A 57,671-nucleotide genomic window follows, 5' to 3' on the forward strand; every position below is an offset into this window, starting at 1 on the left:
GTGATAACTTTTCCACTTCCATGGTCGTCATGCTGCGCTCCGTCGGAATCCCGGCACGCTGGGTGAAAGGTTTTACTGGCGGGGAGCTGCAACAGTCAGATGCCGAACTTGATGACGGCGAGTCGTATAACCTGTATCAAGTGACTAATGGGAATGCGCATTCTTGGGTGGAAGTCCATTTTCCCGGCATTGGCTGGGTTCCATTCGAACCAACGAAGGGCTTTTCAAACCCTACCGACTTTTATGTAGATACAGAGGAGTCAGGGAATAGTACGGAGGAAGAAGATTCAGAAGACATCCCCGCTCCTGAAGTGGGAAATCCGCAACAGCAAATGGAAATAGAGGAAAACTTCAATGAAGGAAAAAGCGGAGCTGGAACTGCCCGGAACGGCGGTAACTTCTGGAAGTATGCTCTTATAGCACTGGCAGTAGCAGGAATGGCGATTGCTTTATATATCACAAGGTTCCGCTGGATGTCCGCCTATATGAGACGAAAATATAAACATATGGGAGATGCAGAGACTTATCAAAAAGCTTATCAATATCTATTGAAAGTCCTTGCCCATAAAGGGATGAAGCGGAGGTCGGATCAGACCCTCCGTGAATATGCCCGGGATGTTGACATGCGTTTACAGATGAATGATATGAAGATATTGACTTACCATTATGAACGGATACTTTATCGCAATGAGCAACAATCCAATCAATGGGACAAGGTAACAGAATTATGGGAAAATTTAATTAACAGGGCATTGTCTTGATTCTTACCATTCCCATTGATAGAATGAATAAAAATTACAACCAAACACACCTTCATATATCCTCGATAATAGGGTTCGAGAGTCTCTACCGGGATGCCGTAAATGTCCTGACTATGAAGGCGGATTTCCAGTGATGATTGTGGACTTCTGCCTTCCTGTGTCCAGGGGCAGAAGTCTATTTTTTTGAGGGCTAAGCTTTATGGAGAAAAGGGAGCTGAAGAAATGACGCAAATGGACGACTTTATTCTAGTACTGGATTTCGGAAGTCAATACAACCAGTTGATTACAAGACGAATCAGGGAATTTGGTATATATAGTGAGTTGCATTCCCATAAGCTGACCGCTGAGGAAGTGAAAGCGATGAATCCAAAGGGGATCATCCTTTCAGGTGGACCAAACAGTGTTTATGGAGAAAACAGTTTCCGTTGCGATGAAGAAATCTTTGAACTGGGGATCCCAGTTCTCGGCATCTGCTACGGGATGCAACTGATGACGCATCATTTTGGAGGAAAAGTGGAGCGCGCGAACGAGCGTGAATACGGAAAAGCTGCTATTACACTGAAAGAATCCCAGTCTGTCCTTTTCCGGGATACGCCACTGGTTCAAACTGTCTGGATGAGCCATAGTGACAAGGTGATCGAAGCTCCTCCCGGATTCACTACAGACGCTACCAGCCCTTCTTGTCCGGTAGCTGCTATCAGTGACGATGAGCGTAAAATGTATGGCGTACAGTTTCATCCGGAGGTACGGCATTCGGAATACGGAAATAATCTCTTGAAGCAATTCGTCTTCTCTGTCTGTGATTGTGAGGGCGACTGGACGATGGAAAATTTCATTGATATGGAAGTGGAAAAGATCCGCGAACAAGTTGGTGACCAGAAGGTGCTATGTGCATTGAGCGGCGGGGTCGACTCCTCTGTCGTTGCTGCTTTGATCCATAAAGCAATCGGGGACCAGCTGACTTGTATATTTGTCGATCATGGACTTTTGCGCAAAGGGGAAGCAGAAAGTGTCATGCATACCTTCCGCGATGGTTTTAACATGAATGTCATCAAGGTAGAGGCGAAAGACCGGTTTATGAATAAGCTGGCAGGCGTTTCTGACCCGGAGGAAAAGCGGAAGATCATTGGCAACGAATTTATTTATGTGTTTGATGATGAAGCGGCTAAGTTAAAGGATACTCATTTCCTTGCTCAGGGCACGCTTTATACTGACATTATCGAAAGTGGTACCGAAACAGCCCAGACTATCAAATCTCACCACAATGTCGGCGGCTTGCCGGAAGATTTGCAATTTGAATTGATTGAACCGCTGAATACGCTGTTTAAAGACGAAGTTCGGGTGCTGGGATCTGAGCTGGGTGTTTCTGATGAAATCGTATGGAGGCAGCCATTCCCTGGTCCAGGGCTTGCGATTCGTGTTTTAGGAGAGATTACCGAAGAAAAGCTGAAGATTGTTCGTGAGTCCGATGCAATTCTTCGTGAAGAAATTAGCAACGCCGGATTGGACCGGGATATCTGGCAATATTTCACGGTTCTTCCAAACTTTCGTTCTGTCGGGGTCATGGGAGATACACGGACTTATGACCATACGATCGGAATCAGGGCGGTTACTTCTATCGATGGCATGACATCCGATTGGGCTCGTATCCCGTGGGATGTTTTAGAAAAGATTTCGACCCGCTGTGTCAATGAAGTTGAGCATATCAATCGTGTCGTCTATGATATAACAAGCAAGCCGCCTGCAACAATCGAATGGGAATAACGAACATTTCCAATATTTTAATATATAATATTCGGTTTCTGTGTTGACAACTGCCGGAAAGGCTCGTACGATAAAAGAGAAATAAATAGTTATACCGTCGTATAAATTCGGGAATATGGCCCGAACGTTTCTACCAGGCTGCCGTAAATGGCCTGACTACGTTGGTGAATTGGACAAGTGGCAAAGGTGTTTTTTTTGCTGCTCGTCTAATTTCCCCACGTCAGTTCAGCATTCCTGGAGAAGTTCCGGGAGTGCTTTTTTCAATGTCTAGGAAATTATAAAATTTCTATCTACTGGTTAAATATAGAGGGGGAGAAACACTATGAAGAAGTTTTTTAGATTCGAAGAGTTCGGAACCAATTATCGGACAGAATTCATGGCTGGCATGACAACGTTTCTGGCTATGGCTTATATTTTATTCGTCAACCCGACGACCCTGGCACTTGTCGGAATCGATGAATTGCCTGAGGGTGTGACACGCATTGATCAAGGAGCGGTATTTACAGCTACAGCGATTGCTGCTGCTATTGGTACCTTGATTATGGGCTTGTTCGCCCGCTACCCGATTGCGTTAGCTCCGGGTATGGGATTGAACGCATTCTTTGCTTACACAGTTGTATTAGGCTATGGAATTCCATGGGAAACCGCACTTGCTGGTGTTTTGGCATCTGGACTTATTTTTATTGTTTTAACACTGACCGGCCTGCGTGAAAAAATCATCAACGCAATTCCGGCTAATCTGAAAATGGCGGTTGGGGCTGGTATCGGGCTGTTCATCGCATTCATCGGTTTTCAAAGTTCGGGAATTATCCAGGCGAATGAAGCGACATTGGTTGCACTTGGTGATTTGACCTCACCATCCGTTCTTCTCGCCATCTTTGGTATCTTCGCCTCTGTGATTTTATTGTCACTGGGAATCAAAGGCGGGATTTTCTATGGGATGATCCTCACTGCTGTAGCGGGAATGATCTTCGGATTGATTGACCCGCCAAGTGGTGCCGGAGATATCGTGGGCAGCGTGCCAAGTATTGCACCTACTTTTGGACAGGCCATTCTCCACTTTGGAGATATTTTCACCATAGAAATGCTGGTAGTCATATTGACGTTCCTGTTTGTTGATTTCTTTGATACGGCCGGAACATTGGTGGCTGTTTCAACGCAAGCTGGTTTTATGAAAGATAATAAATTACCACGAGCAGGACGTGCTTTGTTCTCTGACTCTGCTGCCACAGTAGTGGGTGCAGTGGCTGGTACATCCACCACCACTTCTTATATCGAATCGACTGCTGGTGTTGGAGCCGGCGGCCGTACTGGTTTTACTTCTGTCGTAACTGCCGGGTTCTTCTTATTGGCTCTATGGTTTTCTCCTTTGTTAGGAGTAGTTACCGCGGAAGTTACAGCCCCAGCGTTGATCATCGTCGGTGTATTGATGGCATCTTCTTTGAAAAATGTCGACTGGGATCAGTTTGAAATTGCTGTCCCTGCCTTTTTCACCATCATCGCAATGCCTCTGACGTATAGTATCGCTACCGGTATTGCGCTGGGATTCATTTTCTACCCGATTACAATGATCATGAAAGGACGGATCAAAGAAGTCCATCCGGTCATGTATCTGTTATTTGTAATCTTTATTCTTTACTTTATTTTCTTGTCGTAGGAGAGCTGAGTACCAAAACTTCAAGTTAGAACGTCAAAATAACCAATGCTGCACGAAAGTCAGCATTGGTTATTTTCACAAAAGAGATGCACTTATTCGTCCTCCAAATTAGTGATTTGAATCCGGTTCTTTTGGTTGGAGTCTGAAATTAAGCGGTGGAGCTGAACGACTAACAACCCTTGTTTGTAGGACGCGTGAATTTTATCGTCCCGAACAGGATAAGGCAGTTCGACTTTACGGTCAAAAGCTCCCTGCATGATTTCGCCTTTCAGCTGCTGGCCGCCTTTTTGGTTGATTTCGACAATTCCTCTGACTTCCAGTGTGGCATGATTTACGAAGACATCCACTTTATTCAGGTCTTTTAAACCAGGGATATTGAAAATGCACAACAGTTCATTATCATATTGGTATAAATTCAGTTGGGGCAGCGGGGGCTTGACCAGTCCTTCAAAATCTCCCCAGAAATCATGGCCAAAAAAACGATCCAGGTTCTTTTTCCAATCATCGAATTGATTCATGGTAATCCCAGCCTCTCCCTTAAAATGTAAAAAAGATATTGTGCGAAAGATCATTCATGTTATATAGTGTATGCATATCTTTTACCTGTGTGAATACCCATGAGGTGGGACGATAAGTTAATAGGTTTGGAGGGGCTGCCATGCTCGATAATGCCTTGGTCATGATCGTCATCATTCTGGTCATTAATATCGTGTACGTATCATTTTTCACTATCCGGATGATTTTGACCTTGAAAGGACAGCGGTATTTAGCTGCTTTGATCAGTATGTTTGAAATTGTTATTTATATCCTCGGTTTAGGTTTAGTATTGGAAAATCTTGATCAGATCCAGAATGTCATCGCTTATGCAGTCGGGTATGCACTTGGTGTCATTGCCGGTATGAAAATTGAAGAAAAGCTGGCGCTCGGTTACATTACCGTTAATGTGATTTCATCCAGTCCGGACATTGAATTTACCCGTAAGCTCCGGGATAAAGGCTACGGGGTTACCAGCTGGTTTGCGTATGGAATGGAAGGTGACCGGTTAGCCATGCAAATATTGACTCCTCGGAAATATGAACTGAAGTTGTATGAAACGATTCGTACACTTGACCCGAAAGCGTTCATTATCGCTTATGAACCGAAACAGATCCACGGCGGTTTCTGGGTCAAACAGGTGAAGAAGGGGAGGTTAAGCAATGGCGAAAAATAAGAAAATGCGTTTTGAAGTTCAGGAACACGAAACCATCGATCAATGTCTGGATCGGATGAAAAAGGAAGGCTACACACCGGTCAGAAGAGTAGAAGAGCCGATTTTTCAGGAAGTGAAGCGTGACGGCCGGAAAGACTACGAACCGGTCGGCCGAAAAATTGTCTTCCAGGCGATAAAAAACGAACAATAAAAATGATTGTGATTTTAAATGTTCGTTTTTTTACGTTGACAGCTATTCGAAGAAATTGTTATGATGAATGTAGAAATTGAATATAGCACCTCATATAAGACGGGAATATGGCCCGTTCGTCTCTACCCGGCAACCTTAAATTGCCGGACTATGAGGAAGATGGATCATTGCTGCCTTGCAATGGTTATATTCGGTATCCGCAAAAAGCGTCTATCCATCTTCTCTCAGTCGTAGAGAAGGTTGGATAGGCGCTTTTTGGTTTTCGGTCGAAAATACGAATAAAAGCTCACTATTAAAAAGAGCGCGAAAAGCAATAAAATTGCGCTAAAAAACAGCTATTAACAGCATGAAGAAAGCTATATATTAGGCGCGAAGCCTTAAATTAATGAAAAGAGGGATTTGATGGCTAGGGTAGGAGTAATCATGGGAAGCATTTCCGACTGGTCGACGATGAAGCATACATGCGAAGTACTGGATGATCTCGGAATCGCCTATGAAAAAGAAATCATTTCCGCTCATAGGACACCGGAAGATATGTTCCGCTACGCAGATGAAGCAAGAGATAAAGGATTAAAAGTGATTATCGCTGGAGCAGGTGGTGCAGCTCACTTACCGGGAATGGCAGCAGCCAAGACAACCCTTCCGGTCATCGGTGTCCCGGTTGAATCTAAGACATTAAAAGGAATGGATTCACTATTATCGATTGTTCAGATGCCAGGAGGCGTCCCGGTCGCTACGGTTGCTATCGGTACAGCTGGTGCGAAGAATGCTGGACTATTGGCTGCAGAAATACTTGGCGCTTTTGATGATGAACTCGCGGGAAAACTGGCAGACTATCGTACCAGTATGAAAGAAAAAGTAAATGAGATGAGGAGAGAGCTTCATGACAGTTAGACTTAAACCGGGTCAGACGATTGGAATTTTAGGAGGCGGACAGCTGGGACGGATGATGGCTGTAGCAGCGAAGCATATGGGCTACCGGATCGCTGTGCTGGATCCGAAACCGGATTGCCCATGTGCCCAAGTCGCGGACTATCATATCGAGGCAGCTTATGATGACCTCGAAGCTGCTGAACAGCTTAATAAGATCAGTGATGTCATTACCTATGAATTTGAAAATGTCGACCTGAATATGGCGAACATACTCGAAAAGACGGGGAAGCTACCGCAAGGGTCATTGCCTTTAGAAGTTACGCAAAATCGACAAAAAGAGAAACAAATCGCTGTCGAATCAGGTTTGAATGTGCCGGAATACGAAATAGTTCAAACGTTTGATCAAGTAGAAACAGCTATCCAGACTATTGGTTACCCTGCAATCATCAAAACGATTACGGGAGGGTATGACGGAAAAGGGCAAATGAAGCTGAATAATGAAGAAGATCTTTCGGAGGCAGATACATTTATCGCCCCAGACTCTACTTACATTATCGAAGCATTCATCCCTTTTGAACAAGAAATTTCGGTAGTATTTACACGAAGTCAAACGAGCGACATAACTTATTTCCCAATTGCAGAAAATACCCACAATAACCAGATTCTTCATCAGACGCAAATACCGGCAGCAATCACAGAAAAAGTGGCAAATCAGGCTAAAGAAGCTGCAAAGACATTAGCGAAAAAATTACAAGTGGTCGGCACATTTACTGTCGAACTGTTTGTAAAAGATGAACAGGTGTATATCAATGAAATGGCACCGCGCCCGCACAATTCAGGTCATTATACGATAGAAGCATGCAACGTATCACAGTTCGAACAGCATATCCGTGCAATTTGCGGGCTGCCGCTTTTGAAAATCCAATCTTTCCCGGCAGCAATAATGATTAATATCCTAGGGAAGCATCGGGAAGAACTTTTGGCTGAGCTGCCTCAACTCTATGATTTTCATCTCCATGACTACGGTAAAGAAGAAGCACGGCCGGCACGGAAGATGGGTCACATCACGATAATAGGGGAGAGCTTAGAAGAGATTTTTAAACGGATAGAAGAAAATCAGCTTCCCACATGGTAAAGTGTTGGGTGGGACAGTTTTAGGAGGAGTAACATGATCGATCGTTACACACGTCCAGAAATGGGAGCCATCTGGACAGAAGAAAACAAGTACAAAGCATGGCTTGAAGTTGAACTGCTTGCCTGCGAAGCGTGGAGTGAGCTTGGCATTATTCCGAAAGAAGATGTGGAGAAACTGCGCCAGCATGCATCGTTTGATATCGAGCGCATCTATGAGATTGAAAAAGAAACAAGGCATGATGTGGTCGCCTTTACCCGTGCTGTTTCTGAAACGGTAGGGGAGGAAAGGAAATGGGTTCATTACGGGCTGACTTCAACGGATGTCGTTGATACCGCTCTTTCCTACTTATTAAAGCAGGCGAATGAAATCATCCGCAAAGACCTGGTAAGCTTTATCGACATCCTGGCGGACAAAGCCCTGGAGCATAAGCACACTGTCATGATGGGACGCACACATGGTGTCCATGCCGAACCGACAACTTTCGGTCTGAAACTTGCCCTATGGTATGAAGAGATGAAGCGCAACCTGGAACGTTTGGATCTTGCCATCGACCACATAGAAGTCGGAAAACTATCCGGGGCAGTCGGTACTTATGCCAACATCGATCCATATGTAGAGGATTATGTGTGCCGCAACCTGGGACTTAAGCCAGCGCCTGTATCGACGCAGACACTGCAGCGTGACCGTCATGCTCATTACGTTTCTACCTTAAGTTTGATTGCGACATCGATTGAAAAAATGGCCGTTGAAATCCGTGGGCTGCAAAAAACGGAAACCCGTGAAGTGGAAGAGTTTTTTGCAAAAGGTCAAAAAGGTTCCTCGGCAATGCCGCACAAACGTAATCCAATCGGATCTGAGAATATGACCGGAATGGCGAGGGTGATTCGTGGTGAAATGATGACGGCGTTTGAAAATGTCGCCCTCTGGCATGAACGCGATATTTCTCATTCGTCCGCGGAACGTGTCATTTTGCCGGATGCGACCATCGCAATCAATTACATGCTAAACCGGTTTGGAAACATCGTCAAAAACCTGACCGTATTCCCGGAACAGATGAAAGCCAATATGGAGAAAACTTACGGCTTGATTTTCTCGCAGCGGGTGCTGCTGACGTTGATTGATGAAGGCATGGTGCGTGAAGAAGCTTACGACCTGGTGCAACCGAAGGCGATGGAAGCCTGGGAGCAAGGCATTCCATTCCGAGAGTTAATTGAAGCAGACGAAAAAATAACATCAACACTGTCCCCTGAACAAATCGACCAATGCTTTGATTACAACCATCATTTGAAAAACGTAGACCGTATTTTCGAACGGATTGGATTGTAGTCGACTGGAGGGGAGGGACACATGGTGTTTCTCCCTTTACTTTTACTAAATGAGGTGTTCTGAAAATGAAAGGCTCCCTATTATATGAAGGTAAAGCGAAGAAAGTTTATTATGTCGATGGTAAACCTGAGCAATTAATACTTTCTTACAAAAATGATGCTACGGCTTTCAATGGCAAGAAAAAAGACCAATTTGCCGGTAAAGGCCGTTTGAATAATTTAATTACTGCCCGTATTTTTGAACATTTACACCAGCAGCATATCCCCTCACATTTTTTAAAAGCACTGAACGATACTGAACAAATTGTTCAAAAAACAACAATTGTTCCATTGGAAGTTGTAGTCCGGAACATTGCCGCCGGAAGCTTGACAAGACGTCTGGCTATTCCGGAAAAAACAGTGCTTAACCCTCCACTCATCGAACTTTTTTATAAAAATGACGAACTCGATGATCCGCTCATCAATGATGATCATGCCAAACGTTTAGCAGACGTAACAGAACATGATCTTGACCATATCAAAATTCTCGCACTTAAAATCAATGAAATATTGAAAAGGCTATTCAGGCAGGCTGATCTGGAATTGGTAGATTTCAAGATGGAATTCGGGCGTCTGGCAGATGGAACCATTGTATTAGCTGATGAAATTTCACCAGATACATGCCGGCTTTGGGATGTCACAACCGGGGAAAAAATGGACAAAGATGTCTTCCGCGAAGATATCGGCGATCTGATCGAAACCTATGAAACTATTTTACAACGACTGGAGGAGAACAAATGCGTAAAGTAAAGGTTTATATCACATTGAAGGAAGGCGTCTTAGACCCACAAGGTAAAGCGGTGAAAAACTCTTTGAATACTTTGGATTATGCAAATGTTAACGAAGTAAGGGTTGGGAAGTACATGGAAGTCATGATGGAAGACACGGAGGAGCTGGAAGCTCAGGTAGAGGAGATGTGTGAAAAACTGCTTGCTAACCCTGTGATAGAAGACTACTCCTATCAGATAGAGGAGGTCATCGCGTGAAATTTGCTGTTGTTGTATTCCCGGGTTCCAATTGTGATCGGGATATGTACCATGCCATCAAGGATGGCTTGAAGGAAGAAGTGGACTTAGTCTGGTACCAGGATGCAGATTTAACTGAATATGACGCGGTTTTACTGCCAGGCGGCTTTTCCTATGGGGACTATCTCCGTTCCGGAGCGATCGCTTCCACGTCGAATATTGTCCAGCAGATCAAAGAAGCAGCAGCAGACAAAAAGCCGGTCTTAGGTGTTTGTAATGGATTCCAGGTTTTATTGGAATCCGGCCTTTTACCAGGTGCGATGCTTCCCAATAGGGATTTGAAATTCATGTGTCACCATGAAGAATTGCGTGTTGAAAATGTCGAAACGATGTTCTCTTCTGAATATCAAAAAGGCGGACTGATCCAGCTTCCGATCGCTCACGGAGAAGGGAATTACTATTGTGATGAAGCTGTTTTTCAACAGTTGAAGGATAATGAACAGATTGTTTTTACGTACACGAATAATCCTAATGGCTCAACAGGAGATATCGCTGGTATTGTAAATGAAAGCGGTAATGTGCTTGGTATGATGCCACACCCGGAACGCGCGGTGGAAAGCCTGCTCGGAAATGCAGACGGACTGCGCTTATTTCAGTCCATTTTGATGTATTGGAGGAATAATCATGTCATCCATGCTTGAAATAAGTCCACAAGAAATAGAACAGAAACGGTTATACGCAGAAATGGGACTCAGCGACCAGGAATACAAGCAGGTTGTCGAATTGTTAGGGAGACGCCCGAACCATACCGAAATCGGCTTGTTTTCCGTCATGTGGTCCGAGCACTGCAGTTATAAAAACTCGAAGCCGCTCTTGAAAAAATTCCCCACAGAAGGTCCTCACGTATTGCAGGGGCCAGGTGAAGGCGCGGGAGTCATTGATATCGGTGATAACCAGGCTGTCGTATTCAAAGTCGAAAGCCATAACCATCCTTCAGCAGTCGAACCATACCAGGGAGCAGCGACCGGTGTCGGCGGGATTATCCGTGACGTTTTCTCTATGGGTGCCCGGCCGATTGCTTTGTTGAACTCGCTTCGTTTCGGCTCCCTGCAACATCCTCGGATCAAATACCTGTTTGAAGAAGTAGTACGTGGGATTGCTGGTTATGGAAACTGTGTAGGCGTGCCGACGGTGGGAGGAGAAGTGCAATTCGATGATTCTTATGAAGGCAACCCGCTTGTCAATGCCATGTGTGTCGGCTTGATCAACCATAACGACATTCAAAAAGGAATTGCCGCTGGTGTTGGCAACACGGTGATGTATGTAGGAGCGAAAACCGGCCGTGACGGGATCCATGGTGCTACTTTTGCCTCGGAAGAACTATCAGAAGAAGCGGAAAGTAAGCGCCCTTCCGTACAGGTCGGCGACCCGTTCATGGAAAAGCTGTTGATTGAAGCGTGCCTGGAGGTCATCCATCATGATGCCCTTGTCGGTATTCAGGACATGGGAGCAGCCGGGCTTACATCTTCGGCCAGTGAGATGGCAAGTAAAGCCGGAACAGGAATGAAAATGAACTTAGACCACATTCCACAGCGGGAAAAGAATATGACACCTTATGAAATGATGCTGTCAGAATCACAGGAGCGGATGCTTCTGGTTATTGAAAAAGGGCGCGAGCAGGAAATCAGTGAGATTTTCAAAAAGTATGACCTGGAAGCTGTAGCGGTCGGGGAAGTCATCGAAGAACGCCGGTTCCGTCTGCTTCATCTTGGTGAGGTAGTCGCTGATGTACCGGTAGATGCCCTGGCAGAAGATGCACCGGTCTATCACCAGCCCTCCAGCGTGCCAGAATACTATAAAGAATTTCAAGCAATGGAAGACTATCAGCCTATATTTGAAAACTACGAAGAGACATTGCTTCAACTATTGCAGCAGCCGACAATCGCCAGTAAAGAATGGGTCTACGATCAGTATGATTCCATGGTTCAGACCAATACGGTCGTCACGCCAGGATCTGACGCGGCGGTTCTCAGAGTCAGGGGTACTAAAAAAGCCCTGGCCATGACTACGGATTGTAATTCCCGTTTTATCTACCTTGATCCGGAAACAGGCGGGAAAATCGCTGTCGCTGAAGCGGCACGTAATATCGTCTGTTCGGGTGCCCGTCCATTAGGTTTGACGGATGGTTTGAATTTCGGTTCGCCGGAAAATCCGGAAATCTTCTGGCAAATGGAAAAGAGTGTAGACGGGATGAGTGAAGCTTGTAAAATGCTTGAGGCCCCAGTAATCAGTGGGAATGTATCGTTATATAACGAATCCTTTGGAAAAGCGATTTATCCGACACCAATTGTCGGAATGGTCGGTTTGGTTGAAGATACTTCCCATATTACCAGATCCGATTTTCAACGGGCTGGTGACCTGATTTATGTGATTGGAAAAGCAGAACCGGAATTTGGCGGCAGCGAATTGCAAGGAATGCTTGAAGGTCGACATTTTGGTAAAGCGCCCCGTATTGATTTAGTAGTGGAAAAAGAGCGTCAATCCAGTTTGTTAGCTGCGATTCAAGCAGGCCTTGTTCAATCGGCACATGATATTTCAGAAGGCGGATTAGCGGTTGCTTTGGCAGAGAGTCTGTTCGGGGAGGAGTTCGGTTGTGATGTCAGCTTGACAGGAAATGCAGCAGCGGAGCTTTTTGCGGAAACACAATCGCGTTTTCTTGTTTCCGTACGTCCGGAAGATCATGAAAAATGGGAGCAATTGGTGACAGAGGCAGTCTTCGTCGGTACCGTCAATAATGATGGCCATTATCGTTTAAGCATGGATGGTGAAACTATCCTTGATACACCGACGAAATATTTGAAGGACGCCTGGAAAGGAGCAATTCCATGCTTGGTGAAATCAAAGGCCTGAATGAAGAATGCGGCATCTTTGGAGTATGGGGACATGAAGAAGCGGCGCAGATTACGTACTATGGTCTTCATGCCTTGCAGCATCGCGGGCAGGAAGGGGCCGGAATTGTCGTCAGCAACGGTGAGGAATTGAAGCTGGCCAAAGGGTTAGGTCTTGTCAATGATGTGTTCCGGCAGAACTTGCTTGGGGACATGGATGGACATGCCGCGCTCGGCCATGTCCGATATGCCACTCAGGGAGGTGGCGGCTATGAAAACGTACAGCCATTGGTATTCCGCTCCCAAAAGAGCAGCATGGCACTCGCGCACAATGGCAATCTCGTCAATGCTCAGGCTCTTAAATATCAGCTGGAAGCACAAGGAAGTATTTTGCAGACGACTTCCGACACAGAAGTGATTGCCCACTTGATCAAACGAAGCGGCCACCTGGACATGGAAGAAGCATTAGTCCAGGCGCTGACGATGATCAAAGGAGCTTACGCATTTTCTGTCATGACAGAAAAACAGCTGTTTGTAGCTCAGGATCCACGCGGACTGCGTCCCCTGTCGATCGGACGTCTCGGCACCGGTTATGTGGTGGCTTCAGAAACCTGTGCGTTTGATGTCATTGGAGCTCAATATGAGCGTGACGTGCAGCCAGGAGAACTATTGATTATCGATGAAAACGGGATAGAATCGAAGCGTTTTTCTGCCCCTATTCAACGAACACTCTGCTCAATGGAACATGTCTATTTTTCCCGTCCGGACAGTGATTTGGACGGCATCAATGTCCATGCTTCCCGGAAGCGGATGGGAAAGGCGCTGGCTCAAGAAGCGCCGATTGAGGCAGATGTAGTAACAGGCGTACCTGATTCCAGTATTTCTGCAGCCATCGGCTATGCCGAGGAGGCTGGCATCCCGTATGAACTTGGGATGATAAAAAACCGGTATGTAGGCCGGACCTTCATCCAGCCATCACAGGAGCTTCGGGAACAAGGAGTGAAAATGAAACTATCTCCGGTACGAGGTATCGTCAATGGTAAACGCGTCGTCATGGTTGATGATTCGATCGTTCGCGGGACTACCAGCAGACGGATCGTCAAGATGCTGAAGGAAGCCGGGGCGACTGAGGTACATGTCCGCATCGCGTCGCCACCGATCAAAAACCCTTGTTATTATGGTATTGATACCTCGACATCCGGAGAGTTGATAGCTGCCAACCATAGCCTCGAAGAAATGCAGGAAATCATCGGTGCCGATAGTTTGGCATTTTTATCAGTCGAGGGATTGGAAGATGCCATCTATGAAGGCGGTCAGTCCATGGAGCATGGCGCTTGTGCTGCCTGCTTTACAGGGAACTATCCAACGGAAATCTATCCGAATACCGTACCTCCCTATGTGAAAGCTTAAAACTTCTGTTAAGAAGAAATAAAATGAAAAGAGGGGTTAACATGAGCGAGCGTTATAAACAAGCAGGTGTCGATGTGGAAGCAGGCTATCAAGCTGTGGAACAAATGAAAAAACATGTGACGCGGACACTGCGCCCGGAAGTGGTCGGAAGTCTGGGCGCCTTTGCAGGAATATTCGATATCAGTAAATTCGACTATGAGCATCCAGTGCTGGTCACCGGCACGGATGGAGTAGGGACCAAGCTGAAGCTGGCATTCGAAATGGATAAACATGATACCATTGGTCAGGATGCTGTGGCGATGTGTGTCAATGATATCGTCGCTCAAGGGGCGGATCCGTTATTTTTCTTAGATTATATCGCTTGCGGAAAAAATAATCCTGATGAGATCGAACAGATTGTCAAAGGTATCGCGGATGGCTGTGAACAATCCGGATGTGCTCTGATTGGCGGGGAAACAGCGGAAATGCCTGGAATGTATGACCCCGGAGAGTATGACCTGGCCGGGTTTGTCGTTGGTATTGCAGAGAAGGGCGAATTGATTACCGGAGAGGATGTCAGAGCAGGAGATGCAGTGATCGGCCTGGCTTCATCAGGGGTTCATTCCAACGGTTTTTCCTTAGTAAGAAAAATCATTGCGGAGCATAACCTGGATCTTCAACAAGCTTTTCCGGAATTATCGGTAGCTTTGGGAGAAGTACTTCTGACACCTACAAGACTTTATGCCAGGCAAGTGAAGACAATGAAACAGCATGCAGAAATCAAAGGGATCGCTCATATTACAGGCGGCGGTTTCTATGAGAATATTCCCCGTGCACTGCCGGATGGCTTTGGTGTAGAAATTGATCGCTCCGCATGGAAGCAGCCTGAGGTATTCCCATTCCTACAGCAGAAGGGAAATCTGTCTGATGATGAAATGTATAGGGTGTTCAATATGGGCATCGGAATGATCGCGATCGTCTCAGAAGCAGTCCGGGAAGAAGTGATGAAACGTTTGGAAGAAAGCGGAGAAACCGCCTATCACATCGGAATGGTGACAGCGCAGGAAGGGATTCAGTGGACATGATCAAGGCTGCCATTTTCGCCTCAGGTACAGGTAGTAATTTTGATTCTATTGTCCGGGCTTCAGAAAAGGGGGAAATTCCCTGTGACATCCGTTTACTTGTCTGTGATCGCAGTAATGCGCACGTGATTGAGAAAGCAGAGAAGAAAAACATCGACACGTTCGTATTCTCACCGAAGGAATTTGATGGAAAGGATGCGTATGAACGGCAAATTCTATTAGAATGTAAGGAACGGGGAATTGAGTGGATATTTCTTGCCGGATATATGCGATTGATCGGGCCTGTTCTATTGGCCCCATACCAAAACCGGATCATCAATATCCATCCATCACTTTTGCCTGCTTTTCCCGGTAAAGATGCTATCGGCCAGGCTTTTGAAAAGCGAGTGAAGGTGACAGGGGTGACCATCCATTACATTGACAACGGGATGGATACCGGTCCGATTATAGAACAGGAAGCAGTCCGGATCACAGCCGAAGATACGAGAGAAAGCCTGCAGAAAAAAATCCAGGCCATTGAACATTCCCTGTATCCTAAGGTTATCCAATCATTATTAGTCGAGGAGGAAATACATTGAGTGAAAAGAAGCGAGCATTGTTGAGTGTTTCTGATAAAACCGGATTGGCCGGTTTTGCAAAACAATTAGTAGAGAACGGATATGAGCTGGTATCTACGGGCGGGACGAAAAAAGTGATTGAGGAAGCAGGACTGCCGGTACTATCGGTCAGTGACGTAACCAACTTCCCGGAAATCATGGATGGGCGTGTCAAAACCCTTCATCCAGCTGTACATAGTGCATTGCTGGCAAAGCGGGACAACGAAGTCCATATGGATCAGCTGCGTAAACTGGAACTGGACACGATTGATGTGGTCGTCGTCAATTTATATCCTTTCCAACAAACAATTGCCAATCCTGATGTGACAGAAGCCGATGCGATTGAAAATATAGATATCGGTGGTCCTACTATGCTGCGTGCTGCGGCTAAAAACTTCCACGATGTGGTTGTGGTCGTGGATCCGGAGGATTATGAGACAGTAGCAGGTGCATTGCAAAATGACGGACTTAGTGTCGAAATGCGCAAGCGTCTCGCTGGTAAAGTCTACCGTCATACTGCCAATTATGATGCGGCGATTGCGGCGTACTTTACAGAAAGGACAGAAGATGACTATCCTGAAACATACACCGCAACTTTTGAAAAAGTACAGTCCCTTCGTTACGGGGAAAACCCCCATCAGACAGCCGCTTTTTATAGACAGGCTAATGCAGCAGGTGCCACTCTGGCCAATGCTGAGCAGCTGAATGGCAAAGAGCTTTCCTACAATAACATCCAGGATGCCAATGCTGCGCTTGAAATCGTTCAGGAATTCAAAAAACCCGCAGCGGTCGCAGTCAAGCATATGAATCCTTGTGGGGTTGGTACTGGAAATAACCTTTTAGAGGCATACCAAAAAGCGTATGAAGGGGACCCGGTTTCCATATTTGGCGGCATCGTCGCTGTCAACCAGGAAGTCGATTTGCTTACTGCAGAAAAGATGAGTGAAATCTTCCTCGAAATAATCATTGCACCGAAATTCAGTCAGGAAGCATTAGATGTGCTGACTAAAAAGAAAAACCTTCGCTTGTTGGAAGTGAATTGGAAGAAAAACAGCAAGAAGGCACATAAGCTTACTTCTGTCGGTGGTGGGCTGCTGGTACAGGATACAGATGAAGGAAACATCGACTCCGTTGACTTGCAGGTCGCGACTGATCGCGAGCCTACCGAACAGGAAATGGAAGACTTGAAACTGAGCTGGCAAGTGGTCAAGCATGTGAAATCAAACGCAATCGTAGTTGCTAAAGCAGACCAGACGTTAGGCATTGGTGCCGGGCAGATGAATCGTGTCGGCGCAGCAAAAATTGCCTTAGAGCAGGCGGCTGATAAAGCGAAAGGGGCTGTGATGGCATCTGACGCTTTCTTCCCAATGCCAGATACGGTGGAAGTGGCAGCTGAAGCCGGAATCAAAGCAATTATCCAGCCTGGCGGATCGAAACGGGATCAGGAGTCCGTTGATGCGTGCAACAAGCATGGAATAGCAATGGTATTTACGGGCATGCGTCATTTCAAACATTAATCCAAATGGGAGTGAAACGTTATGAACGTATTGGTTATCGGCCGGGGCGGGCGTGAACATAGCATCATCCAAAAGATTCATCAAAGTCCTCAGGTCAATAAGATTTTCGCAGCCCCTGGCAATGGCGGAATGGACGCACTGGCAGAACGGGTGGCTATCAACGAAACAGACAGTGAAGGATTGCTTGCTTTCGCCCGGGAACATGAGGTAGGTCTTACTATCGTAGGACCGGAAAACCCTTTGATGGCTGGAGTCATTGACGAGTTCCAAAAAGCCGGGCTCACCGTCTTTGGTCCTGATAAGCAGGCTGCGGAAATTGAAGGCAGTAAGCATTTCGCTAAAGCATTGATGGAAAAATACGATATTCCGACAGCCGGGTACAGTGTGTTCACGGATCCGAACGAAGCGAAAGCATATATAGATGCCAAGGGCGTGCCAATTGTTATCAAAGCGGATGGTATAGCAGCTGGAAAAGGTGTAGTCGTTGCAGAAACCGATGAAGAAGCTAAACAAGCGGTGGATAGGATGCTGATTGAAGGACAGTATGGGGAAGCGAGCAAGGAAATTGTTATCGAAGAATTTTTACAAGGGGAAGAGTTTTCCCTGATGGCGTTCGTAAACGGAGAACAGGTATATGCCATGCTCCCTTCGCAAGATCATAAACGTGCTTTTGATGGCGATAAGGGTCCAAACACAGGCGGCATGGGGGCATATGCTCCTGTCCCGTTTTTATCTGATGAAGATATAGATGCTGCTATCAGCCGTATTCTGAATCCGGCCGCCAAAGCATTAGCTGACGAAGGGAGGCCGTTTACCGGTATCCTGTACGCTGGCCTTATTCAGACGGAGGAGGGGCCTAAAGTCATTGAATTCAATGCCAGGTTCGGTGATCCCGAAACACAAGTTGTACTGCCTTTGCTGAAAAATGATTTAGTTCAAGTAATGCTTGATGTATTGGAGGGTAATGATCCCCAACTTCAATGGAAACAAGGTTATTGCGGTGGAGTAGTCGTTGCCTCAGAAGGTTATCCCGAAGCTTATGAAAAAGGGAAGCCGCTCCCGGATCTACCTATAGAAGAATCCTTAGTGACCATCATCCATGCCGGGACGAAGCGGCAGGGAAACCGCTTTGTATCGGATGGAGGACGCGTACTGCTGGCATATTCTTATGCGATGGAGCTCGAAGAAGCGATGCAGAATGTATATCAAAAACTACAGGCATTCGATGATTCGGCACAATTTTTCTATCGTACTGACATAGCCAAGCGTGCACTAAGACCGTCGTTTTTTCATAAAAGCATATAAAAGCGCAATAATACTCCCGATAAGGACCACCAGTACAAATGAAGTGTCCGTAAAATATTCCATGATGTCCATAATAGGATTCACTCCTTTTATAGGAAAGGGTTATTCCTGATGAGAGTAACCCCTTTTCTATGTTGTTAAGATGGGTTAAAGGTTTGTTCCTGTTCATTTTTGCTATCGTTATCTTCCATTCCTTTTTGGACGGCTGTCACCGGACAGTATCGCACTATACCTTCTGCGATTTTCATTGCCCCGATTATAATCCACAGTACATTGGTTTCAGAATAAGGACGTTTCAATGCCCGTATCGTGCAATAACTCATTAAAGTGAACCCGGCAGTAATCCTGACCATAGCATTTAAGATACCAATATTTGGCTTGATTCGTTTAAGCATAAAAAAACACCGCTTTCCTGTCATAATTTCGTCAAATAATACTTCAAAACGTTACTGCGTGAAAACGCTTCCTGTGTTAACATAGAAAGAAACTCCAAATTGGGGGAAGGAAAATGAACGAAAATCGATTCCGTTGGCGCAATCGGCAGCTAAGAGAGCATGCCTCCATCATCGATGGAAAACAAGCGCCTACCAAAGTAATTAAACATGCTACGTACTTGAATGTATATATGAAACAATGGATGGAAGGTAACATATGGCTGGATCAGGACAGGATCGTTTATGTTGGCCAGGAGATGCCTGGCAACATCCAGGGAACTGAGATCATTGATGCAGAAGGGCAGTATATCGTACCTGGCTATATCGAGCCTCATTCTCATCCGTTCCAGTTATATAATCCCCAAAGTCTAGGGCTTTATGCAGCTGAGACAGGGACCACAACGCTGATTAATGACAACTTGATGTGGCTTTTTTTATTGGATGAAAAGAAAGCGTTTTCTTTATTGGAGGAATTTGTAGAACTTCCTTGCTCCATGTTCTGGTGGGGACGCTACGATTCACAATCCGTCCTGCAGGAAACGGATCAGGAGGAGTTTTCAGAAAAAGTAATGCCTTGGCTGCATCATGATGCTGTCATCCAGGGCGGGGAGTTGACCTCCTGGCCGGAAGTGATGAAGGGCGATGATCAGACGCTATATTGGATGCAAGAAACAACCAGGCTTCGTAAGCCGGTGGAAGGGCATTTGCCTGGGGCATCGGAAAAGACGTTGACCAAAATGCGTCTGCTCGGTGTGGATTCCGACCACGAGGCGATTACGGCAGATGAAGTATTGAAGCGATTAGCGCTTGGCTACAATGTCGGTCTTCGTAATTCTTCTATTCGCCCGGATTTGTATGACATGTTAAAAGAGCTGGTAGATCGGGGTCACACCCAGTTCGATCACTTTATGATGACTACGGATGGTTCTACTCCAAGCTTTTATGAACAGGGAATCATGGATACCTGTGTTGAATTAGCAATGGAAGCCGGTGTGCCGACAGTAGATGCCTATCTTATGGCATCCTATCATGCGGCACGTCATTTTGGTATTGAACACCGTGTCGGAAGCATCGCTCCTGGCAGAACCGCTCATTTGAATTTCCTTCGTACTCCGGATGATCCGCATCCGCACTCTGTACTTGCCAAGGGAGAATGGGTAAAGCGTGATGATGAAGCAATTACCATCGATAAGAAAATTGATTTTCCTTCTTTCGGTGTGACACCACTCCAATTGGACTGGGATTTACAGGAGGAAGATTTGCAATTTTCCATGCCATTGGGCATGAAAATGACCAGTGCTGTCATTCTTCAGCCATATGCGGTAAGTATTGATGCTTCAGCAGATATATTATCGTATGAGAATGATGAAGCGTTCCTGATGCTTCTCGACCGGGAAGGGGAATGGCGGGTTAATACAATTCTTAAAGGGTTTACCAATAAACTAGGAGCTCTGATAAGTTCTTATTCCAATACAGGGGATATTGTCCTGATTGGGAAAAGCAAGCATGATATGAGAATCGCTTTTAACAGAATGAAGGAAATAGGAGGCGGCATTGTCCTGGTACACGAAGGGGAAGTCATCTTCGAAATGCCGCTCAAGCTTGGCGGTGTCATGTCCAATGAAAATATGGAGCAGGTAATGGCAAAAGAAAAAGAACTGCGGAAGCACATGGAAAGCTTCGGTTATCGATATAAAGATCCTGTCTACACATTGCTATTTTTATCTTCAGTGCATTTGCCTTATGTGCGCATTACCCCGGTAGGGATATTGGATATTAAAAAGAAAGAGGTACTCTTTCCTGCAATAATGCGTTAAAATGTTAATATAGAAAAATAATAAAGTAAGGGTGGGAATACGTGAACAAGTATGTAATGATGCTTTTGCTGCTCTTGCCTCTTCTGCTCGCCGCCTGTACAAGTGATGAAACTGAAGGTAAAGAGCCAGCGGATGCTCCAGAAAAAGAAACACGCGATCCGGGAAACTATGGGAAAGAAAAACCTGAGGAGAATACATATACCAATGTATATCCTTTTACTGGAGAACCGACTAATGACACTGTCGATCATCGTGCTATCGCTGTAATGGTGAACAATCATTCGAAAGCAAGGCCTCAGACAGGGCTCAGCCAGGCTGATATTGTTTATGAGTTACTGGCAGAAGGAGAAATCACTAGATTTTTAGCGGTTTTTCATAGTAACATACCAGATGAAATCGGTCCTGTAAGAAGTGCGCGTCCTTATTATTTCAAGCTTGCCAAAGCTCATGACGCTATCTACACCTACCATGGAGCCGCTAAATTCATTGATGACCAAATCAGGAATGATGGCCACGACTATCTGAACGGGGCAGTATATGATAATGACGGGAAGCTGTTCCGGCGGGATAATACCAGGAAAGCCCCGCACAATTCGTACTTACTTACGGACGGTATACCTGCGGTCATAGAGCAGAAAGGCTACACAGCAAGCCATCAGATTGAACCGTACTTTTACACGGATGAGAATTCGAAAAAAACGCAGAATGGGAAAGATGTTACGGATGTGAAAATTGTCTACTCGAATCGTTTTGGTGTGACCGTAGCCTACGAATATGATGAGGATAAAGAGCGTTACATCCGTTACAATGATGGGAAACAGACAGTAGAACGAGAGGGCCAGACACCTATCGAACTGGATAATGTATTGATTATAGAAACGAGTCATCGAGTAATTGATTCGGCTGGGCGCAGAGAGATTGATTTAAATACTGGTGGAAAAGGGTATTTACTTCAGAAGGGAAAGCTTCACGAAGTGACCTGGAAAAATGATTCCGGCCGTATCGTCCCTTATCAGGGGAAAGAAAAGCTGGGACTGGTTCCAGGGCAGACATGGGTGAATGTCATTCCGGCTGATCCTGGTCTCGAACGTTCTGTTTCGTATCGGTAAACAGGAGAATAGGAGGATGAAGGTTAATGCAAATTGATAAATTACGGGGGAAGACGCTTGATCAGCTGTTTGATGCTATCCTCGCTCTGGAAAATGTGGAAGAATGCTATCGCTTTTTTGATGACTTGGCTACGATGAACGAAGTCCAGTCATTGGCACAGCGCCTTGAGGTGGCCCGGATGCTTCGTGAAGGGTACACTTATCATAAAATTGAGACAGAAACCGGGGCTTCGACGGCAACAATTTCCCGGGTCAAGCGCAGCTTGAATTACGGTAACGATGCATACCAGATGGCACTCGATCGTCTGGCCGCCCAAAAAAGTGAATAAGTAAAAATCGCGCTCCGCATCAGGGGCGCGATTTTTTCGTTGAAGAGATAAGGGCAGCTTGTATTTTGCTATTTTCTTTCCTCCAATCAGTCTTTGGAAGAAAGGGGGATGCTGGTTCCTTTCTGGTAGTGGTTTTTGCTATAATGTAATAATGGATTATAGGTATTGGAGGATACAATCGTGTACAATGTGAACGAATGGCAGCATGTATTCAAGCTCGATCCGAACAAAGAAATTTCAGATGAACATTTGGAACAGATATGCGAATCAGGGACAGACGCTGTCATCGTCGGTGGCACGGATAATGTCACACTTGATGATGTCCTGAATCTAATGGCCAGAATACGGCGCTATTCGGTACCGTGTGTGCTGGAGGTTTCTAATCTCGATGCCATTACCCCGGGCTTTGATTTTTACTTTATTCCGATGGTGATGAACAGTCAGGATAAAAAATGGATGATGGATATCCAGCACCAGGCGGTGAAAGAGTACGGGGATATTATGAACTGGGAAGAGATGCTGGTAGAAGGATATTGTATTCTTAATGAAGATGCGAAAGCTTTTCAGTACACAAACAGCATCCTTCCCTCCAAAGAAGATGTCATTGCCTATGCGCGAATGGCGGAGCATATGTACCAACTGCCGATTTTTTACCTGGAATATAGCGGAGTCTACGGAGATGCCGAGCTCGTCCAAAACGTAAAAGACACGCTTGAAAAAACGTGCCTTTTTTATGGCGGCGGAATCACTACAGCAGGACAGGCGGAAGAAATGAAGCAGTACGCGGACGTCATCGTTGTAGGAAACGTCGTTTATGATGATATAAAATCTGCTTTGAAAACGGTCAAGGCAGCAAAAGGATAAAAATAAAGGATGGTGTCAATATGGCCCAGGCAATCAACGGGTTATTGAAAGGCCTGAACGAACAACAGCGGAATGCTGTGACACATACAGAAGGACCACTACTGATCATGGCAGGTGCAGGAAGTGGGAAAACACGCGTACTTACCCATCGGATCGCCTATCTGCTGCAAGAAAAGGAAGTTTCTCCACGCAGCATTCTCGCAATCACGTTTACGAATAAAGCAGCCCGCGAGATGAAAGAAAGGGTGGAAAGTCTGGTCGGAGCGGAAGGCGATGCGATTTGGATGTCGACGTTCCATTCGATGTGTGTACGGATATTGCGTCGTGATATCGACCGGATCGGATTCGACCGCAATTTTTCCATTCTTGATTCCAGTGACCAGTTGTCGGTCATCAAACAGGTATTAAAGCAGCTCAACCTGGACCCTAAAAAATGGGATCCACGTGCTATGCTTGGCGCAATCAGTGGAGCGAAAAATGAACTGATGTCATCGGATGACTATGCGCAGCAGGCGGGAAGCTATTATGAAGAACAAGTTGCAGAAGTGTACAAGCGTTATACAAAAACGCTGCGTAAAAATCAGTCGCTCGATTTCGACGACTTGATCATGCAGACACTAAATCTATTCGACAGGGTGCCGGAAGTGCTAGAATATTACCAGCGCCGTTTCCAGTATATCCATGTGGATGAATATCAGGATACCAACCATGCCCAGTACCAGCTTGTCAATCAGTTAGCGAGCCGCTATCAGAATCTATGTGTCGTCGGGGATTCCGACCAGTCAATTTATCGCTGGCGTGGGGCGGATATCCAGAATATCCTGTCATTTGAAAGCGACTATCCAAACGCACGCGTCATCATGCTGGAGCAAAATTACCGCTCCACCAAGTTAATTCTTGATGCCGCCAACAAGGTGATCGAGAACAATTCCGGTCGTAAACCGAAACGCTTATGGACCGATAATGACGGTGGCGAGAAAATATCTTACCACCAGGCAGCGACGGAAAGGGAAGAAGGGCTGTTTGTCACAAATAAAATAGAAGAAATGGTTCATGACAACCTGTGCCAGTATAAAGATATCGCAATTCTTTACCGGACGAATGCACAGTCCCGTACGATTGAGGAAACATTCGTCAAAGCAGGCATCCCATATCAGATGATTGGCGGGACGAAGTTCTACGATCGTAAAGAAATCAAGGATATGCTTGCCTACTTGCGCTTGATCGCTAATCCGAACGATGACTTGAGTTTTACTCGTGTCGTTAACGAGCCGAAGCGTGGGGTTGGAAAAACGAGCATAGAAAAGCTGCAGGCCTATAGTGCAGATCACGATATTTCCCTTTTTGAAGCAGCGGCAGAAGTGGATTTTGTCGGTGTCAGCGCCCGGGCAGCAAAAGCGATCATGGATTTCCGTACGATGATTGATAACTGGACAAAACAGCAGGAATTTTTATCTGCGACAGATATGGTTCAGGAAGTCATCGATAAGACAGGTTATGAAGAAATGCTGAAGAATGAAAAGAGTATCGAAGCGCAAAGCCGTTTGGAAAACATCGAAGAATTTAAGTCCGTGACTAAGAACTTCGAGGAAAACAGCGAAGATAAAACATTGATTGCCTTTTTGACTGACCTTGCTTTGATTGCCGATATCGATCAAATGGATGAAGATCCGATGGGGGATAATAAAGTCGTCCTTATGACTCTTCATTCAGCGAAAGGACTGGAGTTCCCAATTGTCTTTTTAATCGGGATGGAGGAAAATGTCTTCCCGCATAGCCGTTCCATCATGGATGAGGAAGAGATGGAAGAAGAACGTCGGCTTGCTTACGTGGGAATTACCCGGGCGGAAAAGCAGCTGTACTTGACTCATGCAAAAATGCGCACGTTATATGGAAGGACGAATATGAACCCGGTCAGCCGGTTTATCAATGAAATTCCAGCAGATATGATTGAAGGTAAAGCAGAGAAAGAAAACTTGCCGTTTTTCAACAACCAAAAACGCACTGCCGGCTTTGAGGCATCCACTCAGCCGAAACGAGCTGCTCAGAAAATCAAGAAAAAGACAGCATCTGGCGGCGAGAAAATCACCTGGCAAGCTGGCGACAAAGCTCAACATAAAAAATGGGGCGAGGGTACGGTCGTCAAGGTACAGGGAGAAGGAGAAGCGATGGAGCTTGATATCGCGTTTCCGGCACCGGTCGGTGTCAAACGCCTGTTGGCCAAATTCGCACCAATCACAAAAAGTTAAGGTGAGGTGGCTCCTGTGAATGAAACGGAAGCAAAACAAAAACTGGAAACACTGCGTGAACAATTGAACCAGTATAATTATGAATATCATGTTCAGGATAGTCCAAGTGTTTCTGATTACCAATACGATATGAAGATGCGGGAATTGATCGAAATTGAAGAGCAATTCCCGGAATTGATCACCCCTGATTCTCCATCTCAACGTGTCGGCGGACCACCGCTGGAGGCGTTCAAAAAGGTACAGCATAATGTACCGATGCTAAGCCTTGGGAATGCATTTAATGAAGAAGAACTCCGGGATTTCGATCGTCGTGCCCGGGGCGGTGTAGAGGAAGAAGTCTCCTATGTCTGTGAACTGAAAATTGATGGGCTTGCGGTTTCTTTGACATATGAAGATGGTTTGTTTGTAAGGGGAGCCACTCGTGGAGACGGGACCACCGGGGAAGACATCACGAAAAACCTGCGTACGATCCGCAATATTCCACTCCGCCTGAAGGAAAACCATACGTTGGAAGTTCGTGGAGAAGCCTATATGCCGAAAAGGTCATTTATAGCGCTCAATGAAGAAAAAGAAGCAAATGGGGATGAGCCTTTTGCCAATCCGCGTAATGCTGCAGCAGGATCGTTGCGTCAGCTCGATCCTAAAATCGCTTCCAAACGTAATCTCGATATCTTTTTATATGGTGTCGGGGAGTGGAAGGACAGCAAACTGGAATCCCATAGTGAGCGCCTCGAAAAATTAGAGGAACTAGGGCTGAAAACCAATCCGGAATGGAAAAAGTGCCGTAATATTGATGAAGTGATCGATTATGTCAATGGCTGGGTGGAAAGACGAATGGACCTCGATTATGAAATCGATGGCATCGTCATTAAGGTAGACCGGCTGGATCAGCAGGAGGAGCTGGGGTTTACAGCTAAAAGCCCCCGTTGGGCGACTGCCTATAAGTTCCCGGCTGAAGAAGCGATCACCCATCTGAAAGATATTGAACTAAGTGTAGGACGTACAGGAGCTGTGACACCAACTGCCATTCTTGAACCGGTAAAGGTGGCGGGTACAACCGTACAGCGTGCTTCGCTGCATAATGAAGATTTAATTAAGGAAAAAGATATCCGTATTGGTGATACGGTAGTCATCAAAAAAGCGGGAGACATCATCCCGGAGGTAGTAAGGGTCGTGATGGATGAGCGTACGGGGGAAGAGGAGCCTTACCGGATGCCGGAACACTGTCCGGAATGCGGCAGTGAGCTGGTCCGCTTAGAGGAGGAAGTCGCTCTCCGCTGTATCAATCCTAACTGTCCCGCTCAATTACGCGAAGGTTTGATTCATTTTGTATCAAGAAATGCAATGAATATTGATGGTCTCGGAGAAAAAGTGATTGCCCAGCTGTTTAAAGAAAATCTCGTGTCGACTATCGCAGACCTCTATAAACTGGATCGCGAGGAGCTTCTGAAGCTGGAACGGATGGGTGAAAAGTCAGTAGATAATCTCCTGAATGCTATTGAGGCTTCCAGGGAGAACTCGTTAGAGCGGCTCTTGTTCGGTCTCGGAATCCGTTATGTCGGTTCAAAAGCTGCTAAAACTTTAGCAGAAACATTTGGGACGATGGACAACCTGCAGGAAGCGAGCTTCGAAGACTTGACGGCAGTCAATGAAATCGGAGAAAAGATGGCTGATTCTATTTATCGTTATTTTGACGAGCCCAAAGTACAGGATTTGCTTACGGAATTAAAACGTCTAGGCCTCAATATGGAATATAAAGGACGTAAAAAGGACGACCAGCCCACTGACTCACCATTTTTGGATAAAACGATTGTGCTGACCGGAAAAATGGAAGATTATACCCGTTCGGAAGCAAAAAAATTAGTGGAAGACTTTGGCGGCAACATCACGGGTAGTGTCAGCAAAAAGACAGATATATTGATAGCAGGGGAAGATGCTGGCTCGAAGTATGATAAAGCGCAAGAACTAGGGGTAGAGATTTGGGATGAAAAGAAGTTCAAACAAGCATTGGATGCTTAGGGAGTGGAAATATGAGAAAGCTGCATGTATTATGGATGATTACGCTTCTGGTGCTGAGCGGGTGTATCCCGGTCTACGATAATGAAGAAGAAATTGTCCAGGAAAACTCCAAGGAAGATAAAAACGAGACAGCCATCGTTCCACGCCACAATATTTCCGAGGAGCATTACAAAACGATTTTGACCGAAGATGGACCAAAAAAGGCTAAAGCCAGAGGCGCTCTTACCCGTCAAATCAGTAATCGTCTTGATATTGATGCGCTGGAAACCGGGTTGCAGCGGCATTCGAAAGAGTTTTTCGATCCAGAATCCTATTATTTTCAGGCTGGACAGTATTTAGATAAAAATACAGTCCTGTCGCTGATCGATGGATTGAATCCTAACCGTGATAAATTAGAAAAAGAAGAAGATTACCGGGAAAATCCCCGCGTGTTGTCCCACATCCTGGAGCAGAATTACTTGAAAGAAGAAAAAGAAGGAGTAGTCAAGATTGCGGGGATATCGATTGGAATAGCTTTGAAGTCCACCTACTCCTTTCAGACGGAAATCGGGGGACCGACCTACGATGAGGAGGTTTCTGACAAGGAAATCCTGGCTGTCGGGCAAAAAACAGCTGACCGTGTACTTAAAGAAATTCGCAGTAATGAAGCCTTACAGAATGTTCCCGTTATGATTGCGCTCTATCGCGAGGAAAAATCAGGTTCAGCTGTGCCAGGCGATTTTGTTAAAAAAACATATGTAAAAGGCGGGAGCGCCACAGCATCCGGTTGGAAAGACATCAATGAAGATTACATTTTATTTCCGTCCAGCGAAGCAGAAGAAAAGCATTTCGAAGATTCCCAGCTGATTGGCGAGTTTCGTAACGAAGTATCCAAGTATTTCCCTAACTTCGTAGGATTTGTCGGGGAAGGATTTTATGTAGAAGATAAATTAAGGGAAATTTCCATTGAAATTCCGATCCAATTCTATTCAAAAACGGAAGTGATCGGTTTCACCCAATATGTCTACGGCTTAGTTATGGAGATGTTCAATAAAGGATATACAATAGAAGTGAAGATCCATAGCAATAACAAGCCGGAAAGCTTGATTGTGAAAAAGCGTGGGGAAGAAGAACCTTCCGTGCATATCTATTAAACTGACAACCACCCGGCACTTAGCCGGGTGGGATTTTTTAACTGGCACGGAAAAATAGTATTACGTTTGAAGAGTTGGTAGAGATAGGATAGAATATGTAATGGAAGCGCTTTAATAAGGTTACATATGTGAGACGAAAGCGGGCTTCTATTTCTATTTCCCAAGGAGGCGTTTTAGAATGGTAGTACCTTACAAGCATGAGCCGTTTACAGATTTCAGTGTGGAAGAAAATCGCAAAGCAATGGAAGAGGCGATTGCCAAAGTGGAATCTGATTTAGGTAAAGAATATCCACTGATCATTGGTGGCGAGCGCATCATGACGGACGATAAAATCGAGGTCGTCAACCCGGCCAACCGGAAAGAAGTCATCGGGTATGTATCAAAAACAAATAGAGACCTTGCAGAGAAAGCGCACAAAATTGCAGACGAAACTTTCGAATGGTGGCGCAAATCGGATGCCAGCTTACGTGCAGATATCTTATTCCGTGCAGCTGCAATCGTACGCCGCCGTAAACATGAATTCACTGCACATCTGATTAAAGAAGGCGGCAAGCCATGGAAGGAAGCGGATGCAGATACAGCAGAAGCGATTGACTTCATGGAATATTACGCCCGTCAGATGCTTCGCATTGATGAAGGAGTCGAAGTGAATTCCAGGCCGAATGAAAACAATCGTTTTCATTATATTCCGCTGGGCGTAGGTGTTGTCATATCCCCATGGAACTTCCTGTTCGCGATCATGTGCGGTACGACAGTGGCTTCTATGGTCACCGGTAATACGGTCCTATTGAAACCTGCGAGTGCGACTCCTATCATCGCTTATAAAATGATGGAAGTACTAGAAGAAGCAGGATTGCCTGCAGGCGTTATCAATTATGTACCTGGCAGTGGTAAAGAAGTGGGCGACTATCTTGTCGATCACCCGCGTACAAGGTTTGTCAGTTTTACTGGCTCCCGTGAAGTAGGAACCCGTATTTTCGAACGTGCAGCCAAAGTTCAGGATGGACAAAAATGGCTGAAGCGTACGATCATCGAAATGGGTGGAAAAGATACGATCATTGTAGATAAAGAATCTGACCTGGAACTTGCAGCAGATGCTATCACTTATTCTGCTTTCGGTTTCTCCGGTCAGAAATGTTCCGCATGTTCCCGTGTCGTCGCTCATGAAGATGTCTACGATGAGCTGCTTGAACGTGTGGTAGAAAAAACGAAGAAAGAAGTGAAATACGGGGATCCAACAGATAATAGCTTCTATATGGGGCCTGTCATCGACCAGGGAGCTTATGATAAGATTCTTGGTTACATTTCCACAGGAAAAGAGGAAGGACGCTTGATGCACGGCGGAAAAGGCGACAAAAGTAAGGGATGGTTCGTTGAACCGACGATTTTCGCTGATGTCGACCCGGAAGCTACCATCATGCAGGAAGAAATTTTCGGTCCGGTTGTGGCGTTTACGAAAGCTGAATCATTTGATGAAGCGATCGATATCGCCAACAACACCGAGTATGGTTTGACAGGGGCGGTCATAACGAATAACCGGCAGCATCTGGAACAGGCACGAGAGGATTTTCATGTCGGAAACCTTTACTTTAACCGAGGTTGTACAGCAGCGATTGTCGGCTACCATCCATTCGGCGGCTTCAATATGTCCGGGACTGATTCCAAAGCAGGCGGTCCAGATTACCTTCTGCATCACATGCAGCCAAAAACCACTTCTGAAATGCTATAAAAAGCAATTCACACGATACCAAAAAATCCTCCGTTCGTGGAGGATTTTTTTTGTGGGTTTGGGAAAAATACTACCACCATCCTTGAGGGTTAAATATATGTTAAAAAATGTATGGGTAGATAGTAGTACCCATCTTATTCATGTATTCAGCAATTTTATTAAATTTTTTTTTATTACCTTTTGTGAATATATATCGCATATAAAAATTATATAGCGTTATATATAGTGTTTATATGAATAAATATACATTCATTTGTCGATGATATAATTTTTGCAATGTTCAAATCCTTTGTATATGATATAGTTGTACCTGCGTTTGTGATTTAGCACTCCTGTTACTTTTGAATCATTATTTTTAATATTTAAAAAATTGCATGGGAGTGTATAACGGAGCTACGGACAAAAAACTTGGAGGTGGAAATATGGAAGAATTCGCATTATCCGGGGCAACATGGTTCTGGCTGTTTGTCCCAATGCCAATATTAATCATACTATCCGTCATTACACTATTTACTGGAAGGAGCGAATAACAAACAATGGGTACAGCAACGTTAATAACGTTTATTATCTATCTTTTAGGTATGCTTGGCATCGGTTTTGCCGCATACAAAATGACAAGTAATTTATCTGACTATGTATTAGGTGGCCGTCGTCTGGGACCAGGTGTTGCTGCGTTAAGTGCAGGTGCTTCAGACATGAGTGGGTGGCTATTGCTAGGTTTGCCTGGTGCTATTTATGCTTCCGGCTTCTCAGCAGCGTGGATTGGTGTCGGTCTTGCCATTGGAGCTTATTTGAACTGGCAGTTTGTTGCCCGTCGTCTGCGTATTTATACGGAGGTTGCAAATGATTCCATTACGGTTCCGGACTACTTAGAGAATCGTTTCCACGATAACTCACATATTTTACGCGTGATTTCAGCACTTGTAATCCTTCTATTCTTTACCTTCTACACATCTTCCGGTATGGTAGCAGGTGCCAAACTGTTCGAAGCTTCGTTTGGATTGACTTATACTCAAGCGCTTTGGATCGGTGCCATCGTAACCATATCTTATACTTTCTTAGGTGGTTTCCTGGCTGTAAGCTGGACAGACTTCGTCCAGGGTATTTTAATGTTCGCCGCATTGATTGCCGTTCCGATTGTAGCGATCAGTCAAATCGGTGGATGGGATGCTACTATTGATGCTGTTGGAAATATCAGTGCATCTCACGTAGATATGGTACAAGGTGTTGGCATCATCGCCATCATTTCGTCAATGGCCTGGGGTCTGGGCTATTTCGGTCAGCCGCATATTCTTGTGCGCTTTATGGCACTGCGCTCACCGAAAGATGTACCGAAAGCCCGTTTCATCGGTATCGGCTGGATGGTACTAGGTCTTTATGGTGCGATTTTTACAGGTATTGCAGGGCTTGCTTATATCAATTCCCAGGATGTTGGAATGTTAAGCCAATTTGGAATCGAAGTTGTCAATGAAAATGGCGTCCAAATGCTTGCAGACCCTGAAAAAATATTCATTGCGTTTTCTCAAATTCTGTTCCACCCAGTCATTTCGGGTATCTTATTAGCAGCTATTCTGTCTGCTATTATGAGTACGATTGACTCTCAGTTGCTTGTATCTTCTTCTGCATTGGCTGAAGATTTTTATAAAGCAATCATCCGTAAACAGGCGACAGAGCGTGAATTGGTATGGGTAGGCCGCTTAGCAGTTGCAGTAATTGCCTTGATCGCAATCCTGCTTGCCGGAAATCCTGACAGTTCTGTATTAAGCCTTGTTTCGTACGCATGGGCAGGTTTCGGTGCTGCATTCGGACCGATTATCCTGTTATCCCTATTCTGGAAAGGCATTACCCGCAATGGTGCCCTTGCCGGTATTATTGTTGGGGCAATCACAGTCGTAGTCTGGGCCGATTTCCTAAGCGGCGGTATCTTCGACTTGTATGAAATTATACCTGGTTTCATTCTGAATACCCTTGTGGCTGTCATTGTCAGTTTAGCAGGGAAGAAACCATCGAAAGAAGTCATGAGTGCATTTGATGAAGCGGCTCGCCGTTAATTACAATGAAAAAAGGGCTATCCCGTAAGTCTGCGAAGACATACCGGGATAGCCCCTTTTTATTCAATGGTAATGTTTTACAAAGCGACGGAGTTTTGAATCTTTTTCTTATGCCGATACTGATTGATGAAGTTTATTGCTAATTCATTGAATTTATCTGCTTGTTCAATGTTACAGACATGACCGCAGTCAGGTATTTCTGCTAAGCGGGCATGAGCAATTTTCTGCACTGCTTTACGAACATCCTTGATACAAAGGTGATCCTGCGTTCCCGAGATAAATAACTTTGGGACCTCTGCTGCGTTATGAATTTTCTTTAACGTCTTTTTCGGGTGCCTGGCTACTTTATACCAGGACATAAAGTCTTTCCTTTTCATCTTCTTTGCTTCACGGATGAATGTTTCTCTGCCAGCTTTGTGATTGGCTCTTGGCATGAGGATATGAGCAAACAATCGATAGAGGGCGTGATAGGGCATGAAATTCTTGATTGCTTCCCCAATAACCAGCAAGCCCTTTGCTACAGCGTTCAACCTGACAATGGAGCCTCCGAGTACTGTAGATCTTACCCGCTCAGGAAAATGACTGATCAAATTCTGGATTACCATCGACCCCAAAGAAATACCGACAAAATGGGCCTTGGGGATTTTCAAGTAGTTAAGCAATGCGATAATTTCTTCGTTTACCGTCTGAAAGCTCATTTTTTCCGAATAGGAGGTAGTGCTGGGTGAATCCCCGTGACCGGGGAGGTGTATGGACAATACGTTGAAATGTTTACGGAAAGCTTTAATCTGTTTATAAAATATTGTAGAGTTTCCTCCAATACCATGAACAAAAATAACATACTCAGAAGTAGAATCTTTTGTTTTCAAAACGTAATCAAGCATTGATGATCTCCTTTGTGACAACACATACATTATGAATTCCCTTAGGTGCAGGTCATTAAACAAACAGGAATAGCGTGTGTTGGTTGTGAAAACGGTTGTACCATCGAAATTATAGCACGAATTCGATAGGAAATCTTGCGGTAATGCTTTCCTTCCTATTTAATAGTTTCTTATGAGCTCTCCTGTGTTTTATGTTAAGATAGGAAAGGTGAAAAACTTGAACATTGCTTATTGAATCAATCATTTGGTATCATCTAATATTATGTGAGTACGAGACTGAATGGAGGTTTGGTTATGTCTAGAATCAGCAAAGAGGAAGTGAAGCACGTGGCCAATCTGGCGCGTCTTGCAATTAGTGAAGAAGAAGCGGACATGTTTACAAAGCAGTTGGACGATATCATTACGTATGCCGAGCAATTGAATGAATTGGATACTGCCGATGTCGAACCGACGACACACGTATTGGATTTAAAGAATGTCATGCGTAAAGACGAGCCGAGAAAGTGGCTGGAGAAAGAAGATGTGATGAATAACGCACCAGATCATAAAGACGGACAATTCAAGGTTCCATCTATTTTGGAATAAAGGAGGTACACCAATGTCATTGTTTGACTACACATTGAAAGAGCTTCAGGAGAAGCTACATAATAAAGAAGTCAGTGTAACAGACCTGGTTGAAGAATCTTATCAGCGTATTGAAGCAGTGGATGGCGAAGTCAAAGCATTTTTGACTTTGAATAAGGAACAGGCATTGAAGCAGGCGGAAGAACTGGATGCAGCACGTGGAAAGGAATCTGCTGCTTTGTTCGGACTGCCGATCGGCGTGAAGGATAACATCGTGACTAAAGGCTTGCGCACGACTTGTGCCAGCCAGTTTTTAGACAACTTCACCGATCCATTATATGATGCAACGGTTGTAGAGAAATTAGCAGATGCCAAGTCCGTAACGATTGGTAAATTGAATATGGATGAATTCGCGATGGGTTCTTCCAATGAGAACTCCAGCTACTATGCAACGCGTAACCCGTGGAACACAGATTATGTTCCAGGCGGTTCCAGCGGCGGTTCTGCAGCTGCGGTAGCGGCTGGTGAAGTGTTCTTCTCACTCGGTTCAGATACAGGGGGATCCATCCGTCAGCCGGCTGCATTCTGTGGTGTTGTCGGATTGAAGCCGACGTATGGCCGTGTATCCCGGTTCGGGTTAGTCGCATTTGCTTCTTCTTTAGATCAAATCGGGCCAATCACCAGAACGGTGGAAGATAACGCTTATTTGCTTGAAGCGATATCGGGACACGATACGATGGATGCTACCTCTGCAGATGTCGACGTGCCGAAATTCACGGAAGCTTTGACTGGCGATGTCAAAGGATTGAAGATTGCCGTACCAAAAGAGTATCTTAGTGAAGGGGTCGCACCTGAAGTAAAAGAAGCGGTTATGAGCGCTTTAAGAAAATACGAAGACCTTGGCGCTACATGGGAAGAGGTTTCCCTGCCGCATTCCAAATATGCGGTTGCCACGTATTATCTCCTGGCATCTTCAGAGGCTTCTGCTAACCTTGCTCGTTTTGACGGGGTCCGCTATGGTGTCCGTACCCAAAATGCTGAAACTATGCTCGACATGTTCAAGCGTTCCCGTTCCGAAGGTTTTGGAGACGAAGTCAAGCGCCGTATCATGCTTGGTACGTTTGCGTTAAGCTCTGGCTATTACGATGCTTACTATAAAAAAGCGCAGCAAGTACGTACACTGATCAAGAATGACTTTGAACAAGTGTTAGAAGACTATGATGTCATTATTGGACCAACAACCCCGACACCTGCTTTTAAAGTAGGTGAAATCGTAGATGACCCATTAACGATGTATGCCAACGATATTTTGACGATTCCAGTCAACCTTGCAGGCGTCCCGGGAATTTCTATTCCATGCGGACTCTCATCAGATGGACTTCCGATCGGACTGCAAATCATCGGTAAACATTTTGATGAAAACACTGTCTATCGTACCGCACATGCGTTCGAGCAAGCGACAGATTTTCATAAACAACGCCCATCCCTTGGAGGTGCGCAATCATGAACTTTGAAACAGTAATCGGTCTCGAAGTACACGTAGAACTAAAAACGAATTCAAAAATCTTCAGCCCATCTCCTAACATGTTTGGAGATGAGCCTAATACAAACGTCAACCCGATCGATCTCGGGTATCCTGGTGTTCTGCCAGTATTGAATGAGGAAGCGGTCAATTTCGCTATGAAAGCTGCTATGGCTTTAAATTGTGAGATTGCGACAGACACTAAGTTCGACCGGAAGAACTACTTCTATCCCGATAACCCGAAAGCTTATCAGATTTCCCAGTTCGATCAGCCAATCGGGGAAAACGGTCATATTGATATCGAGGTTGATGGCGTGAAAAAGCGTATCGGGATCACTCGTCTTCACTTAGAAGAAGATGCTGGTAAACTGACCCATAGCGATGAGGGCTACTCACTGGTTGACTACAACCGTCAGGGTACCCCACTTGTAGAGATCGTATCGGAACCTGATATCCGTTCTCCGCAGGAAGCGTATGCTTACCTGGAAAAATTGAAGAATATCATTCAGTACACCGGAGTATCGGATTGTAAGATGGAAGAAGGTTCACTGCGTTGTGACGCGAACCTTTCCCTTCGCCCAATCGGGCAGGAAGAGTTCGGTACCAAGACAGAGCTGAAGAACCTGAATTCATTCTCTTTTGTTCAAAAAGGCCTGGAGTTTGAAGAAAAGCGTCAGGCACAAGTGCTGCTTTCCGGTGGGGAAATCCTGCAGGAGACACGCCGTTATGACGAACAGACGAAAGAAACGATTCTAATGCGTGTCAAAGAAGGTTCGGACGATTATCGTTACTTCCCGGAACCGGATTTAGTTCCGCTGTATATTGACGATACTTGGAAAGAGCGCATTCGTGCCGAAATCCCAGAGCTCCCTGATGCACGTAAGAAACGTTATATCGAGGAACTTGAACTTCCGGAATATGATGCGATGGTGCTTACGAATAATAAAGATATGTCTGATTTCTTTGAAGAAACCATCAACCATGGAGCGGATGTCAAACAAGCCTCAAACTGGCTGATGGGTGAAGTTTCTGCTCATTTGAACAAGCAGCAGAAGGAGTTTGATGAGATAGCTTTGACTCCGGAATCACTTGCTAAGATGATAAAGCTGCTTGAGGATGGTACAATTTCTTCTAAAATCGCCAAGAAAGTTTTTGCTGAGTTAGTGGAAAAAGGCGGCGATCCAGAGAAAATCGTTAAAGAAAAAGGACTTGTGCAGATTTCTGATGAAGGTCAGCTGACCGAAATTATCACCAGGATCCTTGATGACAACCAGCAGTCGATTGAGGATTATAAGAACGGTAAAGACCGTGCCCTTGGTTTCCTAGTCGGTCAGGTCATGAAAGAAACCAAAGGACAGGCGAATCCGCCGATGGTCAACAAGATCATCCTTTCAGAAATGGAAAAGCGCTAGACCATACTACAGAACAGAACACGGGCTTGCAAAAGCACGCATAGTACTGCGTGCTTTTGTATGTTTAAATAATTTGGACCATACACTATAATGATGGCAAAAAAAGTGTAAACAAGCTATGATAGATAATGGAACAAGCCTGGATGAGGGGGAGACCTTATGAAACGTGCTCGGATCATCTATAATCCGACCTCCGGAAGGGAAGTATTTAAAAAAGTATTACCTGATGTACTGCAGCGCTTTGAGCAAGCGGGCTATGAAACATCTGCACATGCCACTACCTGCGCGGGAGATGCGACAGAAGCTGCTACGATTGCGGTCCAGCGTGGTTTTGATGTGGTGGTAGCAGCAGGCGGTGATGGCACCATCAATGAAGTGATCAATGGCATTGCCGAGCAGGAAGACCGGCCGAGACTAGGTATCATTCCGGTTGGTACAACGAATGACTTTGCCCGAGCGTTGCGCGTACCAAGGAATAACATTCATAAAGCTGTCGATGTTATCCTCGAGGATCATTACGAAGCACTCGACATCGGCAGGGTAAACGGTCAATACTTTATGAATATCGCCGGTGGAGGAAAATTGACCGAACTTTCCTATGAGGTACCCAGCAAGCTGAAAACAATGCTGGGTCAGCTTGCCTATTACCTGAAAGGAATAGAAATGCTCCCTTCACTAAGGCCGACCTATGTGGAAATCGAGTATGACGGGAAAGAATTCAAAGGGGAAATTATGTTGTTCCTCGTTTCTAATACGAATTCGGTAGGCGGGTTCGAGAAACTGGCGCCTGGTGCAGAGATGAATGATGGGCTGTTTGATTTGCTGATCATTAAAAAAATGAACATGGCAGATTTCATCAGAATCGCTTCGCTGGCAGCGCAGGGCAGGCATTTGAACGATCCACATATCATTTACACGAAAGCAAGCCTGATTAAAGTTCATACCGAAGAGAAGATGCAATTGAATATCGATGGGGAATATGGTGGATTATTACCCGGGAAATTTGTCAATCTGTATCGACATATCGACTTTTTTGTCCCAGAGGATAAATTTGTCGCAGAAGAGAAGAAATTAGAAGACATCGATATGAAATAAAGCCATAGGCTGTAGATATCATTATCTACAGCTTTTTCGCTATCAAAAGCGTCATGTGTTAAACTTTTGTCAGCGAACACCTATCAATATGTGGGTTATCCCACTCTCTATCATTTAATTTGATCTATAAACAGAATTCGTTCCAAACACATAAATGAGCGTTCATGGTAATTTTGATAAAACATTAGAAAAAGGACGATGTGTTATGGCTAAACCAAAGCCGCCAGTACAAAAAAATCAAACGGTAGAACTGACTTTCGAGGATCTGACCCATGAAGGGGATGGGGTCGGTAAAATAGATGGCTACCCGCTATTTGTTCCTTATGGACTGCCAGGTGAAAAAGCAACGGTGAAAGTCGTCAAAGTAAAGAAAAACTTTGGGTTTGGTAAGTTGCTCGACCTCCATGAAAAAAACCCTGAACGGGTGGATCCGCCTTGCAACGTATTTTTTCAGTGTGGTGGCTGCCAAATCCAGCATATGAGCTACGATATGCAGTTGAAAATGAAGCAGAAGCAGGTTAAAGATGCGATGCGGAAAATCGGCCATCTGGAACATGTGCCTGTGCACCAGGTGAGAGGGATGAAGGATCCCTGGCGGTACCGCAACAAGGTTCAGATGCCGGTAGGAGAACGTGATGGACGTCTGGTTGCCGGCTTTTATCAAAAACGGAGCCATAATATCATCGACATGGATACGTGTGTCGTACAGGACGAGTCGAATGACCGTATGGTAGAAGCAGTGCGCCGTATCGCAGAGCGATATGGAGTCAGGTCCTATGATGAAGAAAATAACCGGGGGGTATTGCGCCATATCATGGTCCGTACCGGTCAAAACACGAAAGATGTGATGGTGGTGCTGGTTACCAGAACGAAAAAACTCCCTAACCAGGACGAGATCATTGATGAAATCCGCGACGCTTTCCCTAGTGTGAAGTCGATCGTTCAAAACGTAAATCCAAAGCGCACGAACGTCGTATTGGGTGACGATACAAAGGTACTTTATGGAGAAGAATATATCTACGACACGATCGGCGATATCAACTTCGCCATATCGCCTGAATCGTTCTATCAGGTTAATCCGACACAGACAAAGACGCTATACGACCAGGCACTGGAGTACGCGGCATTGAGTGGAAAAGAACAAGTCATCGATGCCTACTGTGGTATCGGCACCATATCGCTTTTTCTCGCCCGTAACGCCAGGAAAGTATACGGGGTTGAAGTAGTTCCGGAAGCAGTTGCCGATGCCAAAGCAAATGCAAAGTTGAACCACATCGAAAATGCAGAATTTTATGTCGGTCAGGCTGAAAAAGTGATGCCATGGTGGAAGTCGCAAGGATTGAATCCTGACGTCATTGTTGTGGATCCACCACGAAAAGGCTGCGACGAACAGTTATTGCAGTCGATGCTGGATATGAATCCTGAGCGAATTGTTTATGTTTCCTGCAATCCATCGACACTGGCACGTGACTTAAGAATACTGGAAGATGGCGGCTATGAAACGAAAGAGATTCAGCCGGTCGATATGTTCCCCCAGACATCACACGTGGAGTGCGTCTCGTGGTTAGAGAAAAAATAAGTAGGGGATGCAGCAACCAAAAAGCACCTTACCGATGCCTGAGGAGGCGTTCTGGTAAGGTGCTTTTTCTTATGCATGATAAGAAATTATCGATTCCCGTTTATTTTTAAGGTCAAAGCGGTCTGCATTCATGACTTTTACCCAGGCATCAACGAAGTCACGTACAAATTTTTCTTTGTTGTCGTCTTGTGCATATACTTCTGCCAGAGCGCGAAGTTCTGAATTTGAACCGAAGACGAGGTCCACGCGTGTCGCTGTCCGTACGACTTCACCAGTTTTACGGTCGCGTCCTTCGTATAGATTATAACCTTTAGGCTTCCATTCGATGCCCATATCCAGTAGATTTACGAAGAAGTCGTTCGTCAGTGTGCCGACATGATCTGTAAAGACGCCATGGTCTGTGCCGCCGTGGTTTGTACCAAGCACACGCATCCCGCCAATCAGCACGGTCATTTCGGGTGGCGTGAGGCCGAGCAGCTGGGATTTATCTACCAGCAATTCTTCCGGACTTAAGGTATATGCTTTCTTCTCATAGTTGCGGAACCCGTCTGCCATTGGCTCTAATACATCAAAGCTTTCTGCATCTGTCATCTCTGCTGTAGCATCTCCGCGTCCTGGGGCGAATGGAACGGTTACATCGACGCCGGCATCTTTGGCAGCTTTTTCTATTGCTGCGCTGCCACCCAGGACAAGCAAATCTGCGATACTGACTTTTTTATCAAGCTGGTTTTGGAGATCTTGATAGACTGATAGCACGTGTTCTAATTTTTCAGGCTCGTTCACTTCCCAGTCCTTCTGAGGAGCAAGGCGGATGCGTGCTCCATTCGCGCCGCCGCGCATATCAGAACCACGGTATGTGCTTGCTGAAGCCCAGGCAGTTGTCACCAGTTCGCCGATTGTTAATCCAGTATTAAGGATTTTTCCTTTCAGCTCGGACACTTCTGCTTTTGTCAATTTATAATCAACAGCAGGGATAGGATCCTGCCAAATCAAATCCTCTTCTGGAACTTCAGGTCCCAGGTATCTTGATTTCGGGCCCATGTCACGGTGAAGCAGCTTGAACCATGCGCGGGAGAAGGCGTCTGCGAATTCAGCGGGATTCTCATAATAACGGCGTGAAATTTTTTCATAATCCGGGTCCATACGCAATGCCATATCAGCAGTGGTCATAAAGGTAGGGACTTTTATAGCCGGGTCCTCTGCATCCGGGGCGAGGTCTTCCTCCTTTGGATTCACTGGAGCCCACTGGTTCGCCCCGGCACGACTCTTTGTCAGCTTCCATTCGTAGTTAAATAGCAGCTCAAAAAAGCCATTGTCCCATTTAGTGGGGTTTGCCGTCCAGGCACCATCTACGCCACTGGATATCGTGTCACGGCCTTTACCGCTGCCATGCGTGCTCTCCCAGCCCAGGCCCTGTGCTTCTATATCAGCAGCTTCAGGGGCAGCACCAACCTTTTCCGGGTCTCCTGCACCGTGCGCTTTACCAAATGTGTGTCCTCCGGCGATCAATGCAACGGTTTCCTCATCGTTCATACCCATGCGTGCAAATGTTTCACGTATGTCGTGCGCACTTGCAAGCGGGTCGGGTTCTCCATTTGGTCCTTCAGGGTTTACGTAAATAAGTCCCATTTGTACAGCGGCAAGCGGATCCTCAAGGTCACGGTCACCAGAATAACGATTGTCAGCCAGCCATTCTTTTTCTGAACCCCAATACACGTCTTCTTCAGGATGCCAGATGTCTTCACGTCCTCCGGCAAAACCGAATGTGTCCAGACCCATATCTTCCAGTGCAACGTTACCCGCTAATACAAGCAAATCAGCCCAGGAAATCTTGTTTCCATACTTTTGTTTGATAGGCCATAACAAGCGTCGTGCTTTATCAAGGTTTACGTTATCCGGCCAGCTGTTAAGTGGTGCGAAACGCTGGTTACCAGTTGCGCCGCCTCCCCGGCCGTCGCCTGTTCGATACGTACCGGCTGCATGCCAGGACATACGGATGAAGAGCGGTCCATAGTGTCCAAAGTCAGCAGGCCACCAGTCCTGACTGTCAGTCATCATAGTGCGGAGGTCCTGCTTTAGTGCATCATAGTCGAGCTTTTGGAATTCTTCTGCATAGTTAAAGTCATTCTCCAGCGGGTTTGACTTTATGTCATGCTGTCGAAGCATATGCAAATTCAATTGGTTCGGCCACCAATCCTTATTGGTTGTCCCGACTTTTCCAGTAGTAACGGCACTTTCTTCCTCCGTTTTATGACCGGTTACAGGACACTGCTCAGCACTGGCTTTACTCTCATGCATCTCGTTCTTGTCCATTTACAACTCCCCCTCCTGGATATGGTGATGAGAATTTATAACCGTTCTCAGATTATAATTATAATAAAAAATCCCTCTTAATGAAAGCGTTTTCCAATAATTTTCAGAAAATAGTTTTAGACATAAAAAAACAGCTGAAGGATAGCGTGAATTTTAAATAAGGATGCTACACTTCTATGGCTGGAAGATTCCCTGTTTAGCATGGGTAATATGTCTTTTATGGTTTATCTTTATGCGTAACACACCAGTATTATTTTCTGGATCAAAAAATTTATGGCAGGAAGGTTCGACAATTTGTTATGCTGGGGCTGTATATAAGAATGGAAGCAATTTAAAAGGGGAGGAAATGACAAGAACGGAAGGGGTAAGTTACTGAAGTGGAGTGCATGGATAAGGATAATAAAGACAAAAGGGGAGGAAATGATGATAAAATTAAAAGAAATAGCTGAATCCATGGCATTGCAAATGGACGAATTTTACACGTTTTTCGATAAAGAAAGCTGCAAGTTTATTCTTATCAGTGAAGAATCTTTACAATCTGCTGAAGATATGGAGCCATTTGACCATTTGCCGGAATGGCAGCAGGAAGAAAGGGAATGGGCAAATCTCTGTTTGGAGTATCCAAAGCGGTTTGTAAGTCTGCCTGATAAATTTGTCATCGATGAATATGGGATGATGAAAGAATTTATTTTTCACTTAAAAGACGATAAGCAAAAAAATCAACTTCTCAGAGCAATCCAGGGACGCGGGGTCTTTCGCAGGTTCAAAGACCTGATAAACCGTTGGAATATTGACCGGGAATGGTACCAATTCCGTGAGGAGGAATATGAGAAGATCGCACAGGAGTGGTGTGAGGAGAACGATATTGAGTATAAGCTGTAAGGTGAAAGTATGTTGCGGTATTCCAGGTGAGGGATGCTTTGTGGGAAACAAAAGGACATTCTCTTCTTCATGAGAAGGAACGTCCTTTTATATTGGCATTTTTTACTCTTCATTCTTCCACCTGACTATTTCGTTCACCAAATGCTTCGGGAAGCATTTTGAACCCTTCCACCTCCGCATCTTCTTCCACTTCAATCATTATATAACGTTTTCCCAGGTGATTGATTTGCTTGACAAATTGCAAATCCTGGGGACTGATGGCAATGTTGGCTACTTTCGTATTGATCTTAATCGACTTTGATTTATACTTTGGAACGATGCTGCTCGCTTTTAGCTCGTAGGCCTCGTCATCGGTGATTTTTTGAAAAGCGTCTTTTACTTTTTCTGGTTCTACCTTTGCGCCACTTCGGCTTAAGACCCGCTCCACATCGTTGTAATCAAGTTTCGGTGTTTCTCCCTCTTCGTTTTCCTCTACAACATTATTGATTTCACCATAGACAGTAGCCAGGGTGGACGGAGGAAGCTGATCTCCGACCACATCTCTGATGACTTCTTCAAAAACCGCTTTATCTTCTTTCGCGGTCATGATTTCTTCGCCATTCAATACTTCTTCAATAAATCGGTAGTCAGGTTCGTTGGCCTTGCCTGCACTATAAAGGATATGGTTAACATCGGCTGAGTTTTCCGTAAAGCATGGAAAAAGAAATCCTGCTATCGGAGCGTTGAGATCGATAACCGGATCAACCTCGATATTATATTTGAATTCCTTTTCGATATAGTCGAACTGCCATTCCCTTTTAGGTTCCTGGGTTTTGTTGATGCTGCACAGGATAAAGGAGTGGGAGTAGACAGTATCCCGTTCACTTTCCTCAGCCTCTTCATTACGTCGCTTCATCGGCTTCATGTATTCGGCACGAATAAAGGAGATGACGACATCCTTCTCATACGGATGGTCCTTAATGATTTTCTCTGTCATTTGCAGCATTTGTGCTTTCCACTCTTCGACTTCGCTGCTTAACAGTCCTCGATGCAAGATAAGCTGGGTGTTGTTGTCAGTTTCCCGCTGGAATTTCAGCTCGAACAGCTTTTCATCCAGTTGGCCTGTCAGTACTTTTTTGAAGTTATTCATAAACAGCTCCTGCTGATCCCTATCGAGCATTTCGAACGGCTGGCTCTGATGATGAAAAATTTCCGTAGTTTCTTTCATGATATATACGTTAAAAAGGTCCGATATTTTCAATAAGTCATTATCCACTTTGAACTGCCTGCGAATGCCGGCAACATCTTTTTTGTCCATTAATTATTCACTCCTGCGTTCCGAGAGTTATGCATCTTCCTAAAAAGATTCTTTTATTTTAACATAGGGATCATTTGGAGAGGGAAGGCTTTTATATGATTACATTTGTTTATTGCATAAAACACTGTGTTTCGGGTAATGAAAGTAAAAGGAGTAAGTAGCAAAAAAAGGATTTATGGAATGGAGGTTTTAAGTGTGGATAATAAAATGAACCGGGGTATTCTGACCGCACTGGCAGGTATCGGCCTTGCCCAAGGGCTGAAGATTTTGACGCATAAACGCGTGTCAGGAGAGTGGGATGTGAAACAGGTGGCTACCACTGGCGGGATGCCAAGTTCCCATTCTGCGGGAGTTTCAGCGCTTGCTACATACATAGCGGCCAATAGAGGTTCCCGTCATACGGAAACAGCATTAGCGGTCGTTTTTGGGGTGATCGTCATGTATGATGCCCAGGGAATCCGCCGTCATACCGGGGAGATTGCCAAACTGGTCAATGAGCTGGAAAACAGTTTTGCTATGATATCGAAAGATTTTCCAAGTCTGGAATTCGTTCAGCGGGAAAAGGAATTGAAGGAACTGTTGGGTCACCAGCCTTTAGAAGTTCTGGGCGGAGCACTTTTAGGAACTGCATTAGGGTTACTTTCTGCAAAATATGAAGATCGAAAATAGACCTTTCAGCACAACTATCACCATTCAAATTTTTTGGAGGACAGATTGCATCAACAGGTTCGGAACATCTAATGAAAAATGAAAAGTTATCACTCTATAATTTAAAAACGTTTCTACTTTATTGAACCCAGAAAAAAGCCCTCTCGATGCGAGAGGGCTTTCGTAGTTTTACTGATCATTCTCATTCCAATCATAATTATCTTCAATATGGTCGATGATACGCTGGTGGCGTTTTTCCTCTGCTTTTTTCTCGGCTTTCCTGCGCGCATCTCTATAATCTTCCCGGATTGATTTCAACAATGAAATAGCAGCTACCAGCAGTACAAAGGAGAATGGCAGCGCTCCTATCAGGGAGGCTGTCTGTAACCCCTTTAATCCGGCGCTGATAATTAAGACAGCAGCTAGGATAGCAATCAGGGAACCCCATACGACTTTTACAATGACGGACGGATTATTATCTCCATTCGAGGTCATCATTCCAAGTACGAAGGTAGCGGAGTCGGCTGATGTGACCAGAAATGTAAACAATAAACAGATGGCCAAAACAGAGAGGGCAGTTCCTAACGGTATGTTCTGCAACATATTGAATAGGGCAGTGGTTTCATCTTTAGCTACCGCGCCTGCAATGTCTGTTCCATGGAAAAGGTCGAGGTTAATCGCTGTCCCGCCGAAGATTCCAATCCAGATGATTCCAATAGCTGGAGGAGCTACCATTACCCCCAGTACAAATTCACGGACGGTCCGCCCTTTTGAAATCCTGGCTACGAACATCCCGACAAATGGCGCCCATGCAATTGTCCATGCCCAATAATAAACCGGCCAATCCTGAACCCAGGTTCCATTTGTGTATTGGTCCAATCTTAAGCTTGCCTGGAAAAAGTTTTGTAAATAATCACCGATTCCCATGGTTATAGTATCAAGGATGAACCCGGTCGGGCCGATGATCAGCACTACTACCATCAGCAGGAGTGCAAGTGCCAAGTTGGTATTACTTAAGTATTTGATTCCGCGATCCAGACCGGAAATGGTCGAGACCATAAAGAATAAGAACATCAACGCCACAATGATGATTTGGGTGGTGGTTCCGGATGGCACATTGAAAACGAAACCGAGCCCGCCATTGATCTGCAGCACGCTTAAACCTAAGGTGGTAGCAACACCCATTACCGTTGCGATGACCGCAATGATATCTATCGTATTTCGAAGCGGCTTTTTCCCTTTATTGCCGATAACAGGGTTCATGGTATCACTTATCAGGCTTCTTTCATCCTGACGATAGATGAAATAAGATAGAGCTAAACCTACGAATGTAAAAGAAGCCCATTGATGGATACCGTTGTTGAAGAAAGCATTCCACATTGCTACCCGAGCAGCCTCAGCAGTCTCAGGTTCGACATTTTCAAATGGAGGCGGAGATCCAAAGTGGGTCATTGGTTCGGCAACACCCCAGAACACGATACTGACCCCGAAACCGGTACTGAATAACATAGCGATCCAAGTGAAAATCGGATACTTGGGTTTTGTATTTTCACCGCCCAGTTTAACCTTTCCGTATTTACTGAATGCCAAATAAAAGTTGAAGATAATAATGAAGAGGACAAAAGCTAAATAGAACCAGCCAAATGTATCAGCAATGAAGCTGTAGATAGTATTTGCCTGGGAGGATAGTGCCCCTGGAGCTAATGCGCCCCACAAAGCAAACAAGAAAATGATGGTAAATGATACCCAGAAGATACTGTTCATAAATTTGTACTTCTTCCGTTTACTGCCCATAGTCAGTCTCCTTTTCAATCATAAATTAAGGGTTTTACTCCCAATTACTTTACCCGCCTGTCCAAGCAGGTAACCTAGTTAATTTTATGTAGTTTTGATAAGAAATAAGCAATATGGAATGCGTAAAGAGTAGTGGTCGAATATTTCGTGTACCTAAACATTGATTTTCAAGATAAACTGGGTTAAAATTTCTAAGTTACTTAAAATGGAAAGAAGGAATAACGTGGACAAAACACAAACAGAGGAAGAACCAATAAATAAAATTCCATTAATGATTGTACTCTTATCTGGTGCATTTGTCGCTATCTTGAACCAGACACTTTTAGCTACGGCTATTCCACATATAATGCAGGATTTGAACCTGGATGCGAATACCGCCCAGTGGCTGCAGACAATTTTTATGCTGGTAAACGGAATCATGATCCCGATCACAGCTTTTTTGATTGAACGATTTACAACCAGAGGGCTTTTTCTGACAGCCGTCGGTACCTTCGCACTCGGAACATTAGTATGCGCCATTGCTCCAAACTTCAGTATTCTATTATCTGGAAGGGTACTGCAGGCAGCGGGAGCAGGGATTATCATGCCGCTGATGCAGACCATCCTGTTCTTAGTTTTTCCAGTTGAAAAACGAGGTTCAGCAATGGGGATGTTCGGTCTTGTCATTGCATTCGCCCCTGCTATCGGTCCCACTTTGTCGGGTTACCTTGTTGATAATTTTCCATGGCGGAGTTTATTTTATGTCATTTTACCGATTGCCATCATCGATATCATTGTTGCTTATTTCATATTGAAAAACGTAACTAAGCGGACTTTCCCGAAAGTCGATGTATTATCCATTATCTTATCCACTATCGGTTTTGGCGGGATCCTATACGGATTCAGCGTGGCAGGAAGCGGCGGATGGCTCCATGCCGAGGTGCTGGGATCTCTGATCGTTGGAGCGGTAACGCTTATCATATTCATTTTGCGACAATTGAAGCTCGACCAGCCGATATTGGAATTCAGGATTTTTAAAAATACGATTTTTACTCTCACGACGGGTATCGGGATGGTAGCGTTTATTGCGATGATCGGAGGGGCAGTAATCCTTCCGATATTGATGCAGGATATGCTGGGGTTCACTGCACTGGAATCAGGTTTGATGCTTCTTCCCGGAGCAGTACTGATGGGGCTGATGAACCCAGTCACGGGCCGGCTTTTTGACCGGTTTGGCGCTCGCTGGCTTGCCATCATTGGATTGTCCATTCTGGTTATCACAACTTTCATGTTCTCCCGAATAACGCCGGAAACCACATTCGTTTACCTGGCAACTGTCAATGCGGCCCGTATGTTTAGTATTTCCATGATTATGATGCCTGTTACGACTGCAGGACTGAACCAGCTGCCGAACCAGCTTATGCCACACGGATCGGCGATGAATAATACGATGCGCCAGGTTGCCGGAGCAGTTGGCACAGCCTTGCTGGTGTCCGTGATGACAACGCAGGCTGAGCCTTCGGAAGGGGTTACCGGATTAATTCATGGAGTCAACGTTTCGTTTATAGTTGCTGGAATCATCGCGATCGTTGGTCTGGTTTTATCTTTCTTCATTAGGAACTCGCGGCCAGCTGCTGCCTGACTCTAGCTATAGGCGGAAACCTTCTTTAGGAAGATTTCCGCCTATATTGTTTTTGTTTCCTGGTACCTTGCCCAGGCCGTGATTTAGAAGTTGCTGAACAGGCTTTTATCAGCTGGGTATAAACAAGACTTCAACATACTAATTAATAAGAAAGAGATGAGCGTTTATGTCCAGACCAGTTACGTATATCTTACTTTTTTTGATAATGATGATTTGGGGCTTCAATGTAATCGCGATAAAAATCCTGGTGGAGAATTTTGCGCCTGTAACCATTACTGCCTTCCGCATTTTGCTTGCGGGTGTTGTCGTGATGCTGATTCTGGGCATCAAAAAAGAATTCCGGAGAGTGACCAGATCCCAGGTTGTCTATATCACAATCGGAGCATTGACTGGTATTTTGGGTCACCACTTCTTTTTAGCGGTAGGGCTGACGGCTACCAACGCTTCTAATGCCGGGCTTATCCTCGGGTTGGTGCCACTTATGACGGCATTGGCTGCCATATTATTCTTGGGTGATAAATTGACCATGCTGAGATTAATCGGAATCCTGTCTGGGTTAATTGGTGTTTCTTTTATTGTTTTGAATGGTGAAGGAAGCTTAGGCAGCATCTCCCGTGGCGATTTCTACATTTTTCTTGCCGTTGTTACCCAGGCGGTCAGTTTCATTGCTATCAAACGGGCAACTGAAACGATGGATGCCCGGCTGATGACGGGATGGATGCAAATTATAGGGGCATTTTTCTTGTTCGTGGTAAGTGCCCAGCTGGAACCTGACGGCCTCTCCTCATTGACCACAGGCACTCCTGTTGTATGGATCGTGTTTTTAGCTTCGTCAATACTTGCCACAGGAATAGGCCATATGGTCTATAATAAGGCCATCCATCAGATTGGTGCTGGTGAAACAGCTATTTTCATCAACCTTACCCCGTTTTTTTCATTGACTGGATCCTATCTGTTTTTAGGGGAAAGGATTATGGCGGAGCAGTTGTTCGGATTTTTATTTATTGTGACAGGAGTCGTGCTGGGAACAGGGGCTTTCGAGCAATCGATTCGGAAACATAAGAAGAAACGTATGGCAAGTTAAATATAAACGAAAAAAATCGATTCATCTTCAAACGGAGGTGAATCGATTTTTATTTTTTTTCCTCTTTTTTTTCAGCTTTATAAAGGAGAAAAAACGGGAGGAAAACGAGGATAATGATAAAAAAGTAGAGAATCATTTGAGCAACCCAGTCTATCAATAGCAAAACTGCTATAAAAAAAGCGACAAGCATCACAAGCGGCAGAATATATGCTATAACCACACTGTTCCCTCCCTTTTCCATGTGAGCATTATCTTTCCCTGTCTGGTATAAACTATTCCATTTTGCAAAGTACTATAGAGATGAACGATTCGTGGCTATAAGGAGATTTCTCATGTGGAAATGGAAAAAAGATAAAGGAAACGAATTCCCAAAACAAAATGAAACAGTCAAAGATGTGACCAAGAGCCTGGAACAGTCGAAGGATTTCATGGTCTACCCGCTTGATGGTAAGACGAAGTGCGTCCTTTCATATTTTGAAACCATGGTGGAGCCTAAAGTGTTAAATCAACTGATCCTCCCTGCCTTAAAACAAAATGCTTTGCAATCGCTGGAGGAAATGAAAGATGTCATTCCAGTCGAGGGGCTGGCCATCACAGATGATGCCAACCTTTATCGGCAGCGGATGATGCAAGGTCATGTCATCATTCAAATGAAGGAGTACGACAAGAAATTTCTGACGATACCTGCTGTGATCGCTGAACACCGAAAAGTCAGTATCCCTGAAGTAGAATTCAGTGTAGTTGGGCCGAAAGAAGCGTTTGTAGAATCGCTTGACACGAATATCAACCTGGTACGTAAACGGTTGACACTGCCACAGCTGACGGTCAAGGAATTGAACATCGGAAAAATGACAAAAACGCGTGTCGCTGTATTATATGTCGATGGCGTAGCGAATAAGGAAAATATCAATACGGTCATGCAGCGGCTGAATGATATTGAATATGATCAGATCAATGATAGTTCCTATATCACACAAATGATCGCGGATAATTCCAATTCCCCATTCCCCCAGCTGCTGGATACGGAACGGCCGGACCGCGTGACTGGTTCACTCGTGGAGGGGAAGGTTGTCATTATAGTGGATGGATCCCCCCATGCTTTAAGTTGTCCGACAACTATTGTCGAGTTTTTCTCTGCATCAGATGATTACTTTCTTCCCTGGCATCTTGCTTCAGGGTTTCGTTTGATCCGCTTATTCGCGGTGATTTTCTCAGTAATAAGCACACCGGTGTATGTAGCGATTTTAACCTATCACCATGAGATGATCCCACAAGATTTGTTAGCAACAATCGTGTCTTCCAGAGCAGATATACCGTTTCCACCGATATTGGAAGTAATCATTTTGGAACTGACCATCGAACTGCTCAGGGAAGCGGGAGCACGTCTTCCGACAAAGGTCGGTCAGACCATCGGTATCGTTGGTGGTATCGTTATCGGAACAGCAGCGGTCGAAGCAGGGTTGACCAGTAATGTGCTGCTGATTATCGTAGCATTGGGAGCCCTGGCTTCCTTTACAACGCCTGTCTATCAGATTGGCAATACCATCAGGCTCTTAAGGTTTCCATTTTTAATCGGTGCTCAAATGTGGGGACTTGTAGGGGTATCGATTGTGATGGCGTTTTTTATCGCTCACTTGATTAAACTGAAATCGATCGGAAGACCTTTTTTTTCACCAATCTATCCGCTTCGGTTCCATGATTTGAAGGATGCTTTCATCCGCCTTCCGTTTAATAAACAATCCATGAGACCGATTCAGACAAGACCGGTGGACTCCGCCCGGTTCAACCAAAAAAGGGCGAACGAGAAGAGGGATGTAGATGAATGATGCTAAGGGAGGCTTTAATGTACCAGAAAACTTAATGGTCACTTCGACGATGACTTTCTTTTTAGTGCATTCCATGCAAGTGGGTGTCGGGATGCTCGGTTTCGAAAAGTATATCGCCGAAGGCGCGGGCTATGATGCCTGGATTTCTATTTTGGTGGCTGGTATTGCGGTACATCTGCTATTATGGATGATTTATCGGCTATTGCAGGACTGTGGCGGGGACCTGGTCTCTATCCATAACTTTTTGTTCGGTAAATACTTGGGCGGATTGCTGAACCTTGTATTCAGTGTTTACTTTCTTTTGCTAAGCCTGACTGTTTTACGGACATTTGTCGAAGTCATCCAGGTTTGGGTGTTTCCGCAATTGAATGTCTGGCTGTTTGCCTTAGTATACTTGCTGCTTGCCTATTATTTCGTTATTGGCGGACTTCGGGTCATAACCGGGATGTGCCTGTTAAGTGTTATGCTAGGGTTGCCTCTGTTATTCTTTAAATTTTTCCCCTTACAGATTGGAGATGTCAATAATCTCTATCCCATGATCGATGCATCCGTTTCTGAAATTCTTAGTTCAGCAAAAACAAGTACTCTTAGTTTTCTAGGTTTTGAATTGCTTTTACTTTTTTATCCCTTTATCAAAGACCAGAAAGCTTCGAAGAAATGGGCTCACTTTGGAGTGTTCTATACGACGATGATTTACCTGGTCAGTGCGATTGTTGCTTTCATTTACTACAATGAAGATCAATTGCAGCATATCACATGGGCAACGATTTCATTATGGAAGATTGTCGACTTTCCATTTCTGCAACGGTTTGAATATATGGGAATCGGTTTGTGGGCTTATGTCGTTTTGCCGAATATTTGTCTGGGCTTATGGGCTGCCAGCCGGATTCCGAAGCGGATGTTCAAAATCAAACAAAAGTACGTGTTGTGGTTATACTTGGTTATTCTATTAGTTATATCCAGTTTGATCGACAATCGAAGGACGATAGATGCTCTGAATACATTTACGAACCAAGTTGGATTTTACTTCCTGCTTTATATTCCTGTGCTGTTTATATTGATGTTCATCATGAAAAAGGTGAGATACCGTCATGGAATTTAAAAAGCTATCGCCAATAATACTTGCTATAACTGTCTTCCTTACAGGATGTATCCCTCACCAAAGTGTAGAGGAAGTTTCTCTTGTAAGTCTCTCCGGGTGCGATTATGTGGATGAGGAGCTTACAGAATGCACGGTAGCTATCCCGCATTATGGCCGCAGTAAAGAAGAAGTGCCTACTGAACAGTATTTATCCTATACAGCAAAAACGATGAAAGAGATTGACAATGGATTGGAAAGCAAGTCGCCCAGACCGATCCGGATGGGAAAACTTTCAGTTGCCCTATATGATGAAGATTTAGCAATAAAGGATTTGAGTGACATCATCGATATGCTGGCACGGGATCCTCATATTGGCAGGGATGTGCAGTTAGGTATCGTCGGCGGCAAAACTAAAAAAGTGATTGGAACGAAATATAGCGAAAATCAAACAACCGCCGACTACTTGCTGGGATTGGTGGAACAAAATGAACGGAATATCTTTCCGAAAACCAACCTTCATAGATTTTTATACGCCTATTATGGGAGAGGGATTGATGGATACTTGCCTTACTTTTTGTGGGAAGAGGGGGAAGTGAGAATGGAGGGTCTTGCTTTATTCAAAGGTGGAAAATTTGTTCATTTAGTGACGAATGATGAAGTACTCACGTTCAAGATGATGGTGCAAAATTTCAACCAGGGAGTCCAGGCAATTGAACTGGACGGAGAGGAAGTTGCAATGGAAAATATCGGTTCAAAGGTAAAGTATAAGATTGAAGGAAATAAAGATAACCCTAAGTTTGTTATCTCTGTAAAAATGAATGGAGTCATCAGTGAAATTTCCGATTTAAATATATTAGAGACAAACAAACGTGTCAAAAAGATAGAAGCAGCATTTTCATCTTTTTTTGAGAAGAAGAGTAAAAATATGGTTGCACAATTCCAGGAAAAAAACGTTGACCCACTGGGGTTGGGACATCTCCTTCATCACCGTAAAGGGGAGATTACACAAGAAGAATGGAACATGCGATATCCGGACGTGCCGGTGGATGTTCAAGTAACTGTCGATATTATCCAGACGGGGATTTCTTCCTAATGAATGATGGTGAAGACAAATGAAAATTTTATGTATTGATGGCGGCGGCATACGCGGCGTCATGCCAATTGTTGTATTAAAGGCAATGGAAAAAGAGTTAGGGTGCTCAGTTGCTGAAAAATTTGATTTGATTGCCGGGACGAGTACTGGTTCTATTATAGCTGCTTCTGTCATGCTGCGTAAGGATATGGGCGAATTGCTGGATTCCTATCAGAAATATGGGAAGAAGATTTTTATCAGGCAGGCTAAAGTGGGCTTGTTCAAAAGTGTCTACAGCGATCGTTATTTGCGTCGGCTGCTCAAAGAAGCGTTTGAAAATAAGAAGCTGGGCGAGATGGATGGCCCTTTGCTGATTCCTGCCGTCGATGTCACTCATGGCAAGCCCTATATTCATCGCTCTCATGCCATTGAAGCAGAAAATGATGATTTATCAATACCACTTTGGGATGCTGTCTTGTCTTCATGCTCAGCACCGATTTATTTTCCACCAAACAATGTTGACAACGATTACTTGTCGATCGATGGTGGTCTATGGGCGAACAACCCTTCGCTCGTTTGTATTACAGAAGCTATCCATTATTTTAATAAGAGCTTAAAGGATATCCACATCCTATCAATTGGTACGGGGGATCAAAACATCGACTTTACCATCGATAACGATAAATTTTGGGGGATAAAAAAGTGGATGCCATTCCGCTTCCCTACTATGAAAGTTACGCCAAAATTGTTGGATCTGGCATTGAATTTGTCCTCTGAATCTGTATCTTATCACTGCCAGCTTCTCTTGCAGGATAATTACCTGCGCATCAATGATAAACTTGATGGAGAGGTCCCTTTTGATGATGTAAAGTTCATCGAGGAGCTTATTAAACTCGGTGAACAGGTATATGAAAAAAACAGGGAAAAGATTTTAAAATTTATCGGGTAATAAAAGAAGCGATTGGCCGATTTTTCCTTAATGTAAAGGGGTATTTTTCCAATAGTAAAACCCTCAGGGAACTTGATAATTACGAATTTTCACATGTAACCGTTATCAAGACACAATACGACAAAACATGTCAGAAAATTAGCATAAAAATAATTGTAATCACGATAAGAACATTTTATGCTAGTAATACAAGTTCACTTGTACGGGTTTAAAATCAACCAGAAGGGGAGTGGTAGATTGTTAGATTTTACCGCTTTAGAGCATGACATTTATTTATTCCACCAGGGAAACCTCCGATACAGCTACGAACTTCTCGGGGCGCATCGGGATACACAAAATGGAACCCCAGGCACCAGATTTATGGTCTGGGCCCCGAATGCACAACAGGTCAGTGTCGTCGGCGACTTCAATGGATGGGACGGCCGGAAACACCCGATGAAGAAAATGAACGAAAATGGGATATGGCATACGTTCATTCCTCAACTTGAACAAGGGGAAATTTATAAATATGAAATCCTCACTCCCCATGGGCATTTACAACTGAAAGCTGATCCTTACGCTTTTTCCAGTGAGTTGCGGCCGAACACTGCCTCTGTCATTTATCCTCTGGATAAATACCAATGGAATGATGATCTATGGATGAAACGTCGCGAAGAAATGAATTTCTATGAATCTCCTATATCCATCTATGAATTGCATCTAGGTTCATGGAAAAATATCGATTATGAAGTCTATTATAATTACCGCGATTATGCAGATGAAGTTATTCCCTATGTAAAAGAATTAGGATACACCCATATTGAACTGCTTCCGATAGCGGAGCATCCGTTTGACCGCTCCTGGGGTTATCAGACTACGGGATATTATGCTGTGACTTCCCGTTATGGGACACCGGATGACTTCCGTTACTTCGTCGACCAGTGCCACCAGCATGGCATCGGAGTCATCCTGGACTGGGTGCCAGGTCATTTTTGCAAAGATGCCCATGGTCTTCGCCGGTTTGATGGGGAAGCGCTCTATGAATATGAGAATTCTTTGAAAGCGGAGAAGCCGCAATGGGGAACATTGACGTTTGACTTTGGCCGCAATGAAGTGCAGAGCTTTCTGATTTCAAATGCAATTTATTGGTTGAAGGAGTTCCACCTTGATGGCTTGCGTGTCGATGCGGTAGCAAGCATGCTTTATCTGGATTTCGGTAAGGAAAACGATGAATGGGAAACGAATGAGCATGGAGGCAGGGAAAACCTTGAAGCGATTGCATTCATTAAAAAAATGAACGAAGCGATTTTTGAGGAAGTACCGAATGTTTTGATGATGGCCGAGGAATCCACTTCTTATCCGCTTGTCAGCGCTCCAACATATATTGGCGGACTCGGTTTCAATTATAAATGGAACATGGGCTGGATGAACGATATGCTCCGTTATATGGAAATGGACCCCGTCCATCGGAAATATAATCACAATCTTATTACTTTTTCGTTGTTCTACGCTTTTTCCGAGAATTTCGTCTTGCCGATATCCCATGATGAAGTCGTTCATGGCAAGAAATCATTGTTGAATAAGATGCCGGGGGACTACTGGCAGAAGTTCGCCAATTTACGGGCATTTTTGGCTTATATGTATGCCCATCCTGGTAAAAAACTGTTATTCATGGGATCAGAATTTGGGCAGTTCGATGAATGGAAAGACATGGAGGATCTCGATTGGGAGCTGTTGGATTATGAATCCCACGCCTCATTACGGGACTATGTGAAACAGCTGCATCAATTTTATAAGGACATGCCGGCTTTATGGGAGCTGGACCACCATGAAGATGGATTCTCATGGATTGACCCTCATAATTTTGAGCAGAGTGTCATATCTTTTATACGTTGCAGCAGGACACCGAAAGACCAGCTTTTGGTGGTCTGCAATTTCACTCCGGTGGTCTATCACGACTATAAAGTCGGTGTTCCACAGCCAGGACATTATGAAGAAATATTCAATAGTGATGCGGAACATTTCGACGGTTCCGGCCAGACAAACGGCTTAAAGGCAGCATCCGTCCCAGAGCCATGGCAGGGGCAGAACCATCATATCAACATGACAATACCGCCGCTTGCAGTGACTTTTTGGAAACGAACCAATGGAACGAAGGGGGATTAAATCATGAAAAAAGAATGTGTAGCGATGTTATTAGCCGGCGGCCAGGGGACCAGGCTGAAATCACTCACAAAGCAGATTGCAAAGCCTGCCGTCTATTTTGGCGGGAAATACCGAATCATTGATTTTCCATTGAGCAACTGTACCAATTCAGGGATTGATACGGTTGGAGTACTTACCCAATATGAACCATTGATTTTAAATAGTTATATAGGGATCGGAAGCGACTGGGATCTTGATCGTAAATACGGCGGGGTTTCTGTGCTGCCGCCATATGTCCAGTCGGAAGAAGGGGGAGGCTGGTATACAGGAACCGCCAATGCTATCTACCGAAATATCAAGTTTTTGAACCAATATAATCCCGATCATGTACTCGTTCTGTCCGGAGACCACATTTACAAAATGGATTACAGCGATATGCTTGATTACCATAAAGCGAGTGGTGCGGATGCGACCATTTCGGTGATAGAAGTACCGTGGGACGAAGCGAGCCGATTCGGCTTGATGAACACGAATGAATCAGGTGTAATCACGGAATTCGAAGAGAAACCGGAGAACCCGAAAAGTAATTTAGCCTCGATGGGGGTCTATATTTTTAGATGGGATGTCTTAAAGCGTTATTTGATCGATGATGCTGATCAGGAACATTCTTCTCATGACTTTGGAAAAGATATCATCCCGGCAATGCTGGGAGATTATAAAAAGATGATGGCCTATACGTTCGACGGTTACTGGAAAGATGTCGGGACGGTTGCAAGTTTATGGGAAGCCAATATGGATTTGCTGAAAGAAAAACCGGAACTTGAATTGAATGACTATTCGTGGCGAATCTATTCGAAGAGTCCGAATCAGCCTCCGCAATATATCTCACATGAAGCGAACGTGCAAAATGCCCTGATCAATGAAGGATGCCGAATTCATGGGACCGTTGACCATTCTGTCATCTTTTATGGAGTTCATGTCCAGGAAGGTTCAGTAATCCAGGACTCGGTCGTCATGCCTGAAGTTAAAATCGGAAAAGATGTAACCATCAACCGTGCCATCATCGCAGCGGGGAGTGTCATCGAGGATGGGGCTGTCATCGGCGATCCTTCACCAGACAGCGATATCACGTTAGTAGCAGATGAAGATAGTGTATTAGCAAAAAGCTATTTAGAACAGATCATAAAATAGGAGGATGGTAGTCGATGGACCGCATAGCAGGAATCATAAATTTAGATCATGAACAGGATGTATTGGATGAACTCACATATTTTCGGTGCAGTGCCGCTGTTCCATTTGCCGGACGTTACCGGATGATCGATTTTACCATTTCCAATATGAGTAATTCCCGGATCGAGTCGATTGCTGTGTTCGCCCGCAGGAAATACCGTTCATTGATGGATCATTTGGAGCAGGGCAAGGCCTGGGATTTGGACCGTAAGCGTGGGGGGCTGTTTATCCTGCCTCCGGACTGGAACGATCCGACAGACATAT

The 57,671-nt window shown here is 44.8% G+C and carries 50 protein-coding genes and 3 riboswitches (2 of these 53 only partly in view); of the genes, 42 read left to right on the top strand and 8 right to left on the bottom strand.

What is annotated here, in order from left to right; translation table 11 throughout:
• The 3 genes from P855_RS0116830 to P855_RS0116840 form a co-directional block, all read left to right on the top strand.
• Nucleotides 1-761: the end of a transglutaminase TgpA family protein gene (locus P855_RS0116830; protein WP_235062674.1), read on the top strand. 1,387 nt of this gene lie to the left of the window's left edge; only the last 761 of its 2,148 coding nucleotides appear in the window; its start codon lies beyond the left edge, outside the window; the stop codon is at nucleotides 759-761.
• Between the two features lie 32 nt (nucleotides 762-793).
• Nucleotides 794-895: riboswitch (purine riboswitch) on the top strand.
• Nucleotides 896-983: 88 nt separating this feature from the next.
• A complete protein-coding gene (gene guaA, locus P855_RS0116835) occupies nucleotides 984-2,525 on the top strand; it encodes a glutamine-hydrolyzing GMP synthase (protein ID WP_028784662.1) in 1,542 nt (513 codons plus the stop codon).
• A 77-nt stretch (nucleotides 2,526-2,602) separates the two neighbouring features.
• Nucleotides 2,603-2,704: riboswitch (purine riboswitch) on the top strand.
• Nucleotides 2,705-2,847: 143 nt separating this feature from the next.
• Complete coding sequence (locus P855_RS0116840) at nucleotides 2,848-4,182, top strand: NCS2 family permease (protein ID WP_028784663.1); 1,335 nt, start codon at nucleotides 2,848-2,850, stop codon at nucleotides 4,180-4,182.
• A 92-nt stretch (nucleotides 4,183-4,274) separates the two neighbouring features.
• Here P855_RS0116840 and P855_RS0116845 read toward each other — a convergent pair whose 3' ends face one another.
• Nucleotides 4,275-4,700, bottom strand: coding sequence for an Hsp20/alpha crystallin family protein (locus P855_RS0116845; RefSeq protein WP_028784664.1), 426 nt, complete (start codon nucleotides 4,698-4,700; stop codon nucleotides 4,275-4,277).
• A gap of 140 nt (nucleotides 4,701-4,840) precedes the next feature.
• On the opposite strand from P855_RS0116845, the gene P855_RS0116850 reads away from it, so the two are divergent.
• The 14 genes from P855_RS0116850 (at nucleotide 4,841) to purD (ending at nucleotide 18,696) form a co-directional block, all read left to right on the top strand.
• The gene (locus P855_RS0116850; protein WP_028784665.1) at nucleotides 4,841-5,392 is read left to right on the top strand and encodes a DUF2179 domain-containing protein; all 552 of its coding nucleotides are present in this window, start codon (nucleotides 4,841-4,843) and stop codon (nucleotides 5,390-5,392) included.
• A complete protein-coding gene (locus P855_RS0116855; RefSeq protein WP_028784666.1) occupies nucleotides 5,379-5,582 on the top strand; it encodes an NETI motif-containing protein in 204 nt (67 codons plus the stop codon). Before P855_RS0116850 ends, P855_RS0116855 begins: the two co-directional genes overlap by 14 nt.
• Nucleotides 5,583-5,652: 70 nt before the next feature.
• A riboswitch (purine riboswitch) is annotated at nucleotides 5,653-5,753 on the top strand.
• A gap of 231 nt (nucleotides 5,754-5,984) precedes the next feature.
• The gene (purE, locus tag P855_RS0116860) at nucleotides 5,985-6,476 is read left to right on the top strand and encodes a 5-(carboxyamino)imidazole ribonucleotide mutase (protein ID WP_028784667.1); all 492 of its coding nucleotides are present in this window, start codon (nucleotides 5,985-5,987) and stop codon (nucleotides 6,474-6,476) included.
• Complete coding sequence (gene purK / locus P855_RS0116865) at nucleotides 6,466-7,590, top strand: 5-(carboxyamino)imidazole ribonucleotide synthase (protein WP_028784668.1); 1,125 nt, start codon at nucleotides 6,466-6,468, stop codon at nucleotides 7,588-7,590. The genes purE and purK overlap by 11 nt, the downstream gene beginning before the upstream one ends.
• Before the next feature lie 33 nt (nucleotides 7,591-7,623).
• Nucleotides 7,624-8,916: an adenylosuccinate lyase gene (gene purB / locus P855_RS0116870; RefSeq protein ID WP_028784669.1), complete on the top strand. Its 1,293-nt coding sequence runs from the start codon at nucleotides 7,624-7,626 to the stop codon at nucleotides 8,914-8,916.
• A gap of 65 nt (nucleotides 8,917-8,981) precedes the next feature.
• A complete protein-coding gene (purC, locus tag P855_RS0116875; protein WP_028784670.1) occupies nucleotides 8,982-9,704 on the top strand; it encodes a phosphoribosylaminoimidazolesuccinocarboxamide synthase in 723 nt (240 codons plus the stop codon).
• A complete protein-coding gene (gene purS, locus P855_RS0116880; RefSeq protein WP_028784671.1) occupies nucleotides 9,692-9,940 on the top strand; it encodes a phosphoribosylformylglycinamidine synthase subunit PurS in 249 nt (82 codons plus the stop codon). Before purC ends, purS begins: the two co-directional genes overlap by 13 nt.
• On the top strand, nucleotides 9,937-10,620 hold the full coding sequence (gene purQ, locus P855_RS0116885; RefSeq protein ID WP_028784672.1) for a phosphoribosylformylglycinamidine synthase subunit PurQ: 684 nt from the start codon (nucleotides 9,937-9,939) through the stop codon (nucleotides 10,618-10,620). The genes purS and purQ overlap by 4 nt, the downstream gene beginning before the upstream one ends.
• Complete coding sequence (gene purL / locus P855_RS0116890; RefSeq protein WP_028784673.1) at nucleotides 10,604-12,829, top strand: phosphoribosylformylglycinamidine synthase subunit PurL; 2,226 nt, start codon at nucleotides 10,604-10,606, stop codon at nucleotides 12,827-12,829. Before purQ ends, purL begins: the two co-directional genes overlap by 17 nt.
• Nucleotides 12,805-14,217, top strand: coding sequence for an amidophosphoribosyltransferase (gene purF / locus P855_RS0116895; RefSeq protein WP_028784674.1), 1,413 nt, complete (start codon nucleotides 12,805-12,807; stop codon nucleotides 14,215-14,217). The genes purL and purF overlap by 25 nt, the downstream gene beginning before the upstream one ends.
• Before the next feature lie 41 nt (nucleotides 14,218-14,258).
• Nucleotides 14,259-15,281, top strand: a complete 1,023-nt coding sequence (gene purM, locus P855_RS0116900) for a phosphoribosylformylglycinamidine cyclo-ligase (protein WP_028784675.1) — start codon at nucleotides 14,259-14,261, stop codon at nucleotides 15,279-15,281.
• Nucleotides 15,278-15,856, top strand: a complete 579-nt coding sequence (gene purN, locus P855_RS0116905) for a phosphoribosylglycinamide formyltransferase (protein WP_028784676.1) — start codon at nucleotides 15,278-15,280, stop codon at nucleotides 15,854-15,856. The genes purM and purN overlap by 4 nt, the downstream gene beginning before the upstream one ends.
• Nucleotides 15,853-17,391 (top strand): bifunctional phosphoribosylaminoimidazolecarboxamide formyltransferase/IMP cyclohydrolase, encoded by a 1,539-nt coding sequence (gene purH / locus P855_RS0116910; RefSeq protein ID WP_037986395.1) that lies wholly within the window; start codon nucleotides 15,853-15,855, stop codon nucleotides 17,389-17,391. The genes purN and purH overlap by 4 nt, the downstream gene beginning before the upstream one ends.
• A 21-nt stretch (nucleotides 17,392-17,412) precedes the next feature.
• Nucleotides 17,413-18,696 (top strand): phosphoribosylamine--glycine ligase, encoded by a 1,284-nt coding sequence (purD, locus tag P855_RS0116915; protein ID WP_028784678.1) that lies wholly within the window; start codon nucleotides 17,413-17,415, stop codon nucleotides 18,694-18,696.
• Here the strand turns inward: purD and P855_RS22720 are convergent.
• Together P855_RS22720 and P855_RS0116920 are read right to left on the bottom strand one after the other, a co-directional pair.
• Nucleotides 18,664-18,768 carry an EYxxD motif small membrane protein gene (locus P855_RS22720; protein WP_327084789.1) on the bottom strand — a complete coding sequence of 35 codons (105 nt, stop codon included), beginning with the start codon at nucleotides 18,766-18,768 and terminating at the stop codon, nucleotides 18,664-18,666. The genes purD and P855_RS22720 overlap by 33 nt on opposite strands.
• Nucleotides 18,769-18,833: 65 nt before the next feature.
• Complete coding sequence (locus P855_RS0116920) at nucleotides 18,834-19,091, bottom strand: YgaP family membrane protein (RefSeq protein ID WP_037986396.1); 258 nt, start codon at nucleotides 19,089-19,091, stop codon at nucleotides 18,834-18,836.
• Between the two features lie 113 nt (nucleotides 19,092-19,204).
• Here P855_RS0116920 and P855_RS0116925 point away from each other — a divergent pair, with 113 nt between their 5' ends.
• The 9 genes from P855_RS0116925 to putP all read left to right on the top strand — a co-directional run bounded on the left by P855_RS0116925 (nucleotide 19,205) and on the right by putP (nucleotide 32,430).
• Nucleotides 19,205-20,947 (top strand): adenine deaminase C-terminal domain-containing protein, encoded by a 1,743-nt coding sequence (locus P855_RS0116925; RefSeq protein WP_028784680.1) that lies wholly within the window; start codon nucleotides 19,205-19,207, stop codon nucleotides 20,945-20,947.
• A 41-nt stretch (nucleotides 20,948-20,988) separates the two neighbouring features.
• On the top strand, nucleotides 20,989-22,056 hold the full coding sequence (locus tag P855_RS0116930; RefSeq protein WP_028784681.1) for a DUF3048 domain-containing protein: 1,068 nt from the start codon (nucleotides 20,989-20,991) through the stop codon (nucleotides 22,054-22,056).
• A 26-nt stretch (nucleotides 22,057-22,082) separates the two neighbouring features.
• Nucleotides 22,083-22,385 (top strand): YerC/YecD family TrpR-related protein, encoded by a 303-nt coding sequence (locus P855_RS0116935; protein ID WP_028784682.1) that lies wholly within the window; start codon nucleotides 22,083-22,085, stop codon nucleotides 22,383-22,385.
• A gap of 180 nt (nucleotides 22,386-22,565) precedes the next feature.
• Entirely contained in the window at nucleotides 22,566-23,249 is a 684-nt protein-coding gene (locus tag P855_RS0116940) for a heptaprenylglyceryl phosphate synthase (protein WP_028784683.1), read from the top strand.
• Between the two features lie 20 nt (nucleotides 23,250-23,269).
• Entirely contained in the window at nucleotides 23,270-25,498 is a 2,229-nt protein-coding gene (gene pcrA, locus P855_RS0116945; protein WP_028784684.1) for a DNA helicase PcrA, read from the top strand.
• 15 nt (nucleotides 25,499-25,513) lie between these two features.
• Nucleotides 25,514-27,517 carry an NAD-dependent DNA ligase LigA gene (ligA, locus tag P855_RS0116950; RefSeq protein WP_028784685.1) on the top strand — a complete coding sequence of 668 codons (2,004 nt, stop codon included), beginning with the start codon at nucleotides 25,514-25,516 and terminating at the stop codon, nucleotides 27,515-27,517.
• Between the two features lie 11 nt (nucleotides 27,518-27,528).
• Entirely contained in the window at nucleotides 27,529-28,650 is a 1,122-nt protein-coding gene (locus P855_RS0116955) for a CamS family sex pheromone protein (protein ID WP_028784686.1), read from the top strand.
• Between the two features lie 178 nt (nucleotides 28,651-28,828).
• Nucleotides 28,829-30,379: an L-glutamate gamma-semialdehyde dehydrogenase gene (pruA, locus tag P855_RS0116960; RefSeq protein WP_028784687.1), complete on the top strand. Its 1,551-nt coding sequence runs from the start codon at nucleotides 28,829-28,831 to the stop codon at nucleotides 30,377-30,379.
• Between the two features lie 536 nt (nucleotides 30,380-30,915).
• Nucleotides 30,916-32,430: a sodium/proline symporter PutP gene (putP, locus tag P855_RS0116970; protein ID WP_028784688.1), complete on the top strand. Its 1,515-nt coding sequence runs from the start codon at nucleotides 30,916-30,918 to the stop codon at nucleotides 32,428-32,430.
• 77 nt (nucleotides 32,431-32,507) lie between these two features.
• On the opposite strand, the gene P855_RS0116975 is transcribed toward putP, so the two are convergent.
• On the bottom strand, nucleotides 32,508-33,314 hold the full coding sequence (locus P855_RS0116975) for an alpha/beta fold hydrolase (RefSeq protein ID WP_028784689.1): 807 nt from the start codon (nucleotides 33,312-33,314) through the stop codon (nucleotides 32,508-32,510).
• 294 nt (nucleotides 33,315-33,608) lie between these two features.
• Here P855_RS0116975 and gatC point away from each other — a divergent pair, with 294 nt between their 5' ends.
• The 5 genes from gatC to rlmD all read left to right on the top strand — a co-directional run bounded on the left by gatC (nucleotide 33,609) and on the right by rlmD (nucleotide 39,486).
• Nucleotides 33,609-33,899 (top strand): Asp-tRNA(Asn)/Glu-tRNA(Gln) amidotransferase subunit GatC, encoded by a 291-nt coding sequence (gene gatC, locus P855_RS0116980; RefSeq protein WP_028784690.1) that lies wholly within the window; start codon nucleotides 33,609-33,611, stop codon nucleotides 33,897-33,899.
• A 13-nt stretch (nucleotides 33,900-33,912) separates the two neighbouring features.
• Nucleotides 33,913-35,385 (top strand): Asp-tRNA(Asn)/Glu-tRNA(Gln) amidotransferase subunit GatA, encoded by a 1,473-nt coding sequence (gene gatA, locus P855_RS0116985; RefSeq protein ID WP_028784691.1) that lies wholly within the window; start codon nucleotides 33,913-33,915, stop codon nucleotides 35,383-35,385.
• On the top strand, nucleotides 35,382-36,812 hold the full coding sequence (gene gatB, locus P855_RS0116990) for an Asp-tRNA(Asn)/Glu-tRNA(Gln) amidotransferase subunit GatB (RefSeq protein ID WP_028784692.1): 1,431 nt from the start codon (nucleotides 35,382-35,384) through the stop codon (nucleotides 36,810-36,812). Before gatA ends, gatB begins: the two co-directional genes overlap by 4 nt.
• 159 nt (nucleotides 36,813-36,971) lie before the next feature.
• On the top strand, nucleotides 36,972-37,907 hold the full coding sequence (locus P855_RS0116995) for a diacylglycerol kinase (protein WP_028784693.1): 936 nt from the start codon (nucleotides 36,972-36,974) through the stop codon (nucleotides 37,905-37,907).
• 205 nt (nucleotides 37,908-38,112) lie between these two features.
• Nucleotides 38,113-39,486, top strand: a complete 1,374-nt coding sequence (gene rlmD, locus P855_RS0117000) for a 23S rRNA (uracil(1939)-C(5))-methyltransferase RlmD (RefSeq protein ID WP_028784694.1) — start codon at nucleotides 38,113-38,115, stop codon at nucleotides 39,484-39,486.
• 69 nt (nucleotides 39,487-39,555) lie between these two features.
• On the opposite strand, the gene katG is transcribed toward rlmD, so the two are convergent.
• Nucleotides 39,556-41,799: a catalase/peroxidase HPI gene (gene katG / locus P855_RS0117005; RefSeq protein WP_028784695.1), complete on the bottom strand. Its 2,244-nt coding sequence runs from the start codon at nucleotides 41,797-41,799 to the stop codon at nucleotides 39,556-39,558.
• 423 nt (nucleotides 41,800-42,222) lie between these two features.
• Between katG and P855_RS0117010 the strand changes: the two genes are divergently transcribed.
• On the top strand, nucleotides 42,223-42,681 hold the full coding sequence (locus P855_RS0117010; RefSeq protein ID WP_051353292.1) for a UPF0158 family protein: 459 nt from the start codon (nucleotides 42,223-42,225) through the stop codon (nucleotides 42,679-42,681).
• Nucleotides 42,682-42,790: 109 nt separating this feature from the next.
• Here the strand turns inward: P855_RS0117010 and P855_RS0117015 are convergent, their stop codons facing one another.
• Nucleotides 42,791-43,978 (bottom strand): DUF4317 domain-containing protein, encoded by a 1,188-nt coding sequence (locus P855_RS0117015; protein WP_028784697.1) that lies wholly within the window; start codon nucleotides 43,976-43,978, stop codon nucleotides 42,791-42,793.
• Between the two features lie 207 nt (nucleotides 43,979-44,185).
• Here P855_RS0117015 and P855_RS0117020 point away from each other — a divergent pair, with 207 nt between their 5' ends.
• On the top strand, nucleotides 44,186-44,647 hold the full coding sequence (locus tag P855_RS0117020) for a divergent PAP2 family protein (protein ID WP_037986536.1): 462 nt from the start codon (nucleotides 44,186-44,188) through the stop codon (nucleotides 44,645-44,647).
• A 168-nt stretch (nucleotides 44,648-44,815) separates the two neighbouring features.
• Here P855_RS0117020 and P855_RS0117025 read toward each other — a convergent pair whose 3' ends face one another.
• The gene (locus tag P855_RS0117025; RefSeq protein ID WP_028784699.1) at nucleotides 44,816-46,420 is read right to left on the bottom strand and encodes a BCCT family transporter; all 1,605 of its coding nucleotides are present in this window, start codon (nucleotides 46,418-46,420) and stop codon (nucleotides 44,816-44,818) included.
• Between the two features lie 271 nt (nucleotides 46,421-46,691).
• Here P855_RS0117025 and P855_RS0117030 point away from each other — a divergent pair, with 271 nt between their 5' ends.
• Nucleotides 46,692-48,041 (top strand): DHA2 family efflux MFS transporter permease subunit, encoded by a 1,350-nt coding sequence (locus P855_RS0117030; protein ID WP_235062683.1) that lies wholly within the window; start codon nucleotides 46,692-46,694, stop codon nucleotides 48,039-48,041.
• A 166-nt stretch (nucleotides 48,042-48,207) separates the two neighbouring features.
• Complete coding sequence (locus P855_RS0117035; RefSeq protein WP_028784701.1) at nucleotides 48,208-49,125, top strand: DMT family transporter; 918 nt, start codon at nucleotides 48,208-48,210, stop codon at nucleotides 49,123-49,125.
• A gap of 49 nt (nucleotides 49,126-49,174) precedes the next feature.
• On the opposite strand, the gene P855_RS22300 is transcribed toward P855_RS0117035, so the two are convergent.
• Nucleotides 49,175-49,345, bottom strand: a complete 171-nt coding sequence (locus tag P855_RS22300) for a hypothetical protein (protein WP_161628829.1) — start codon at nucleotides 49,343-49,345, stop codon at nucleotides 49,175-49,177.
• Nucleotides 49,346-49,457: 112 nt separating this feature from the next.
• Between P855_RS22300 and P855_RS0117045 the strand changes: the two genes are divergently transcribed.
• The 7 genes from P855_RS0117045 to glgD form a co-directional block, all read left to right on the top strand.
• Entirely contained in the window at nucleotides 49,458-50,951 is a 1,494-nt protein-coding gene (locus tag P855_RS0117045; protein WP_028784702.1) for a spore germination protein, read from the top strand.
• Nucleotides 50,944-52,053, top strand: coding sequence for a GerAB/ArcD/ProY family transporter (locus P855_RS0117050; protein ID WP_037986406.1), 1,110 nt, complete (start codon nucleotides 50,944-50,946; stop codon nucleotides 52,051-52,053). The genes P855_RS0117045 and P855_RS0117050 overlap by 8 nt, the downstream gene beginning before the upstream one ends.
• Entirely contained in the window at nucleotides 52,043-53,125 is a 1,083-nt protein-coding gene (locus tag P855_RS0117055; protein WP_028784704.1) for a Ger(x)C family spore germination protein, read from the top strand. Before P855_RS0117050 ends, P855_RS0117055 begins: the two co-directional genes overlap by 11 nt.
• A gap of 19 nt (nucleotides 53,126-53,144) precedes the next feature.
• The gene (locus tag P855_RS0117060) at nucleotides 53,145-54,053 is read left to right on the top strand and encodes a CBASS cGAMP-activated phospholipase (RefSeq protein WP_028784705.1); all 909 of its coding nucleotides are present in this window, start codon (nucleotides 53,145-53,147) and stop codon (nucleotides 54,051-54,053) included.
• Between the two features lie 237 nt (nucleotides 54,054-54,290).
• Nucleotides 54,291-56,198, top strand: a complete 1,908-nt coding sequence (gene glgB / locus P855_RS0117065) for a 1,4-alpha-glucan branching protein GlgB (RefSeq protein WP_028784706.1) — start codon at nucleotides 54,291-54,293, stop codon at nucleotides 56,196-56,198.
• Complete coding sequence (locus P855_RS0117070) at nucleotides 56,199-57,368, top strand: glucose-1-phosphate adenylyltransferase (protein WP_028784707.1); 1,170 nt, start codon at nucleotides 56,199-56,201, stop codon at nucleotides 57,366-57,368.
• 14 nt (nucleotides 57,369-57,382) lie between these two features.
• Nucleotides 57,383-57,671, top strand: the 5' portion of a protein-coding gene (glgD, locus tag P855_RS0117075) for a glucose-1-phosphate adenylyltransferase subunit GlgD (RefSeq protein ID WP_028784708.1). It continues 818 nt past the right edge of the window; only the first 289 of its 1,107 coding nucleotides appear in the window; the start codon lies at nucleotides 57,383-57,385; the stop codon falls past the right edge of the window.

Source organism: Thalassobacillus devorans MSP14 (genome assembly GCF_000496835.1).
GTDB lineage: Bacteria > Bacillota > Bacilli > Bacillales > Halobacillaceae > Thalassobacillus > Thalassobacillus devorans_B.

What these genes read in the sequence shown, in the direction of transcription:
- P855_RS0117015 (WP_028784697.1), bottom strand. Translation starts at nt 43,978, where the DNA reads ATGGACAAAAAAGATGTTGCCGGCATTCGCAGGCAGTTCAAAGTGGAT.
- P855_RS0116955 (WP_028784686.1), top strand. Translation starts at nt 27,529, where the DNA reads ATGAGAAAGCTGCATGTATTATGGATGATTACGCTTCTGGTGCTGAGC.
- purC (WP_028784670.1), top strand. Translation starts at nt 8,982, where the DNA reads ATGAAAGGCTCCCTATTATATGAAGGTAAAGCGAAGAAAGTTTATTAT.
- P855_RS0116840 (WP_028784663.1), top strand. Translation starts at nt 2,848, where the DNA reads ATGAAGAAGTTTTTTAGATTCGAAGAGTTCGGAACCAATTATCGGACA.
- P855_RS0117055 (WP_028784704.1), top strand. Translation starts at nt 52,043, where the DNA reads ATGGAATTTAAAAAGCTATCGCCAATAATACTTGCTATAACTGTCTTC.
- P855_RS0116850 (WP_028784665.1), top strand. Translation starts at nt 4,841, where the DNA reads ATGCTCGATAATGCCTTGGTCATGATCGTCATCATTCTGGTCATTAAT.
- gatC (WP_028784690.1), top strand. Translation starts at nt 33,609, where the DNA reads ATGTCTAGAATCAGCAAAGAGGAAGTGAAGCACGTGGCCAATCTGGCG.
- pcrA (WP_028784684.1), top strand. Translation starts at nt 23,270, where the DNA reads ATGGCCCAGGCAATCAACGGGTTATTGAAAGGCCTGAACGAACAACAG.
- P855_RS22720 (WP_327084789.1), bottom strand. Translation starts at nt 18,768, where the DNA reads ATGGACATCATGGAATATTTTACGGACACTTCATTTGTACTGGTGGTC.
- P855_RS0116845 (WP_028784664.1), bottom strand. Translation starts at nt 4,700, where the DNA reads ATGAATCAATTCGATGATTGGAAAAAGAACCTGGATCGTTTTTTTGGC.
- katG (WP_028784695.1), bottom strand. Translation starts at nt 41,799, where the DNA reads ATGGACAAGAACGAGATGCATGAGAGTAAAGCCAGTGCTGAGCAGTGT.
- gatB (WP_028784692.1), top strand. Translation starts at nt 35,382, where the DNA reads ATGAACTTTGAAACAGTAATCGGTCTCGAAGTACACGTAGAACTAAAA.
- P855_RS0116935 (WP_028784682.1), top strand. Translation starts at nt 22,083, where the DNA reads ATGCAAATTGATAAATTACGGGGGAAGACGCTTGATCAGCTGTTTGAT.
- purF (WP_028784674.1), top strand. Translation starts at nt 12,805, where the DNA reads ATGCTTGGTGAAATCAAAGGCCTGAATGAAGAATGCGGCATCTTTGGA.
- P855_RS0116925 (WP_028784680.1), top strand. Translation starts at nt 19,205, where the DNA reads ATGAACGAAAATCGATTCCGTTGGCGCAATCGGCAGCTAAGAGAGCAT.
- P855_RS0117050 (WP_037986406.1), top strand. Translation starts at nt 50,944, where the DNA reads ATGAATGATGCTAAGGGAGGCTTTAATGTACCAGAAAACTTAATGGTC.
- purE (WP_028784667.1), top strand. Translation starts at nt 5,985, where the DNA reads ATGGCTAGGGTAGGAGTAATCATGGGAAGCATTTCCGACTGGTCGACG.
- gatA (WP_028784691.1), top strand. Translation starts at nt 33,913, where the DNA reads ATGTCATTGTTTGACTACACATTGAAAGAGCTTCAGGAGAAGCTACAT.
- purN (WP_028784676.1), top strand. Translation starts at nt 15,278, where the DNA reads ATGATCAAGGCTGCCATTTTCGCCTCAGGTACAGGTAGTAATTTTGAT.
- P855_RS0117060 (WP_028784705.1), top strand. Translation starts at nt 53,145, where the DNA reads ATGAAAATTTTATGTATTGATGGCGGCGGCATACGCGGCGTCATGCCA.
- P855_RS0117010 (WP_051353292.1), top strand. Translation starts at nt 42,223, where the DNA reads ATGATAAAATTAAAAGAAATAGCTGAATCCATGGCATTGCAAATGGAC.
- P855_RS0116995 (WP_028784693.1), top strand. Translation starts at nt 36,972, where the DNA reads ATGAAACGTGCTCGGATCATCTATAATCCGACCTCCGGAAGGGAAGTA.
- purD (WP_028784678.1), top strand. Translation starts at nt 17,413, where the DNA reads ATGAACGTATTGGTTATCGGCCGGGGCGGGCGTGAACATAGCATCATC.
- purL (WP_028784673.1), top strand. Translation starts at nt 10,604, where the DNA reads ATGTCATCCATGCTTGAAATAAGTCCACAAGAAATAGAACAGAAACGG.
- P855_RS0117030 (WP_235062683.1), top strand. Translation starts at nt 46,692, where the DNA reads ATGATTGTACTCTTATCTGGTGCATTTGTCGCTATCTTGAACCAGACA.
- P855_RS0117035 (WP_028784701.1), top strand. Translation starts at nt 48,208, where the DNA reads ATGTCCAGACCAGTTACGTATATCTTACTTTTTTTGATAATGATGATT.
- purB (WP_028784669.1), top strand. Translation starts at nt 7,624, where the DNA reads ATGATCGATCGTTACACACGTCCAGAAATGGGAGCCATCTGGACAGAA.
- P855_RS0116975 (WP_028784689.1), bottom strand. Translation starts at nt 33,314, where the DNA reads ATGCTTGATTACGTTTTGAAAACAAAAGATTCTACTTCTGAGTATGTT.
- P855_RS0117025 (WP_028784699.1), bottom strand. Translation starts at nt 46,420, where the DNA reads ATGGGCAGTAAACGGAAGAAGTACAAATTTATGAACAGTATCTTCTGG.
- P855_RS0117045 (WP_028784702.1), top strand. Translation starts at nt 49,458, where the DNA reads ATGTGGAAATGGAAAAAAGATAAAGGAAACGAATTCCCAAAACAAAAT.
- rlmD (WP_028784694.1), top strand. Translation starts at nt 38,113, where the DNA reads ATGGCTAAACCAAAGCCGCCAGTACAAAAAAATCAAACGGTAGAACTG.
- putP (WP_028784688.1), top strand. Translation starts at nt 30,916, where the DNA reads ATGGGTACAGCAACGTTAATAACGTTTATTATCTATCTTTTAGGTATG.
- P855_RS0116855 (WP_028784666.1), top strand. Translation starts at nt 5,379, where the DNA reads ATGGCGAAAAATAAGAAAATGCGTTTTGAAGTTCAGGAACACGAAACC.
- guaA (WP_028784662.1), top strand. Translation starts at nt 984, where the DNA reads ATGACGCAAATGGACGACTTTATTCTAGTACTGGATTTCGGAAGTCAA.
- P855_RS0117020 (WP_037986536.1), top strand. Translation starts at nt 44,186, where the DNA reads ATGAACCGGGGTATTCTGACCGCACTGGCAGGTATCGGCCTTGCCCAA.
- pruA (WP_028784687.1), top strand. Translation starts at nt 28,829, where the DNA reads ATGGTAGTACCTTACAAGCATGAGCCGTTTACAGATTTCAGTGTGGAA.
- purK (WP_028784668.1), top strand. Translation starts at nt 6,466, where the DNA reads ATGACAGTTAGACTTAAACCGGGTCAGACGATTGGAATTTTAGGAGGC.
- P855_RS0116920 (WP_037986396.1), bottom strand. Translation starts at nt 19,091, where the DNA reads ATGCTTAAACGAATCAAGCCAAATATTGGTATCTTAAATGCTATGGTC.
- purM (WP_028784675.1), top strand. Translation starts at nt 14,259, where the DNA reads ATGAGCGAGCGTTATAAACAAGCAGGTGTCGATGTGGAAGCAGGCTAT.
- purS (WP_028784671.1), top strand. Translation starts at nt 9,692, where the DNA reads ATGCGTAAAGTAAAGGTTTATATCACATTGAAGGAAGGCGTCTTAGAC.